Below are 57671 nucleotides of genomic sequence, written 5' to 3' on the forward strand. Positions count from 1 at the left end.
ACCACCAAAACGAGAAAGGCAAGCAAAGAGCACGGAGCGAGGGGGGGGGGGGGGGGGGGTGTGTTTCCTCCCCCCCCCCCCCCCCCCCCCCCCCCCCCCCCCCCCCCCCCCCCGCGGCCAGCAGGTCGAAGGCCCGCTGCGCCTGCCCGAGCCAGCGCAGGCTCCGCAGCGTACGGCCGAGCTGGAGCCGTTCGGCGGCGACGGCGAGGCCCGCGCCGCGCTCGCCGACGAGGTGGTCGCCGGGCACGCGGACGCCGTCGAGGGCGATCTCCCACTGGCCGCTCGCGCCGAGCACGGGCAGCTCGCGGACGACGCGGAAGCCGGGCGAGCGCGTCGGCACGACGAACAGGGACAGGCCCCGGCGATCCGCCGGCGCGCCGTCGGTGCGGGCGAGCACGGTCACCAGGTCGGCGTCCGCCGCGCCGGACGTGAACCACTTGCGGCCGGTCACCACCCAGTCCCCGTCGGCCCGCCGCACCGCCGAGGTCGCGGTCAGGAACGGGTCGGTGCCGGGGCTCTCCGGCTCGGTCATGGCGTAGCAGGCGCGCAGCTCGCCCGCGACGATCCGGGGGAGGTACGCGGCGCGGACGCGTGCGCTGCCGTGCCGCAGCAGCATCCGTACGTCCAGCAGCGGCGCGGACCCGAGCGCGGCGGGACCGTGGTCGCTTGCGCCCTCCGCCTCCGCGTACCTCGCGTACGCGCTCAGGCCGAGCCCCTGGCCGCCCAGTTCGGCGGGCAGGGGCAGCGCCCAGAGGCCCGCGTCCCGGGCGCGGCCGTGCAGCGCGTCCAGCGCCTCGCGGGCCTCTGGCCCGCCCGCGTCCAGGACGGCCTCGCGGGGCATGACGTGCTCCCCTACGAACGCCCCGACGCGCTCGCCGAGCCCCGCGTCCGTACCGTCCCGCTCCCGCAACTCCGTCACTGACGCCACCGCTTCCTTCCGTTCGCCGGGAACCCGCGGGCCCGGGCGCCCGACTGACTCTCCATGGAACTGGTCGGGCGCCGACGCCCCCGGGTTCCCGCCTTCGCGGCGGCCCCGGCGCGGCGGCCGGAAGAGGAGACACGACGGACATGACCCAGGCAGCGTCACTAGACCTCACCGCGGGGGCCGGGGCACGGCCCCTGGACGCGTTGCGCTGCGACGTGGCGGGGCCGCCCGAGCTGACCGGCGTCGTCGCGGCGCACCTGCGGCTGCTCGGCGCGCACACGACCCGGTCCGGCGAGGCGGCAGGCGGCGGCCGCGCGCTGCTTCGCGGCGGTGGCTTCGGGCCGCTGGAGGCCGAGGTCCTGTGGGACGACCCGATGGGCCCGGCGCGGGACGCCGTGGCCCCGCTCGCGGGCGCCGCTCCCGGCGGCCCCGGCCCCAGCCCCGGCCTCGTGCACGACGAGGCCACCGCCCAGGCCGTCACCGGCGTCATGGCCGTGCACGGCCGCCGCGACGGCGCCCCGCGCGGCCTCGGCGTCGACTACACCGCGACCGCCGCGGGCGTCCTCGCCGTCCAGGGCCTGCTCGCCGGACTCGTCGCACAGGCCCGCGGCGGGGCGGCGGGCCGGGTGACGACGAGCGCGGTGCGCGCGGGCCTGCTCGCCGTCTCGCAGTACGCCGCGGCGGCCGGGGCCGACGAGGGCGAGGCGGCGACGCTCGCGCCCGGCGGGCCGCCGTTCACCTCCGCCGACGGCGTCGTCTTCGAGCTGGAGACCCTCGACCCGGGCGCCTGGGCGGCGTTCTGGCGAGCCCTGGGCGCGCCCGCCGACGCGCTGCGCGCGGGCTGGCGCCCCTTCCAGTTCCGGTACGCCACCGCCTGCGCGCCCTTCCCCGAAGCCCTGCACACCACCGTGCGCGGCGCCGACTGGCCGCGGATCCAGTCGGCCGCCGCCGCGTCCGGCGCCGAGGTGTGCGCGCTGCGCACGCTCGCCGAGCGCGCCGCCGAGCACGACCACGCGCCGCCGTGGACGCTCACGCCGTACGGTCCCGGCGGGCTCATGACGTGTCGTCAGATCCCTGCTGCCGACCGTCCTCTGGCCGGGATCACCGTCCTGGAGGCCGGGCGCCGCATCCAGGCCCCGCTGGCCGCGCACCTGCTGCGCCTCCTCGGGGCCGACGTCGTGCGGATCGAGCCGCCGGGCGGCGACCCGCTGCGCGGCATGCCGCCCGCGTGCGGCGGCGTCTCCGCGCGCTGGCTCGCCCTCAACCGCGGCAAGGACGCCGTGGAGGCCGACATCAAGTCCCCCTCCGGGCGCCGCCGTCTGCGGGACCTCGTCGCCGACGCGGACGTGTTCCTGCACAACTGGGCGCCGGGCAAGGCGGCGCAGCTCGCCCTGGACGCGGAGGACCTGGCGCGCGTCAACCCCGGCCTCGTGTACGCGTACACGAGCGGCTGGGCGGGCCGGGTCGACGGCGCGCCCATGGGCACGGACTTCATGGTCCAGGCGCGTACCGCCGTCGGCGAGGCGGTGCGGCCCGCCGACGAACCGCCCGCGCCCTCCCTGATGACGCTCCTGGACGTCCTCGGCGGGCTGCTCGGCGCGGAGGCCGTGCTCGCGGGGCTGCTGCTGCGGGAGCGGGCCGGGGGACGGGGGGTGCGGGTCGACTCCTCGCTGCTCGGGGCGGCCGACCTGCTGGTCGGGCCCGCCCTCGCGCGGGGCACGCGCCGCCCCGCCGGGTTCCGGCGGCCCCTGCCCACGGCTGACGGGTGGGTGGCGCCCGCGGACGGGTGCGCCGCCGCCGTCCGCGCGTACGACGTCAGTGGTCTGGCCGCGGTTGACGCGGTGCGGCTGCTCTCCTCGCACGGGCTGCGGTCCGTCGTGGTCGCCTCCGAGCCGGGAGCGCTGCTGCCGGGGGCGCTCGGCCGGGACGCGCACGGGGCGCCCGTGGTGCCGGACCCGTGGGCCTTCGGCTGACAGCCCGTTCCCTCGCGGGGCGTCCCTGGCCCGCCCCTTCCCGAACAAGGGGGCTCCGCCCCCTTGGGCCCCCGTTTTCGGCGCTCCGCGCCTCGTCCTCGAACGCCGGACGGGCTGAATTCCTACGTCGGCCCACCCATACGCCGCCACCCCACTCCAAGGAGCCCCCGTGCCCCTCGCCCTCAAGGACCTCCTTCCCGCCGCCCTCCGCAGGAGCTGGGCGGTGGACGGGACCTGCCCGGACCTCGACCTGTACAGCCTGTTCCGGGCGCGGCAGGTCGGGGACCCGCATCGCGCGGCCGTCGTCGACGGCAAGGGCAAGCTCTGTTACACCGCCCTCGACCGCAAGGTCCGATGTCTGGCCGTCGGGCTCGGAGGGCTCGGCATAGGGCCGGGTGACGTCGTCGGCGTGCAGCTGCCCAACGGGCGCGACGCGGTCATGACGGACCTCGCCCTCGCCGCCCTCGGCGCGATCGCGCTGCCCTACCCCGTCGGCCGGGGCGCCGCGGAGGCCACGAGCCTGCTGCGCCGCGCCGAGGCCGTCGCGGTGGTCGCGGCGGCGGAGCACCGGGGCGCGCACCCGGCGCGGGCGCTCGCAGACGCGTGGGCCGCCCTGCCCGCGCTGCGCCACGTCGTCGCGGCGGGCCGGGGCCCCCAGGCCGAAGGGACGCTGCCCTTGCGGGAGTTGCTCCGCGCCGACCCGAAGGAGTTCGTGGCCGCGCGGCCCGACCCCGACGGCCCGGCCCGCATCCTGGTCTCCTCCGGCTCCGAGGCCGAGCCGAAGATGGTCGCGTACTCGCACAACGCCCTCGCGGGCGGCCGCGGCAACTTCTTCGCCTCGCTCATGCCCGACCCGGCGACCCCGCCGCGCTGCCTCTTCCTGGTACCGCTCGCCTCGGCCTTCGGCTCCAACGGCACGGCCGTCGCCCTCGCCCGGCACGGCGGAACCCTCGTCCTGCTCGACCACTTCACGCCCGAGGCCGCCATCGCCGCGATCCGGGAACACGAGCCCACGCACGTCCTCGGCGTACCGACGATGGCCCGGATGATCCTGGAACGCCTTGCCGCCGACGGCGGGAAGCTGCCGCCGCCCACCGCGCTCGTGCTCGGCGGCTCCCCGCTGGACACCACCACGGCGGCCGCGGCCCGCGAGGCCTTCGGCTGTCCCGTCGTGAACCTCTACGGCTCCGCCGACGGCGTCAACTGCCATACGGGGCTGGAGGGGTACGCGGACGCACCCGCCCCGGAGCACGGCGTCGTGGCGGGGCGGCCCGACCCGCGCGTCGCCGACATCCGCGTCGCCGACCCCGCCACCTGCGAGCCCGTACCGGACGGCACCGTCGGTGAGATCGTGGCGCGCGGCCCGATGACCCCGCTGTGCTACGTCGGCGCCCCCGACCTCGACGCCCGCTACCGCACCCCCGACGGCTGGGTCCGCACCGGCGACCTGGGCCTGATCGACGGCGCCGGGGTGCTGCACGTCGTCGGCCGCCTCAAGGACGTGGTGATCCGCGGCGGCGCCAACATCAGCCCGGCCGAGGTGGAGCGCGAGCTGAGCGCCCATCCGCTGATCCGGGACGTGGTGTGCGTCGGCGTCCCCGACCCGGTGATGGGGGAGCGGCTCGCGGCCTGCGTGGTGCCCGCCGCAGGGCCCGCCGCCGCAGTGCCCCTGACCCTCGACGCCCTCGGCGCGCACCTCACGGGGCGCGGCCTGGACCGGACCAAACACCCCGAACGGCTGCTGCTCGTACGGGAGATGCCGCTGACCCCCGCGGGCAAGCCGGACCGGGCGGCCCTGCGGGAGCGGGCGGTGGCGGCCGTCTGACGCGCGGGGTCCCTCACGGTCCGGCCCGGACCGTGAGGGACCCCACGCGTGGACTACTCCGCCCGCATGGCCTTCTTCAACTGCGCCGCCGCGTTCCGGTAGACCGGCAGCAGATCCAGATCGTCCCCGGGGTAGTTGACGATCTTCAGCTGCTCGGCGCCGGAGCCGGGCAGGACCGTGCCGGTCGACATGTGCGCGTTGTCGAGCACCAGCGCGGGCTTCTTCCCGGCAAGCTCGGCGACCTGCGAGGCCTTCACGGGCTCCGGGCCGTACGTGCCCACGGTCCGGGCGCCCGCCATCCGCGCGGACCAGGTGGTGAACACCTGGCTGACCGCGGTGGGTGCCTTGCCGCCCGGCCAGGCGGACTTGAGGTCGGCGGACAGCTTCGCGTACTGGCGCTCGAAGGAGGTCTTCCACTTCTTCGCGGACACCTCGGTGCCGAAGACGCCGCCGAGCCGGGTCACCTCGCGAGCGGCCTTGGCCGCGTCGTTGTCGAGGTTCACCTGGACCAGCTCGGCCTTCGAGCCCGCCGCTTCCTTGATCTTGTCGGCGTACGGCTCGAACGGCGCGTAGAGCACGAAATCGGCCTCGGCGACGGCCGCGAGGTCGGAGGGCTTGGGGTCGTAGTCCGGCGCGTGGTGCGTGGACGGCGGCACCAGGACGGTGACGTCCTTCGCGCCCGCCGCCTTGGCGAAGGCGCCCTCCCACGTGGTGGTGGCGACGACCACGGGCCCGTCGCCCTCGCCCGCGTCGGTCTTCTTCGGCTGGTTCTCGTCGGCGCAGGCGGTGGCCGTGAGGGCGAGCGCGGCGCTCAGTGCAACGGCCCCGGCGGCGCGGGCGAGGTGCTGGGGGACGCGGGGGATGCAGGGGACACGGACGCCGGTGCGCGCCATGAGGTGATGCTCCGTTCGGGGATGAGGTGGACGGCGAGGACGACGGCCCCCGCCAGCAGGACGAGGACGGGCCCGGGAGGCCAGTCCAGCCACAGGGCGAGCAGAAAGCCCGTGGTGTTCACGACGACGCCGATGGCCACGGCCCACAGCGCGATCGTGGTGAGCCGGTTGCCGAGGCGGCGCGCGGCGAGCGCGGGAAGCAGCGTCAGCGCGTCGACGAGCAGCGCGCCGGTCAGCTTGATCGCCCCGGCCACCGCGACGGCGACCAGGACGAGCAGCACCACGGTCAGCCCGCCCACGCGGACCCCGGAGCACTGCGCCAGCTCACGGTCGTACAGCAGCAGCGCGAGGTCGCGCCGCCGCCAGAAGAACAGCGCAGGTACGGCGACGGCGAGCACCGCGACCACGGTGATGTCGGCCGTGGTGACCGACAGGATCGACCCCCAGAGCAGCGCGAACGCCCCGGAGGCGTTGACCCCGGCCACCGACAGGACGAGGAGCGCGGCCGCGATGGCCATGCTCATCAGCAGCCCCATCGCGCCCGACAGGCCGTCCGGCGTGCGGGCCAGGGGCGCCACGCCCGCGCCCGCGAGCGCGCAGGCCACCAGCGCGCACAGCATCGGGTCGAGCCCCGTGAGCAGCCCCACGGCGATGCCGAGCAGCGCGACGTGCATCATCGCGAACCGCACCGGCATGATGTCGAGCCCGACGATCACGACGCCGACGACCGGAAGCCCCACGGCGGCCAGCAGCAGCGCGGACCCGGCGCGCTGCACGGGCACGAGCTGGAGCATGAGGCCGAGGTCGGCGGTGGCGAGGGTCATCCGGCCGGCCCCCTCACGGCGGCGGTCGGCGGGACTTCGCGTAGGCGGCCCGCCGCCATGTCCAGGACGCGGTCGCAGCGCGCCGCGAGCGTCCGGTCGTGCGTGACGACCAGGAGCGTCACGGGCAGCGAGGTGAGCAGTTCGGCCGCCTCCTCCTGGCCCGCGAAGTCCAGCGCCGCGGTGGGCTCGTCCGCGAGCAGCACCCCGGCTCCCGCGGCGACGCAGCCCACCGCGCGTGCCAGGTAGGTCCGCTGGAGCTGGCCGCCGGACAGGGTGTGCAGCGGCTTGCGCCGAAGGCCGCCGATACCGAGGCCGTCCGCGGCGGCGGCCGCCGGGCCCGGGGCGCCGCCGGAGTCCAGCAACTCGCCCGCGAGCAGCGGGAAGCGGCCCGTCGCGGGCTTCTGCGGCACCCACGCGCAGGCGCGCCGCCGCCAGGCCCGGTCGGCGGCCGAGCGGGTGTCGCGCCCGCCCACGAGGACCGTGCCGCGGGTCTGCCGGTGCAGCCCGAGCACGGCCCGCAGGAGCGTGGACTTGCCGGAGCCGTTCGTCCCGGTCAGGGCCACGCGCTCGCCCGCCGCGACCTCCAGGTCGACGCCGTCCACGGCGACGACGCGCCCGTGCCCGCAGGTCACGTCGCGCAGCTGTACCTCAAACCCGCCCATCGGCCCTCACGCGCCTTCCTTCCGCCGCATCGGCTCACACCGTGTGCGGCAGTAGTCGGACGCGCGGTTCGCGGAGTTCCCGTACGTCTGTGAGGAGTCGCCGCGTGGGGCGCGCTCAGCTGCCGGGCCGTACCACCACGGCCGTCACCCGCACCTCGCCGCTGTGCCGGAACCGCAGGACGAACGGCACCTCGGCGCCGAGCCGCAGGGCCCGCCGCGGACGCAGCATCACGTCGAGCCCGTCGGGCTCCATGGTGATCCGCCTGCCCGCGGGCACGGTCGCCGACCGGACCATCCGCATCGACTCGACGTTGCGGCCCGGCCGCTCCACGGTCCGGCTGAGCATCACGTCGACGGCGGCGGGCGAACGCACGGACTCCAGGACGTCGTCGGAGTCGCCGGAGTTGGTGACGCGGAAGAACGCGGCGGTCTCCGCGACGCTTCCGTAGGTCAAGAACACCCGCCCGTCCGTCACCGCGATCCGCGCGGGCCCGCCCGCGGCCCCCGCCGCGACCCAGGCCGTGAGTCCGCCCAGGGTCAGCGCGGCGGCGACGACCGGCGCGAGCGCGGCGAGCAGGCCACCGCGCAGGCGTGCGTACAGGGCGCTCATCGCGGGCTCCTCTCCCGTGCCGCACGCGGCACCGGCTCCCAGGTCCGCAGGCGCAGGCTGTTGGCGACCACGAGCAGGGAGCTGGCGGACATGGCGACGGCCGCCGTCATCGGGCCGAGGCGGCCCACCGCGGCCAGCGGCACGGCCAGCGCGTTGTAGCCGAACGCCCAGACGAGGTTGGCGCGGATCGTGGCCAGGGTGCGCCGGGCGAGGCGGACGGCCACGGCGGCCGCGCCCACGTCGCCGCCCGTGAGCGTCACGTCGGCGGCGCCGATCGCCGCGTCCGTGCCGCAGCCCATGGCGATGCCCAGGTCGGCGCGGGCGAGGGCGGCGGCGTCGTTCACGCCGTCGCCGAGCACCGCGACGCGGCGGCCCCGCGCGCGAAGGCGCGTGACGAGTTCGGCCTTCTCCTCGGGCGTGCAGCGCGCGTGCACCTCGGTGATGCCGAGTTCGGCGGCCACGGCGTACGCGGTCGCCGGCCGGTCCCCGGTGGCGAGCACCGGCTCCACGCCGAGGCGCCGCAGCCGGTCCACGGCGCGGTAGCTGCCGGGCCGCAGCACGTCGCCGACGGCGACGACGGCCTCGTCGACGCCGTCCACCCGGACGAGGACGGCGGTGCGGGCCGCCTCCTCCGCGTCGGCGAGCGCGGCGGCCAGCTCATCGGGCAGCCCGTCGCCGGGCACGCGCACCTCCACGCGGTGGCCCTCCACCACCCCGCGGACCCCCGTGCCGGGTGTCGCCAGGAAGCCGTCGACCGGCGGCAACGGGCCGCCCTCCACCTGCTGTTGGGCGTACGTCACCAGGGCGCGGCCCAGCGGATGCTCCGAGCCCTGCTCCACGGCCCCGGCGAGCCGCACCACGGCCCGCTCGCCGAGGCCGGCGGCCGTGGCGGTGACCCGCGCGACGGTCATGTGCCCGGTGGTGAGCGTGCCGGTCTTGTCCAGGACCACGGTGTCGACGTGCCGCAGCGTCTCCAGGGCCCGCGGACCGCTGACCAGGACACCGAGCTGCGCCCCGCGCCCGGTGGCGGCGAGCAGCGCGGTGGGCGTGGCGAGGCCGAGCGCGCAGGGACAGGCCACGACGAGCGCCGCCACGGCCGCGGTGACGGCGGCCTGCGGGTCCGCCCCGGCGCCCAGCCAGAAGCCGAGCACGGTGACCGCGACCGTCAGGACCACGGGCACGAACACGCCCGCCGCGGTGTCCGCGAGGCGCTGGGCGCGGGCCTTGCCGGTCTGAGCCTCCGTCACCATGCGTGTGATCCGCGCCAGTTGGGTGTCGGCACCGACCGCCGTGGCCCGTACGACGAGCAGCCCGCCCGCGTTGACCGAGCCGCCGACGACGGCCTGCCCGGCACCGGCCTCCACCGGCTCGCTCTCGCCGGTGACGAGCGACACGTCGAGCGCGGACGCGCCCGACACCACCACGCCGTCGGTGGCGACGCGCTCGCCGGGCCGCACGGTGAACTCCTGGCCGACCCGCAGCAGCGCGACCGGCACGCGCCGCTCGGTGCCGTCCGGGCCGCGTACCGCCACGTCCTTGGCGGCGAGTTCGGCGAGCGAGCGCACCGCCGCGCCCGTGCCGTGGCGGGCCCGCGCCTCCAGGAACCGCCCGGCGAGCACCGAGAGCGGCACCCCGACCGCGGCCTCCAGATACAGGTGCGCGGCCCCGCCCCCGGCGGACGGCAGGAACGCGAAGGGCATCCGCATGCCCGGCTCGCCCGCCCCGCCGAGGAACAGCGCGTACGCCGACCAGGAGAAGGACGCGGCGACGCCGAGGGACACCAGGGTGTCCATGGTGGCGGCCCCGTGCCGCAGGCCCCGCAGGGCCCGCCGGTGGAAGGGCCAGGCGCCCCACACCGCCACCGGCGCGGCGAGCACGAAGCACAGCCACTGCCAGTTGCGGAACTGCCAGGCGGGCACCATCGACAGGACGAGCACCGGCAGCGAGAGCAGCGCGGTGACCAGCAGCCTGTCACGCTCGCCCCGCGCACCCCCGTCCTCGGCGGCCCCGCCCCCCGCCCGCTCGGGCGCACGCGGCGCGGGCACCTCCGCCGTGTACCCCGCCCGTACGACGGCCGCGACCAGCTCGTCCGCGGTGGTGCCCACCGGGTGCGTCACATGGGCCCGCCCGGTGGCGAGGTTGACGCTCGCGCTGACCCCGTCGAGCCTGCCGAGCCGCTTCTCCACGCGGTTCACGCACGCGGCGCAGGTCATGCCGCCCACGACCAGGTCGGTGCTCGTCACATCGGGCGCCGGGGCCGTACCGGCGGCGCCCATCAGCCGTGCCCCCCGTGCCCGCCGCCGTGCCCGCCCCCGGAGCCGCCGTCCCCGTCGGACGTCGAGGACCGCATGCCCGGCGCCACCGGCCCCACGGAGTCCCCGGCTTGGTACGCGACGACGAAGACGACGGCGAGCAGCGCGAGGAACGCGAGCAGGGCGGGCGGCGGCCGCCAGGCGCGCGGTGAGGAGGACCCGGACGGTCCGGACTGACTGGGCATCGGCGCTCCCGTGGTGGCTGAGGCGGTGGCGCGGGCAGGGGACACCCGGCGCCGGGCAGGTGGTCGGGCACGGGCACGGAGAAGTTCCCGCGGCGCGGGCGTCCTCGTGTCGCAATTGGGCCAACCGGGTGAAGTGGCGTAAGAATTGCCTGGTACAGACGTTGAGGACGAGCCAGGACGGGGTTGCTCTGTGACCAGCAACGAAGCCACCGACGAACAGTGGGAGGGGCTCGCGCAGGTCGTGCCGCTGCGTGGCCGCAACGAGTGGCCGTCGTGGCCGGGGCACCGCTCGCTGCCCGACGCCGAGACCGAGACCCGGCGGCGCTTCGTCGTCACGCGCGTCAACGTCTTCTCCGACGCCCGCGAGGTCGCCGAGAACCTGATGGCGCAGATCCCCGTGCTCCTCGACCTCAGCGGCGCCGAGACCGAGACCGCCAAGCGGGTCCTCGACTTCAGCAGCGGCGTCGTCTTCGGCCTCGGCTGCGGCATGCACCGGGTGGAGAAGAACGTCTTCCTGCTCTCGCCGCCCGACACCGAGGTGCAGGGCCTGGTGGAGGCGGCCACCGTCTGACGGGGCTGCCGGGCAGGGTCCGCGCGGGCGCTCCGTAGCCCAACCGCCCAGCTCACACGGCACGTTGGGTGGTGATCGCCCGATCGGGCGAAGGTAGGCCGGGCAAAACGGTTCGCCTGATCCACTTCGGCCTAGCTTCCGGTGCATGACTGTGCACTCCCGCCGGACGTTCGCGCAGGATCCAGCGGCCCTGGCCCGGGACAAGCCGCGCGTCACCGAACTGCGGCTCTCCGCCTTCGCCGGGCACCGGGCCGCCGCGTTCCCGCTCGGCCCGCTCACGCTCTTCTCGGGGCCGAGCGGCAGCGGCAAGAGCAGTGCACTGCGCGCGTACGAGGCGCTCGCGCTGCTCGGCGCGGGCGCCGAACTCGTCGACGTCTTCCCGCAGCCCGCCCGCTGCGTGCCCGAGCGGGCCCGCGCCGACGGCCAGGCCCGGCGCGGCTTCCGCATCGGCTGCACCGTCGACGGGCCCGCGGGCCCCGTCCGCCTCGACGTCGCCGTGCAGGCCGAGCCGGAGCTGCGCATCGCGGGCGAGCGCCTGACCCGCGACGGGCTCACCCTCCTGGAGACCGCCCTGCGCGACCCCGGCCGCCGCGCCGTCCAGGCCTCCTGGCACACGGCCGGTGCCGCGCCGGTCACCCGCGCGCCGCTGCCCGACGACCGGCTCGGCACGGCCCTGCTTCCGCTGCGCGTCGCGGGCAAGACCGACGGGCAGCGGCTCGTGCTCGCCGCCGCCGAGCAGGTCGTCGTCGCGCTGCGGTCGGTGTTCGCCTGCGACCCGCGCCCCGCCCGGATGCGCGAGCCCGTGGCGGTGGGGGCACTGGGGGCAGTGGGCGCACCGGGGTCAGCGGGCGCGGGCCGCCTGCTCGGAAGCTGCGAGAACCTCGCCGAAGTCCTGTGGCGCACCCGCGCCGAGTGCGGCAACCGCCACGCCCAGCTCGTCGCCGCGCTGCGCGCCGGGTGCGCGGGCCCGGTCGCCGACGTCCTGTCCGAGCGGGCGGGGGACGGCGCGCTGCGGGCCGTGCTCGACCGGGGGGACGGGGTACGGACGTGCGTGGGCCGCCTCGGCGACGGCGAACTGCGCTATCTGGCGCTCGCCCTCGTGCTGCTCACCGGGCCCCGGGTCCTCGAGGTCGACCCGGTGGCGGAGGTCCCGGAGGCGTACCAGAGCCTGACCGTCCTCGCCGACGGCTTCGACCGCTGCCTGGACCAGCGGCAGAAGCGCGCCCTCGCGGACCTCGCGGCCCGTGCGTGCGGGCGCGGGCACATCCGCCTGATCGGCGCCGTCGCCGACGCCACCTGGGCCGCGGCGGCCGACGGCGTCACCGTGGTGAACCTGGGGCGGACGGGTTGTCAAGGGATGTAGTTGACTGGGGCCCGTGACCGATCAAGACATCGCGGGACTCCAGCGCAGACTGGCCGAGTTCGCCGCCGCGCGGCGCTGGGAGCCCTACCACACGCCCAAGAACCTGGCCGCGGCGCTCAGCGTGGAGGCCTCCGAACTGGTGGAGATCTTCCAGTGGCTGACGCCGGAGGAGTCGGCCCGCGTCATGGAGGACGCCACATCCGCCCACCGCGTCACCGACGAGGTCGCGGACGTGCTCGCCTACCTCCTCCAGTTCTGCGCGGTACTCGGCGTCGACCCGCTCAAGGCACTCGCGGCGAAGATCGAACGAAACGAGGAACGGTTCCCAGCACCGTGAGCCGGGGGCTCCGGTTGCGGCGCCGCTGGGCCTGACGTCGTGGGCCCGGCTCGGTGGGCCCGGCTCCGTGGCGCGGGGCCGTGGGCCCGGCGTGGTGAGTCTGGTGCCGTGGGCTCGGGTTGTGGATCCGGTGCGGTGCGCCCGGCGCGCCGTTGGGCCCGGTGCGGTGGCTCGATGCGGTAGGTCCGGTGTGGTGAGTTCGGTGCGGTGGGCTTGGTGTCGTGAGCCTGGCGCTGTGGACTCGGTGCGGTGAGCCCGGCGTGGTGAGCCTGGTGCCGTGGACCCGGCACCGTGGGCCCGGTGCTGGTGGTGAGCCTGGCGCTGTGGGCGCGGCGTCGTGGTCCGGGGTGGTGCGCCCGGTGCCGTGGGTGCGGTGCGGTGGGCTTGGTGTCGTGGACCCGGCGCCGTGGACTCGGTGCGGTGAGTTCGACGCGGTGGGCCCGGCCCGGCGAGCCCGGCCCCGTGGCGCGGGCGTGGGCCCGGCTGGTGAGCCTGGTGCCGTGGGCGCGGCGTTTGTGGACCCGGTGTGGTGCGCCCGGCGCCGTGGGCCCGCTGCCGTGAGCCCTGTGCGGTGAGCCTGGCGCTGTGGCGCGGGTGTGGGCCCGGCGTGGTGGCCCTGGTGCCGCGGGGCCGGTGTCGTGGACCCAGTGCGGTGAGCTTGGCGTCGTGAGCCGGGCGCTGTAGGCGCGGTGTCGTGGGTCCGGTGCGGTGCGCCCAGCGCCGTTGAGCCCGGTGCCGTTGGGCCCGGCGCCGCTGGGCTCGGCGCCGTGGGCCCGGTGCGGTAGGCCCGGTGCGGCAGGCCCGGCGCGGTGAGCCTGGCGCTGTGGCTGCGGCGCGGGGGCCCGGCACCGCGGGGCGGGGCCGTGTGGCCGGCGCCGTGAGCCCGGCACCGTGGGGCGGGGCCGTGTGGCCGGCGCCGTGAGCCCGGCACCGTGGCGCGGGGCGTGGGCCCGGCGCGGCGGGGCCGGTGGTGTGCGCCCGGCGCGTCTCCGCGCCGGTCCCTCGGTGCGCCCCTCCAGGGGCGCCCCGCGCACGCCCCGACGGGTGCGGGCCGGGGGCCGCAGGGCCCAGTAACCCCGTAAGTCAGCCGCTGTCACCACCTGTTGGACAGTCGGAAAGCGTGCCAAAGACACCTCTTCGTCACTCTCCGGAGTGGATGCATTGTCCACACTCAGATTTTTGTCCACAGATTTCAGGCTTCCTCTGGCTTTTCGAACCGAAGGCGCTCACTGTGGGTAGTGAACAAGGGAGTTCAGGTGGACGTGCCGCGAGTGGGCGCGGGATGAATGGGGACGGCGCATGGATGCGATGCGGCTCATCGAGGCGACGAGATGCGCCTTGGCGCGGAGTCAGGAGCCGGCGGCCATCGTGGCGGAGGTGTGGCAGTCCCAGGCCCTGGCCCAGGCGATAGGGCATCGCCTCGCGGTCGCCGGTCCGCCGGAGTTACGGGGCGAGGCGCTGGGTCTGAGCGAGCTGAGCGGCCGGGGCTGCGGCCTCCTGGACCCGCCCCGCTCGCAGGCGGAGGAGATACGGGCGGCGGGCCTGACCGGGATAGGCGACGCCCACGACACCCTGCTCGGCCTCGGCGCGCTGCTCGCCGAGGCCGGGATCGCGCTCGTCTCGGTGGCGATGGGCGCCGAGGACGAGGGCTTGTACTGGCAGTGCATGGAGTCGATCGACGCGGCCGACGAGTCCAGGGACCGCGTGGTGGAGATGCTCCGCAAGCTGGCGGCCCGCGCGCGGGCCCTGGCGGGCGAGAGCGACTGTGAGAAGTGCAGTGGCACGGTCCTGGAGGGCTGACGCCCTCCGGCCCGGCCGGACGGCCCGCACACAGAGCGCTGGAGGTGCGGACCGCCGGTCCTTGGGGGTGCCCCGCAGGGGGGCTGGGGCCGCGAGGTCAGGCGCGGTGCTGGTCACCCTCCGTCGTGGGCGGCCGGGTGGACTGCTGAAGGTCGGCGTCCAGTTGCGTCAGATCCGCGTTGAGCGCTGCCATCAACTCTTCCATCTGTTGCAGCAGGCCCTTGGGCGCGCCCTGCGGCCCGGCCGGGGGCAGGGCGCGTTGCTGCTCGGGCACGACGTGGTCGCGCGCCTGCTCGGGCACGGCTTCCTGGGACATCACGGCCTCCTCGGCCCGCGCCCCGCGCGGGGCGGGAGCGTCCCGGGCCCGACGAGGCAGTTCATGCGGCGGACGCGCCGACGGTGGCCGCCGGCGCGGGTGCCGGGCGGCCCGGCTCCGCCCGAGCCAACGATCTCCGGCTCGGCCCAGTCACTGGCACGGCCCCGCCCCGGCCGCGGGGTTGACGGATTTTCACCCGACCGGTGCCGGTGGAGGCCGACGGGACAGACGAGGTTGACGGGCGTTCGAGCGTGCAGGATGGGGGCATGGATCTGCGCATCTTCACGGAGCCCCAGCAAGGGGCCACCTATGACACCCTCCTCACCGTCGCCAAGGCCACCGAGGACCTGGGCTTCGACGCCTTCTTCCGCTCCGACCACTATCTGAGCATGGGCTCGGCCGACGGCCTGCCGGGGCCCACCGACGCCTGGATCACCCTCGCGGGACTCGCCCGTGAGACCCGGCGCATCCGGCTCGGCACGCTGATGACCGCGGGCACCTTCCGGCTGCCCGGCGTGCTCGCCGTGCAGGTCGCCCAGGTCGACCAGATGTCGGGGGGCCGGGTCGAACTGGGCCTGGGCGCGGGCTGGTTCGAGGAGGAGCACACGGCGTACGGCATCCCGTTCCCCAAGGAGAAGTTCGCCCGCCTGGAGGAGCAGCTGGCGATCGTGACGGGCCTGTGGGACACCCCCGTCGGCCAGAAGTTCTCGTACGACGGCACGTACTACCAGCTCAAGGACTCGCCCGCGCTGCCCAAGCCCGCGCAGGCCAAGGTGCCCGTCCTCGTCGGCGGCCACGGCGCCGTCCGCACCCCGCGCCTGGCCGCGCGCCACGCCGACGAGTTCAACATCCCCTTCGCCTCCGTGCAGGACAGCGAGCGCCAGTTCACGCGCGTGCGCGAGGCCGCCGAGCGGGCCGGGCGCAAGGGCGGCGACCTGGTGTACTCCAGCGCCCTGGTGGCCTGCGTCGGCAAGGACGACGCGGAGGTCGCGCGCCGCGCCGCCGCCATCGGCCGCGAGGTCGACGAGCTGAAGGCCAACGGCCTCGCGGGCTCCCCGGCCGAGGTCGTCGACAAGATCGGCCGGTACGCGGACATCGGCGCGAGCCGGATCTACCTCCAGTGCCTGGACCTGGCCGACCTCGACCACCTGGAGCTGATCTCCTCGCAGGTCCAGTCGCAGCTGTCGTAGCCGCGGCGCTCGGCGGCCGGGAGATCCAGGTCACATCCGTCCATGTCACAGGGGGTCGGGCCACCTCGTCTCAGGGGGTGTAGGCACGGACCACCACCAAGGAGCACACCATGGACGCGCGACTGAACTACTTCGCCAGCCCGACCGCCGGGAAGGCCCTCAAGTACGTGATGTCGGCGGGCAAGACGCTCAAGGAGTCGCCGCTGCCCGCCGTGACGCAGGAGCTGGTGGCGCTGCGCGTGAGCCAGATCAACGGCTGCGCCGCCTGCCTCGACATGCACACCAAGGAGGCCGCGGCGGCCGGCGAGACCGCGGTGCGCCTGCACCTGGTCGCGGCGTGGCGCGAGGCCACGGTCTTCACCGAGGCCGAGCGGGCCGCCCTGGAGTTCGCCGAGGAGGCCACCCGGGTCGCGGACGGCGGCGGCGGGGTCGGCGAGGCGGTGTGGGCGCGCGCCGCCGAGCACTACGACGAGGAGCAGCTCACCGTCCTCGCGCTGCACGTCTCTTTCATGAACATGGCCAACCGGCTGAATATCATCGCCCAGCAGCCCGCGGGTGACTACGAGCCCGGGCAGTTCCAGCACTGAGCACCACTGAGCACCATGCCCGGGGCCCGACGGCGGGCCCCGGGCCGGGGGAGGGAAGTCGGCGTGAGCAAGGTCGAGGAATTCGAGGAGTTGCGGTCGCTGCTGTTCTCGATCGCCTACCGGATCCTGGGCAGCGTGAGCGAGGCGGAGGACGCGGTGCAGGAGGCGTGGCTCCGCTTCGACGCCTCGCCGACTCAGCCCGTCTCGGCCAAGGCGTTCCTGTCCACCACGGTGACCCGGATCGCGATCGACGTGCTGCGCTCCGCGCGGGTGCGGCGCGAGGAGTACGTGGGCCCGTGGTTCCCCGAGCCGCTCCTGAACGACCCGTATCAGGACCCGGCGCGGGCGGTGGAGCTGGCCGACTCGGTGTCGATGGCGGCGCTGCTGCTCCTGGAGCGGCTCAGCCCGCTGGAGCGGGCGGTCTTCCTGCTGCGGGAGGTGTTCGGCTTCGGGTTCGACGAGGTCGCCTCGGCGGTGGGGCGCTCCGAGGCCGCGTGCCGGCAACTGCTCGTACGGGCCCGCAAGCACATGGAGGCCGGACGGCCGCGGTTCGAGGCGGACCGCGCGGAGCGGCAGGAGCTGGCGAATCGGTTCTTCGACGCGCTGAAGGACGGTGACGTGGGCGGTCTGCGGAACCTGCTCGCGGCCGACGTACAGCTCGTCGGGGACGGCGGCGGCAAGGCCCCGCAGCTCGCCCGGGCCGTCGTGGGCGCGGAGAACGTGGCCCGGCTGCTGGGCACGGTCTTCCCCTGGCTGATCAGGATCGACGTGACGTGCGAGCCGCACGAGATCAACGGCCAGCCCGGAGCCGTCGTCCGCGACCGGGACGGCAAGGTCCTGCACACCCTGGCGCTTGACGTGCTCGACGGGCGGATCCAGACCATCCGCTCGGTGGTCAACCCCGACAAGCTCGGTCACATCGGCCCGGTCGCCGACGCCTGGGCCGTCGACCGCGAGGTGAAGCGGGTCCGCAGGCAGCGGAGCTGACCCCGGCCAGGGGCGGGGTCCCGCCCCTCTTCCGGGTGATCAAGCCTTCCGGGCCGCGGCGACGATCTTGGCGGTGGTGTGGAGGAAGCGGGAGGTGGCCGAGCCCCGGTAGGACTTGCCGAAGAGGTTGCCGGTGGGCTTCCACTTGCCGTTCTGCAGGTGGATCACCACATAGGCGGTGCCGGGGTCGGCGCCGATCACCTCGTAGTCGCCCTTCGGTGAGGTGTAGGGGATCGGGAAGTCGGCAGGCAGCGGCTCGGAGAGGAAGTTGAGCGTCAGACGTATGTCCGGCGTGACCTCGACGTTCTTGAACGGCTCGGCGGCAAGGGTGGCCTCGACCTCCTCTAGGGTGCGCAGCATCACCGGCACCGGGTAGCCCAGCGACCGCTCCAGATGCTCCTCGATCCGGTGGGTGAGCGCGGCGCGACCCGGGCTGCCGAAGGGCTGCTCGTCGGCCGTGAAGAAGACGTTGCCGCTCTGGATGTAGGAGCGGACGTCGGCCAGACCCAGCTCGCCGAACAGACCGCGGAGCCGCTCCATGGTCACCGTCCGGCCGCCGACGTTGATGGACCGGAGCAGCGCGATGTAGGTCGTGATCATCGGGTCAGTGTCGCACCGGCGGCCGGAGCGGACAACGAACGGTGGTGTCCGGCCGGTGACTTGACGGTGGCACGGCAGCCCGCCGGGCGGACGCGCATTTTTGCGCAGACCTCCGGGCCGGCAGAGGAGAGAGTCCAACGGTCTCGTTTATGCGGCCGGTGTGTCATCGGCGCGGACCGAAGGGTTTCGACAACTATGACCGTCGTTGGCAAGGCGTACCGCGGCACGCCCCCCACCCGCGCGCTAGTCGCGATCGCCGCCGCCGTGGTCGGCCTCTCCGCCTGTTCCTCCACCGACCCGGCGTCGGACGCGGGCGACAAGGCGCCGGTGGACGTGCTGCGGATCGCGGCCGCCGACGCCACCAACACCACCGGGCTCGACCCGCGGTCGGTGAGCGCCGGCGCCAGCTCCATCGTCGCCCAGCACGTGTTCGACTCGCTGATGACGCTGGAGGGCAAGAAGTACCAGCTGAAGCTGGCCGAGTCGGTCGAGCCGAACGACGACGCGACGGTGTGGACCGTCAAGCTCCGCAAGGGTGTGCGGTTCCACGACGGCAAGCCGGTCCGGGCCGCCGACGTCGCCTACAGCGTGAAGACGCTGGCGGCGCCGCCGAGCAACCGTGCCTCGGTCTACGCGGACGTCGACACCTCGAAGCTCAAGGTCGTCGACGGCCGGACGCTGGAGATCCCGCTGAAGCGGGCCCGGGCGGACTTCAAGGAGTCGGTGCTCGCGGTGTTCTCCGTGGTCTTCCCGAAGGGGGCGACCGACTTCTCCAAGCCGGTCGGCTCGGGGCCGTACAAGTTCGAGAAGAGCGACAAGCGGATCGTCCGCCTGGTGGCCAACGACAAGTACTGGGGAGGCAAGCCCGCCATCCCGGCGCTGGAGATCGACCGCATCGCCAGCCCGGCCGCCCGCCTCGCCGCGCTCAAGGACGGTCAGGTGGACTACGCGGTCGGCATCAGCGCGGCCGGGGCGCAGACGGCCAAGGGCAACTCCGACATCAAGATCCAGCGTGGTGGCGTCGCCAACTCCAACGCGCTGTCCTTCGCGATGAACCAGAACCTCGCGCCGTTCGACAACCCGAAGGTGCGCAAGGCCGTGCGCCTGGCCGCCGACCGGCAGGCCCTGGTGAAGCAGGCGCTGATGGGCTACGGCGCCCCGGGCGAGGACGTCGTCGGCAAGGACCTGCCCGGTTACAACGCCGACCTGGGCGAGCGCGAGCGCGACCTCGCCCAGGCCCGCAAGCTGTTCCGCGAGGCCAAGGTCAGCAAGCTGACCCTGCGCGCCTCCGACGTGGTGCCCGGCATGCTGCCGGCCGCGAAGCTGTTCGCCCAGCAGCTTCAGGAGGCCGGCGTGAAGCTCACGGTCAAGGAAGTGCCGGCGGACAGCTACTACGCCGACCTCAAGGGCCTGTCCAAGCACCCCTTCCAGGTCTTCTACTACGTCAACCGCCCGGCGGCCCTGCACCTGGCGGCGGTCACCAACAAGATGGCCGTGTTCAACGTGACCGGCGCGGGCCCCAAGCACTGGGGCCGTCTCGCCGCCGCGCAGAAGATCGTGGGCAGCGACGCGCGGGCGAAGGCGTTCGACGCCATCGAGCAGGACTTCTACGACAACGGCGGCGACCTGATCTGGGGCTTCCAGGAGCAGCTCGACGCCACCCGGCCCGGAGTCGAGGGCGTCCGCCTCAGCCAGTCCATCCAGCTGTTCGACCAGGCGAAGGCGACCAAGCGCTGATGCCCGTGCCCCGGCTCCTCGCGGCGGTGGCGCGCAGGCTCGTGTCGACCGCGTTGACGCTGCTCGTCGTGTCACTGGCGCTTTTCGCCGGGGCCTCGGTCCTGCCCGGGGACGCCGCGAGCAGCTGGCTCGGCGGCAACGGCACCGAGCAGGACCTCGCGGCACTCCAGCACGAGTGGGGGCTGGACCGGCCCCTGCTCGTGCGGTACGCGGACTGGGCCACGGCGGCCCTGAGCGGTGACCTCGGGACCAGCCTGACCGCCCGGCGACCGGTGACCGAGATCATCGCCGAGCCGCTGTGGGCCACCACCCTGCTCGTGCTCATCGCCGGTACGGCCACCATGGCCCTCGCCCTCGCCATCGGTCTCGCCACCGGGCTGCGGCCCGGCACCCGCCTCGACCGGGTCCTCACGGGGGTGAGCCTGGCCGTCGTCGCGGTGCCCGGCTTCGTCCTCGCCAGCCTGCTGGTGCTGCTGTTCTCCAGCGCGACGGGTCTGCTGCCCGCGGTCTCGCATCCACCTCTCGGCGGCTCGCCGCTGGACCGGCCGGAGATCCTGGTGCTGCCCGTGACCACGATCGTGCTGTTCGGCGGCGCCTGGGCGGGACGGATCGTGCGGGCCACCGTCGTCGACGCCGACAACGCGCCGAACGCGCGAGCCGCCCGGATGGCGGGCCTGCCGGAGCATCAGGTGGTGTGGCGGCACGTGCTGCCGACGATCGTGCCGGCCAACGCCCAGGTCTTCGGCTGGCTGATCAGCAGCCTGTTCGGCGGCACCACCGTGATCGAGGTGGTCTTCGACTACCCCGGGCTCTCCCAGATCCTGCTCTCCGCGGTGAAGAACCACGACCTCGCCGTCCTGGAGGGCGTCGGGCTGCTGCTCGCACTGATCATCCTGATCTCCTTCGTCGTGGCCGACCTGATCGGTCTGCTGGCCGACCCGAAAGCGAGGACGAGGCTCGCATGAGCGCAGAACTGCGGCAGTGGGCGGGCCGGTCGGCCCGCCGGCTCGCCCGCCTCGTGCTGGTGCTGCCGGCGGTCACCGTCCTGGTCCTCGCGGTGGCCGGGCCCTGGTTCGTGGACACCGACCCGGGCCACATCGTCGACGCGCCGTATCACCCGCGCGGCGACGGCCTCACCTTCGGCACCGACTACGCCGGCCGTGACGTCTGGGTCAGGCTGCTCTCCGGCGGCCGCTCGCTGGTGGTGGTGCCGGTGCTCGCGGTCCTGCTCACCACCGTGCTCGGCACCGCCATCGGCATGCTGGCGGGCTACCGCGGCGGCTTCGTCGACGCGGTGGTCTCGCGCTTCGACGGAGCCATGCTCGCCCTGCCGCCCACCCTGGCCATGCTGGTGCTCCTGCACGGCTGGGGCTACTCCCCGCTCGTCCTGATCATGATCATTCTGGTGACCGGGGTCTCCTTCGTCTCGCGGATCGCCCGCTCCGCCACCCTCCAGGTGATGGGCCAGGGCTACGTCGAACAGGCGGTCTGCCTGGGCGAGTCGGTGCCCGCCGTGCTCTTCCGCGAGATCCTGCCCAACATCGTGCGGCCCATCCTGGCGGATGCCGGTACCCGCCTCGCCGTCGCGGTCTCCCTCACCTCCGCCGCGGGCTTCCTCGGCTTCGGCGCGGACGAACCCAACTGGGGTGCCATGGTCAGCGAGAACATCGAGGGCATCACCCTCACCCCGTGGGCCGTGGTGGCCCCCGCGGTCTGCCTCGGCGTCCTCGCCGTGGCGGCCAACCTCGGCATGGACCGGCTCGCGGCGAGGCTCGACCGATGATCATCCGAGTGGAGGACCTCCAGATCACGGACGGCGCGGACCGTCCGGTGCTCGACCGCCTCTGCCTGGAGATCGGCCCCGGCGAACGGGTGGCCGTGGTGGGCGAGTCCGGCTCCGGCAAGACCACCCTCGCGATGGCCCTGCTGGGCGAGGTGCGGCCCGGCCTCGCCGTGGCCGGCGGCCGCGTCCTGGTCGACGGCACCGACGTCCTCGGCCTCACCGCCGGGCCGCTGCGGGCCTACCGCCGCCGGTCCGTGGCCTATCTGCCGCAGGACCCGGCCTCCGCGCTGACCCCGACCCTGCGCGTGCGCGGCCAGCTCGCCGAACTCGCGGCCGAACGGTCCGACCAGGCCCTGCTGCGGCGGCTCACCGACGTGGGCCTGCCCGACGACCCGGCGCTGCTGCGGCGCTACCCGCACCAGCTCTCCGGCGGCCAGCAGCAACGCCTCGCCCTGGCGCGGATCTCCGCGGGGGACCCGGCGCTGCTCGTCGTCGACGAGCCGACCACCGGCCTGGACGCCCTCGCGCGCAACCTCGTCCTCGCGCAGCTCGACCACCTCGTGGCCCGGCGCGGTTCGGCCCTGCTGATGGTGACGCACGACCTGCCGAGCGCGGCCCTGGTCGCGGACCGCCTCGTGGTGGTGCGCGACGGGCGGGTCGTCGAGGACGGGCCGCTCGCCGAGGTGATGGAGCGCCCGTCGGCCCCCTACACAAGGGAGTTGATCCGGGCCGTACCCACCCTCGCCGACATCGGCCGCCTCCGGACGTCCGCGCCCGGCGGCTCCGGCGGGCCGAAGCCGCCCCCGCCGGCCCGCCGGGCCGTCCCGGCCCCACGTACGCCCGCCGACGCCACCGTGCCGGCCGGACCGCTGCTGCGGGTCGAGGACCTGCGGGCCGGCCACCGCCAGGGCCGCAAGAGCCGCACGGTGGTCGACGGCGTCTCGTTCACCGTCGAACGCGGTGAGTGTCTGGCCCTGCTCGGGGTGTCGGGCAGCGGGAAGACCACGCTCGCACGCTGTGTCAGCGGCACCCATCGCCCCGACGCGGGCACGGTCGCCCTCGACGGACAGCCGCTGGCGGCACGCGTCCAGGACCGCACCGTCGAGCAGCGCCGCCGGATCCAGGTGATCCCGCAGCACTCGGTGGGCTCGCTCAACCCGCGCCGCACGGTCGGCGCCGCCGTCGTCCGGCCGCTGCAACGGCTGCGCGGCCTGGACCGCCCGGCGGCCGAGGCAGAGGCCGAGCGCCTGCTGGCGCTGGTCGGACTCCCGCCCGGGACGGCGGGCCGCCGCCCCTCGCAGCTCTCCGGCGGCCAGTGCCAGCGCGTCACCATCGCCCGCGCGCTCGCGGCCGAGCCCGACATGCTGATCTGCGACGAGATGACGTCCAGCCTCGACCCGCGGGTGCAGGCGACCGTCCTGGAACTGATCACCCGGCTGCGCCGGGAGCTGGGCCTCGCGGTGATCGTGATCACCCACGACCTGGGCGTCCTGGCCAGGACCGCCGACCGGGTGCTGGCCCTGCACGAGGGCGTGGTCTGCGAGCAGGGCCCGACCGAGCGCGTGCTCACGGCCCCCGAGCACGCGTGGACCCGCTCGCTGATCGCCGCCACGGCCGCCACCGGCCGTACCGCACTCAGCAACTCCCGCTGAACCGGGCCGGGCCGGCCGCCACCGAGGCACGGCCCGCCCGAGCCTCCCGCGCCCCCGCCCCGGCCGCCTCACGTCGCGGCGGTGCTCAATCCTCGCCAGACCGGCCCGGGAGCCGCCGGGACGATGAAACAGCCAGTCAGAGACCCTAGGAGTGCTCCATGGATGAGCAGCGCCCGGACGTCGGACCGGACGGCCGACCCGTCCGGATCCTGTCCACCGGGACCGAGCCCGACCCCTACGCCCTGTACCGGACGATGCGCCAGGAAGGCGGCGTCGTCCAGCTCGTGCGCGAGCCCAACGGCCTGTACCGCTGGCTCGTCCTCAGCTACCCGGACGGTCGCGACGTCCTCGCCGACCCGCGCTTCTCCAAGGACCCCGCCCGGGCCTGGGAGCAGCTGCGCGACGCCGGCTACGTGTCGGGCGAGCCCGGCGAGCGCGCCGACTACCTCTACCACGTGGCGAACACCGACCCGCCGGACCACACCCGGCTGCGGCGCCTCATCGGCAAGGCGTTCACCATGCGGCGGGTGGAGACGATGCGCCCGCGCGTCCACGAGGTGGCCGCCGAACTGCTCGACCGCATGGAGCCGTACGACACCGTCGACCTGATCGAGGCGTACTCCCACCCGCTGGCCACCACGGTGATGTGCGAGATCCTCGGCATCCCCGACCTCGACCGGGAGAGCTTCCGCACCTGGGCCACCGCGATCCTGACCGCCCCGGGAGGGGCCGCGCCGGGCGCGATGACCAAGGCCGAGGGCTACGCCGCGATGAAGGCGTTCTTCACCGACCTGATCGCGGCCAAGCGCGCCGGGGCCCGGGACGGCGCCGGGCAGCCGGACGTCCTCAGCGGCCTGATCAGCGCCACCGACGACGGCGACCAGCTCAGCGAGACCGAACTCGTCTCGACCGTGATGCTGCTGATGAGCGCCGGCCAGGAACCCACGGTCAACCTGATCAACAACGCCGCGCTCGCCCTGATGGACCGCCCGGACCAACTGGCCCTGCTCGCCGGCAAGCCGGAGCTGCTCCCGAACGCCGTCGACGAGTTCCTCCGCTTCGACCCGCCGGTGCAGCTCTCCACCACACGCGTCGCGCTGGAGGACGTCGAGATCGCCGGCACGGTCGTCCCCGAGGGGAGCATCGTCACGGTCTCCCTCGCCGCCGCGGCCCGCGACGAGGACAAGTACCCCGGCGCCGACCGTCTCGACGTCACCCGCGCCGACACCTCGCACCACCTCGGCTTCGGGCACGGCATCCACCACTGCGTGGGCGCCCCGCTCGCCCGGCTGGAGGGGGAGGTGGCGATCGGGGCGCTGATCGAGCGCTTCCCCGGCCTGTCCCTCGACTGCCGCCCCGACGAGCTGCGCTGGCGGCCGACCCGGATCATGCGCGGCCTTGAGCGCCTCCCGGTCCGCCTGCGCGCGCGATCCGCAAAATCCTAGGAGGAGCGCCATGTCCATCGCCCACAAGCCCGTCGCGGCCGGTGCCGCCGACGAGGCGCGGATCGTCGGCCAGTGGACCGAGATCTACGACGCCGTCTACGAAAGCGCCGCGGGCAGCAGCGGCGCCGACTTCTCCGGCTGGCGCTCCAGCGTCACCGGTGAGAACTACACCGAGGCCGAGACCGCCGAGTGGCTGGCCGGCACCGTCGACGCGATCCTCGACCTGCGGCCCGACAGCGTCCTGGAGCTGGGCGCCGGTACCGGCCTGGTGGCCCAGGGCCTGCTCCCGCACGTCGGCCGCTACCTGGGCACCGACATCTCCGGCACCGCCGTGGACCGGATGGCCAGGGACTACGGACACCACCCGGGAGCCGGGTTCAGGGTCGCCCAGGCCGACGATCCGGAACTGCCCGCCGGCTTCGACGCCGTGGTCCTCAACTCGGTGATCCACCACTTCCCGACCGAGGCCTATCTGCGCCGCGCGCTGGCCAACGCGGTGCGGTGCCGCGCCCCCGGCGGCACGGTGTTCCTCGGCGACGTGCACAGCCTGCCGCTGCGCGACGCCCTGCGCCTTTCGATCCTGGCCGTCCGGTCGCCTGGCGAGCAGCGCGCCGGCGAACTGCGGGGACAGCTGGCGGCGATGGCCGACCGCGAGCGGGAACTGGTCATCGACCCGGCGCTGTTCCCCGCGCTCGCCGCCGAGTACGGCCTGGTCGCCGACCTGCGGCTCAAGCCCGGCCGCCACGACACCGAGATGAACCTGTTCCGCTACGACGTCCGGCTGCGCCCGGCGGACCCCTCGCTGGTCCCCGTGCGGGACATGCCCCAGATCCCCTGGGATTCCCGGGACACCGACCGGCTCCTCGACGAGGCCGTGGACGGCGGGCTTCCGGTGCGGATCACCGGCATCCGCCACCCCGGCCTCGCGGCGCCCGTCGCCGCGCTCGCCGAGCTGCGGGCGGCCGACCCGGAGCAGCCGCTCGACCTGACCGCCCTGCTGGCGGGCGCGCGGGAGGCGGGCCGGCCCGGCCTCGCCCCCGCCGACCTGGCCGCGGCCGCCGCGGCCCGCGGTCTGTCCTGCTACGGCGTCCCGGCCACGGCGGAGTCGGCCGCGTACGACGCCGTGCTCGCCCCCGGGACGGCGACCGGCCCGGCGTTCGCCCCCACCGCGGTCGCGGGCCGTCCGCTCGTCAACGTCCCCACCCTGTAGCCCGTCCCCACGCCCCACCAAGGAGCAGACAGTTGAAGACACCTGTCGCGCACAGCGTGCTGCGGGAGGCCGACGGCGGCGGACTCGTGGTCCTCGCCGACTTCGGCACCGCCGGACGCCCGTCGGCGACCTTCACCGAACTGGTCGAAGGACTCCGGACCCCCGCCACGTTCTGGGAGACCATGCCCCCGCCGTACGGCGAGGAGGACGGCCTGGACGCGTCCGGCCACGTGGACCGCTGGGTGGCGGACATCCGCGACAGCGGCCTGCCGGTGCGCGCCGTCGTCGGGTTCTGCAGCGGCAGCGTGTTCGCCGCCGCCCTCGTGGCGGAGATCTCCCGCCTCCAGGACCGGCCCCGGCTCGTCCTGATAGATCCCGACCTGGCCGAACGCCACATGGTGATCGAGCACTTCGAGCGGTTCATGACCGCCCGGCTGAGCCCGGTGCTCGGCGCGGAGGAGGTGGCGGAGGTGATCCGCGAGGGCCGCGAGGCCGACGCCGCGGCCGCGACCCCGCTGGAGCTGGCGGCGGGCCTCGGCGTCCTCTGCCGCCGCGTCCTGCCCCCGGCCTGCGAGCGGGCCGGCATGCCGGGCGAGCGCAGCACCGAACTCGCCCTGATCTTCACCAGCTATCTGCACTGGCTGGCGGCCGGCGCCGACATCGACCCGCGGCCGGTCTGGAAGGAGGCGACGGCACTGAACTCCGCGACCGACGGGTTCGGGCTCGACGCCTTCCCGGAAAAGGACCGCCCAGGCCTCGTCCGCCGCGTCGTCGATTTCGACCTGCCCCACCTGGAACTCATGCGCGATCCCTCGGTCGCCGAACTCGTGGACGAGTTGCTCCGAACTGAGCAGCAGCATTTCGCCACTCCCGCCTAGAGTCGCCACGGACCGGCGGGGAACCGGTGGGCACATCGGCCGCAGGAAACCATCAGAAGGAGAACGACCTTCCATGACCCAACCCTTCACGGAGCCGATGACCGGGACGGCAAACCGGCGCTCCCAGATCGTCCCTCCGGCCTCCCACCAGGTCGAAACCGCCGCGCCCGAGTCCCTGTTGCACTCCGGGAACTCCGGCGTGCTTGTCCGCAAGAGCGGCCAGCTCCGCTCCGAATTCCGCAACGAGGGCCGGATGTTCGCCCGCGAGGTGGCGAAGCACGTCAATTCCCAGCAGGCCGGGAAGGCCAGCGCCTTCGTCTATGAGGAAAGTTTCGGGTACGAGGACAAAATCCACTTCCTCATTCACCTCGACGCGCTCGACGTCTATTACGACCTGGTCGAAATGGGCGACCGGGACCGGGCGTTCCGCGAGTCGATAGCCAAGGACCGGGTCGAGCAGGAAAGCGGCGGCGCCTGGGACCGGCTCTTCGTCGACGGGAGCGTGCACTCGACGGTGATGCTGCCGTGGACCGGGCAGGCAGGTCCTGAGCTGAACTCCGCGTCCGCCGGGATCGTGCTGCTCCGCTCCGCGCGCATCGGCCACGGCTTCGCCCCCGAGGGCCGCGAGCTGGCCCGCGAGCTGGCCGACACGGTGAACAAGCGGTTCGCGGGCGAGGCCGCCGTGACCCTCTTCGACGAGGCCTTCGGCGACGCCGAGCGGGTGCACTGGGTGATCGGTCTGAAGGACCTCACGGTGTACGGGCGGCTGCGCGAGGAACTGGCGGCGCAGGGCAGGCCGGGCACCTTCGTGGACGGCAGCGTGCGCGAGACCGCGCTCACCCCGCACCACTGGGGGCTCTACGCGACGCGTCAGCAGAACCCGTAATCACCTGTACCCGTAACCACCCTTACCCGTAGCGGAGTTGAGACGGATGACCGAGGTTTGGGCGTTCCCGGGGCAGGGTGCGCAGCGGGTCGGCATGGGGGCCGAGGTGTTCGACCGGTTCCCGGACCTCGTCCGGCAGGCCGACGAGATCCTCGGCTATCCGATCCGTGAGGTGTGCCTGCGGGGCGCCGAACCCGGACTGACGGACACCCGCTCGGTGCAGCCCGCGCTGTTCGTGGTCAACGCACTCGGCGGGCTCGCCCGGCTGGAGCACGCCCCGGCCCCCGCCCACCTCGTGGGGCACAGCCTGGGGGAGTACAACGCGCTGTTCGCCGCGGGCTGCTTCGACTTCGCCACCGGCGTCCGGCTGGTGCGGCGGCGCGGCGAGCTGATGGGGGGCGCGGCCGGGGGCGGCATGACGGCCGTGCTCGGCGCCGACCCCGACCGTGTCGCCGGGCTGCTCGCCGAGGCCGGCCTGGACGACATCGACCTGGCCAACCGGAACTCGGCGGCCCAGGTGGTGCTCGCAGGACCCCAGGAGTCGCTGCGCGCGGCCGCGCGGGCGGTGGCCGGAGCGGGCCTCGGGCGCAGCGTGCCGCTGAAGGTCAGCGCGCCCTTCCACTCGCGCTACATGGCCGGTGCCGCCGCCGAGTTCGAGCGGTTCCTGGCGACGGTGGAACTCCGCGACCCCCGCATCCCGGTCATCGCCAACGCCACGGCCCGTCCCTACCCGGCAGGCGGTGTCCGGGAGCTGCTCGCCCGTCAGATCACGGCACCCGTGCGCTGGTGGGAGAGCATGAGCCTGCTGCTCGACCAGGGGGTCACCGACCTCGTCGAGATCGGGCCGGGGCGGGTGCTCACGGATCTGTGGAAGGCCACCAAGGAGCGTCCCGCTCCGGTGCCCTTGCCTACGGGGCGCCCCGCACCGGTGCCGGCCCGTGTCTCCGCGCCGGTGGGCTCGCCTGCGGGTGCCCCGGCTTCGGGGTCGGTGTCGGCTGGTGATTCCGTGCCGGTGGGTTTGCCTGTGGGTGTTGCGGAGTCGGTGCCGGTGTCGGCGGGTGATTCCGGGCCGGTGGGTGTGGCCGTGGGGGCTGCGGGCCCCGGGTCGGTGTCGGCTGGTGTCTCTGTGCCGGTGGGCTCGCCCGCAGGCGCTGCGGTGCCGGTGTCGGCTGGTGTTTCTGCGTCGGTGGGTGGGCCCGCGGGCGCTGCGGTGCCGGTGTCGGCCCGTGTCTCCGCGCCGGTGGGTGTGGCCGCGGGTGTTCAGGGCCCGGCGCCGGTGTCCGCTCGTGTCCCGGTCCCGGCCCGGCTGTCCGCGGTTCTTCAGTCTCCGGCCCCGACCCGCTCGCCCGGCGGTCGGCAGGTGTGGCCCGGGTGCCTCGGCTCGGCCGAGTTCCGGGCCGACTACGGGCTGCGCTACGCCTATCTCGCGGGGGCCATGTACCGGGGCATCGCCTCCGTCGACCTGGTGGTCCGCATGGCGCGGGCCGGTCTCATGGGCTTCCTCGGCACCGGCGGTCTGACCCCGGCCGAGACCGACGCCGCCCTCGGCGCGATCCGCGAGCGCCTGGGCCCGGGTGCCCGGTTCGGCGTCAATCTGCTCGCCACCCCCGACGACCCGGCCGCCGAGCGCGATCTCGTGGACCTGCTCATCGGACACGACGTCAGGTACGTCGAGGCCGCGGCCTTCACCGCGGTGACGCCCGCCGTCGTCCGCTTCCGCTACGCCGGCGCGCACCGCGCGGCCGACGGCACCCCGACCGCCGTCCGGCACGTGCTGGCCAAGGTCTCCCGGCCCGAGGTCGCCACCTCCTTCCTCAGCCCGCCGCCGGCGCCGATGCTCGAACGGCTGGTCGCGGAGGGGGCCCTCAGCGCCGCCGAGGCCGAGGCCGCCGCCCTGCTGCCGGTGGCCGGTGACCTCTGCGTCGAGGCCGACTCGGGCGGCCACACCGACGCCGGCAGCCCCTACGCGCTGATGCCGGCCATGATCCGGCTGCGCGACGACGCCATGGCCCGGCACCGCTACCCCCGGCGGATCCGGGTGGGCTCGGCCGGAGGCATGGGCGCCCCCGAATCCGTCGCCGCCGCCTTCGTCCTGGGCGCGGACTTCGTCCTGACCGGTTCGGTCAACCAGTGCTCGGTCGAGGCCGGCACCTCGGACGCGGTCAAGGACCTGCTCGCCACGGTCGACGTACAGGACACCGCCTACGCGCCGGCCGGCGACCTGTTCGAACTCGGCGCCCGGGTCCAGGTGGTCCGCAAGGGCACCCTCTTCCCCGCCCGGGCCAACAAGCTCTTCCAGGTCTACCGCCAGTACGACGGACTCGACGACATCGACGAGGCGACCCGTCGCACCCTTGAGGAACGCTACTTCCGGCGCACCTTCGACGACATCTGGGCCGAGGCCCGCGCCCATCTGCGCGACCGCCGTCCCGCCGAGCTGGCCCGGGCCGAACAACACCCCAAGACCCGGATGGCCCGGGTCTTCCGCTGGTACTTCGCCCATTCCACCCGGATCGCCCTGGAGGGCACCCCCGGCGAACAGGTCAACTACCAGATCCACTGCGGACCGGCCCTGGGCGCGTTCAACCGCCTGGTGTCCGGCACCCCGCTGGAACCGTGGCGCGCCCGGCACGTGGACGCCATCGCCGAGCTACTGATGACCGGTGCCGCCGAACTGCTGGACGGCTCGCTGCGCACCTGGACCGCCGCCACCGCAGGAGACTTGACGTGAGGCAAGACGAACGGACCCGTACGCTGCTGCGCATCCTCGAAGAGGTGCTGCCCGGGCAGGAGGTCACCCTCGACCTCGGGCTGCGCGAACTGGGGTTGGAGTCGCTGGCCCTGACCCGGGTCTGGTTCCGGATCCGGCGCGAGTTCGGAGTGGACGTACCGGTGTCGTGGCTGCGTCAGTGCGCCACTCCCGCAGACCTGCTGGCCCGGGTCGAGGACACGGACGCCGAAGCAGGCCCAGCCGCGCCCGCCCCGGCCCCCGGCACGGAAACCCCGGACGGCGACGCCGTGGGCCCCGCCGACCGGTACGAGCCGTTCCCGCTCACCGAACTCCAGCAGGCCTACCTGGTCGCCAAGGACCCACAGCTCGGCGACGACCCCATCGGCTGCCACGTCTACCGCGAGTTCGACGTGGCCGACCTGGACCCCCAGGCCCTGGAGGACGCCTGGAACAAGGTCGTCCGCCACCACGACATGCTGCGCGCGGTGGTCACCCCGGACGGCAGGCAGCGGGTCCAGGAGGAGGTGGACCCGATCCGGCTGCCCGTCGGCGGGCTCGACGGGGCCCCGGACGTGCGCGAGCGGCTGTCCCACCGGCACTACCGCCCGGGCGAGTGGCCGATGCACACCGTGGAGGTCTCCCGGGGCGACGACGGGCAGGCGGTCGTCCACCTGAGCATCGACGTCCTGTTCATCGACGGGCACGGGCTCGGTGTGATCCTCGACGACTGGTGGCGCTGCTACCAGGACCCGCGACACGAGCTGCCCGCGCCCCGCCTCACCGTGCGCGACTGCCTCGCCGACCTCGCCGCCCAGCGGCGCACCCCCCGGTACCAGGCCGACCTCGACCACTGGGCCGAGCGCCTCGCCGACCTTCCGCAAGGCCCCGAACTCGGCGGCCCTGCCACCGGCGGCCCCGTCGCCCGCACCGCGCTCACCGGCCGGATCGGCGCCGAGCAGTGGCAGGCCCTGCGCCGCCTCGCCGCCCGGTGGGAGGTGTCGCCCACCGCCCTGGTGCTGACCGTCTTCGCCGAGGTGTTCGGCCGCCAGCGCGATGCCCGCCCGCGCTCCCTGATCCTCACCACCAACCACCGCTCCCGGCTGCCCGCCGAGGCCGACGACCTGGTCGGCCCGTTCACCTCCAGCCTCGTCCTGCCGCTGCCCCACACCCTCGACCGACCGCTTCCCGACGCCGTCCAGGAAGTCCACCAGCGGCTCTGGGAGGGGCTCGACCACGCCGCCGTGTCCGGCGTCTCCGCGCTGCGCGCGCTGCGTGCCAAGGACCGTTCGGCCCCGGCCCCCAGCCTGCCGGTCGTGTTCACCAGCCTGCTCGACACCGGCCGGGCGGGCGCCGACGGATTCGCCGGCGCCGTCCGGTACGCCCTCAGCCAGACCACGGGCGTCGCCCTCGACCACCAGATGTGGGAGCGGGACGGCGAGTTGCGGCTGCGCTGGGACGTGCTGTCCGGGCGCTTCGCGACCGGAGAGGCCGAGGTGCTGTTCGCCGCGTTCGTCAACGCCCTTGAGGGTCTCGGCGACCGCCCGGCCACCCGGCGCCCGTTGAACGAACTCCAGCAGGCGTACTTCGTGCCCCGGGCCGTCGCCGCGGCCGGTGAGTGGGACGGCTGCCAGGTCCACCACACCTTCGAGGTCGACGACCTGGACCTCGGGCGGCTCGAGGCGGCCTGGCTGAAGCTGGTCCGCACGTACGACGTGCTGCGCACCGTGGTCACCCGCGAGGGGCAGCTGGAGATCGCCTCGCACGTGCCCGAGCAGTGGGTGATCCCCGTGGTCGACCTGGCGGGTGTCGAACGGCCCGCGGACTTCCTGACCGGCCTGAGCCACAGGATGGCCGGCCGGGCCCTGCCTCTCAGCCGCGGCCCGCAGTCGGAGCTGTGCGTCACCCTGGCCGCCGACGGCGCCGCCACCGTCCACCTCACCACCGACCTCACCGTCCTGGACGGCCGCAGCATCCACTTCCTGGTGCGCGAGCTGTTCCGCCACTACACCGACCCCGGCGCCGCCCCGGTGCCCACCGACGGCTACGACGCGTACGCCGCCGAGCGCGCCGCGCTGCGCGGCACCCCGCGGTGGACGGCCCGGACCGAGCACTGGCGAGCCCGGGTGGCCGCCCTGCACGCCGGGCCGGCCGTCGACCCGGCGCACGGCCCGCGCGAGCGGCGGCGCCTGGCGGGCGTCCTCACCGGCTGGCGGGAGATCAGGGCCCGGGCCGAGGCGGCCGGGGTCGACCCGGACGACCTGCTGGCCGCCGCCTACACCGAGGCCCTGGCGCGGCACTACCCCGTGCCGTTCAGCCTCCCCGTGGTCCGCTGGACCGAGGGATCGAGCCGCTTCCGGCCCGGCGAGTACACGGCACTCAGCTGGGTCACCCGCGAGGACGCCGGACTCGGCGTGTGGGAGCAGGCCGCCGCGTTCCACCGGGTGGTGACGGAGGACCGGGCCGCCGACGGCGTCAGCGGTCTCGGCGAGCTGCGCCGCCGGGTGATGCGGGAGCGGCGCACCGGCGCCTTCGACCTGCCGGTCGTCTACACCGGGCTGCTCGACCTCTCCGAGCAGCAGCTGCCCGAGGGCGTCCGGCTCGGCCCCTGGCTGACCTGTACACCCGACGTCGCGCTGGACTGCATCGCCATCGACGAGGGGGACGAGCTGCGCTTCTACTGGGACGCGAACGCCGAACAATTCCCGGCGGGCCGCCTCGGCGAGATGTTCGCCCACTACCGCGAGCTGCTGACGGGCCTCGCCGCCGACGGCGCCGGGCCGGCGACGGCCGACCGACAGGACCCCCGTGCCGAGCGGCCGTCCCCCGACGCCGACCGGAAGGTCCAGCTCCTGTTCCAGGAGCAGGCCGCGACCCGCCCCGACGCCGTCGCCGTCCGCTGGGCCGACGGCTCGCTGACCTTCGACGAGGTCAACCGCTGGGCCAACCGGATCGCGCACGCCCTGCGCGCCGAGGGCGTCGGCCCGGGAACGCCGGTCGGTATCAGCGTCCGCCGGGGCCCGGCGATGGTCGCCGCCGTCCACGGCGTGCTCAAGGCCGGCGGCTTCTACGTCCCGTTGGAGCCCTCCCTGCCCGAGGCCAGGGCCGCCGCGATCCTGCGGGACGCCCGGGTCGGGCTGCTGCTCACCGACGAGGAGCGGACCGGCTGGCAGGTGCCCGCACACGTCCGCACGCTGGCCGTCACCGCCGAGGGCCGGCCGGAGCACGACCCGGAGCAGGACGGCTCGGTCGACGACCTCGCGTACGTGATCTTCACCTCCGGCAGCACCGGCGCCCCCAAGGGCGTCGAGGTCAGCCACCGTCCGCTGCTCAACCTGCTGCGGTGGTGCCAGCGGACCCACGGCTTCGGCCCGCGGGACGTCGGACTCTGCGTCACCTCGCTGGGCTTCGACCTCTCGGTCTTCGACATCCTCGGCCTGCTCGGGTACGGCGCCTCGCTGTACGTCGCCGACGAGGCCGAGCAGCGCGATCCGCACCTGCTCCTCGACGTACTGCTCCGCGAGCCCGTCACCTTCTGGAACTCCGCCCCCACCACCCTGAACCAGCTGGCCCCGCTGTTCCCGACCCGGGCCGGCCGGCCCGGCACCGACACCCTGCGCCTCGTCTACCTCAGCGGCGACTTCACGCCCCTGCCCCTGCCCGACCAGGTCCGCGGCCTGTTCCCGCGGGCCAGGATCGTCAGCCTGGGCGGCGCGACCGAGGCGACCGTCTGGTCGAACTGGTTCGAGGTCGGCACCGTCGACCCGTCCTGGCGGAGCATCCCGTACGGGCGGCCCATCGACAACGCCTCGTACTACATCCTCGACGAGCGACTGCGCCCCTGCCCGCCCGGTGTCGAGGGGGACCTCTACATCGGCGGCGACTGTCTGAGCCTCGGCTACCACCGGCAGCCGGAACTGACCGCCGAGCGCTTCGTCCACGACCCGTTCGCGGGCCGGGACGGCGCCCTGATGTACCGGACCGGGGACCGGGCGAGCTTCTTCGACGACGGCGTGATCTCCTTCCACGGACGCGCCGACGGCCAGGTCAAGGTCCGCGGGTTCCGGGTCGAACTCCCCGAGATCGAGCACCGGCTGCGCAGCCACCCGGACGTGCGTGACGTCGTGGTGCTCGCCCGCCCGGACCGCACCGCGGACCGCAAGCTGGTCGCCTACGTCGTACCGGCCGACGGCACGGAGCCCGCCGTGTCCGAGCTGCGCCGGTACGCCGCGCGGACGCTGCCGGACTACATGGTCCCCAACGTGGTCGCCTTCGTGGACACCTTCCCCGCCACCTCGAACGGCAAGCTCGACCGCGAGGCCCTGCCCTGGCCCGTCGAGCCGGGCAGCCGGCACGCACTGACGGCGGGCCGGCTGAGCCCGGCCGGCGCCGCGCCCGGGCCCGCCCCGGCGGCCGGGGCGCCCGCCGGGACGCCGTCGGCCGAGGCGCTCGCGGAGGAGATCGCCGCGGTCTTCGCCGAACTCCTCGACCTCTCGGCGATCGACACCGCGGCCGACATCTGGGACCAGGGCGCCACGTCCTTCACCATGGTCCAGGTCTCCGGCGCGCTCCAGCAGCGGTACGGCTGGCAGGTGCCGGTGTCGGCGCTGCTGCTCGACCCGACCGTGGCCGGCATCGCCCGGGCCGTCCTCGACCAGACGGGAGCGGACACCTCCCGGGAGGACGCCGCCGCCCTGCCGACCGCGCCCGCCGCCGTCCCGCAGGCCCCGCCCGCCGTGCCGTCCGCGCCCGCCGAGGTGGACTTCTTCGACGCCGGGCAGCGGGACGCCTTCAAGCGCGCCCGCTGGGACCTGCGGCGCCCCGCCGACGGGGACCGGGTGCTGGCGCTCGACGGCGAGCCGGTGGCCGACGAGCACCTCGTCTGGCGGGAGAGCCGACGCGAGTTCGGCCCCGGCCCGGTCTCCCGGCAGGCGTTCGGACGGCTGCTCGGGCTGCTCCGCGAGACCGAGAAGGAGGGCCGCCGCCGACGGCTCTACCCCTCGGCCGGCGACACCTATTCCGTCCAGGTCTACGTGTACGTCAGGCCGGACGGCGTCGAGGGCGTGCCCGAGGGCCTCTACTACCACCACCCGGTGGACCACGCCCTCCACCTGCTCGACCCGGCTCCGGAACTCGACCGGTCCCGGCACTTCGTCTACAACCGGCCGGTGCACGACCGCGCCGCGTTCGAGATCCACCTGTTCGGGGCGGACGACGCGATCGCGCCCCTGTACGGGGACGACAGCGAGCGCTTCCAGCTCCTCGAGGCCGGATACCTCGGCCAACTCCTGCTGCTGGCCCAGCCGTTCACCGGCGTCGGGCTCTGCCCCGTCGGCACCCAGACCCTCGACGAGCTGCGGGACCGGCTCGGCCTCGGCCCGCGCCACCGCTACCTGCACGCCTTCTTCGGCGGTCCGCTCGCCGAACCGCTGCCGTCGGCGACCGCCCTCGGCGCGCGTCCGCTGTTCGTCCCCGGCGCCCCGGCCACGCCCGCGGCCGGCCGCGCCGTGGCCGACGCGGCGGCGGCCGGCGGGCCCGGTGCGGCCGACCCGGAGGTCGTGGTCGTCGGTGCGGCGGGCCGGTTCCCCGGCGCCGAGGACCTGGACACCTACTGGCGCAACCTGAGCGAGGGCCGCAGATCGCTGACCGAGGTGCCGGCCGGGCGCGCCGCGCAGTTCCCCGAGTCCGCGCCGCCCGGCGGCTACCTCACCGATGTCGACGGCTTCGACAGCCTGCTGTTCCGGGTGGCCCCGGTCGAGGCCGCCGCCCTCGACCCGCAGCTGCGGCTGCTGCTGCACACGGTCCGGGAGTGCCTGGACGACGCCGGTCACACGGCCCGCTCGCTGAACGAGGCCGGCCGGGTCGGGGTCTTCCTCGGCGCGATGTGGCAGGACTACCAGCACGTCGGGGCCGACCGGGCCCGCTCGGGCGGGTCGGCGGAGATATCCGCCACCGCGTCCGACGCGGCCAACCGGATCTCGCACTGCTTCGGCTTCGACGGCCCCAGCCTGGCCGTGGACACCTCCTGCTCGTCCTCGCTCTCCGCGCTGCACCTCGCGGCTGAGAGCCTGCGCCGGGGCGAGTGCGACACCGCCGTGGTGGCCGCAGTCAACCTGGTCACCCACCCGTACCACCTGCGGCTCCTCGCCGACCTCGGCCTGCTGGCCGAACGGCTCCCCGCGGGCGCCTTCGACACCGCGGCGGCCGGCTGGTCGCCCGGTGAGGGCGTCGGCGCGGTGCTGCTGCGCACGGCCGCGGCGGCCGAGCGTGACGGCGACACCGCCATGGCGGTGGTCGAGGCCACCCGGGTCGCGCACAACGCCGGTGACGGCCGCTTCGGCAGCCCGCAGGCGGGCCGGCTCGCCCGGTCCCTCACCGAGACGCTGGCCCGGGCCGGGGTGACACCCGCCGACGTGGACTACGTCGAGTGCGCGGCCGCCGGCGCCCTGCTGGCCGACGCGGCCGAGATCGAGGCGCTGGGCACGGTGTTCACCGACGGCCCGGTCAGGGTGGGCACGGTCAAGCCGAACGTCGGCCACCTGGAGGCGGCGGCCGGGATGTCCCAACTGATCAAGGTCCTGTTGCAGTTCCGCCACGGCCGCACCGCCCCGACCGTCTTCGGCGACGGAGCCGGGCGGACCTGGCCGGCCGCCCTCCGCCCTGCGGACCGGCCCGGCCACGCCCCGGCCCGGGCCCTGGTCAACTCCGTGGGCGCGACCGGCTCGCTGGCCCACGCCGTGCTGCGGGCCGCGCCCGCCGCAGACCCCGCAGGCCCGGACGAGGCCGCCGTACGTCTGGCGTTCCCCCTCTCGGCACAGACCGGGGAGCAGCTCGCCGGACTCGCCGGCCGGCTGAACCGGCACCTGGCCCCCGGCCGGGCACCCGCGCTCGCGGACATCGCGCTCACCCTCCAGTCCGGCCGCGACCCCCTCGCGTGCCGGACGGTGATCGAGGCCGCGACCCTGCCGGAGCTGCGGGCCGCCCTCGACGCGGTCGAACGCGGTGCCGCGCCGCCCGTTCCGGCGGACGCGGCGCTGGCGGCCTGGACGTCCGGCGGGGACCTCGACTGGGCGCCCTACCGGCCGGCCGGGGCCCGCCGGGTGCCGCTGCCGAACGGCACGTTCCTGCCGGTCCGGCACGCGCTGGAACCCGTACCGCAGGAACGCGTCGACGCCGAAGGGGCCGACGAAGCCGCCCGGCGGGAGCTGGCGGAGTACCTCACGACGGTCTACGCGGAGATCTCCGGCGTCCCCCGGCAGCGGCTCGACGCGCACACGCCGATGGACCACTACGGCCTCTCCTCGGCCCAAGCCGTGCGGCTGACCGCGCGGTTGAGCGCCGACCTGGGCGAGGACGTCCCCAGCACCTTGTTCTTCGCGCACCGGGACCTCGCCGGCGTGACCGAGGCCCTCGCCGAACTCCGGCGGACGCCCGCCGACGGCGCGACGGCCGGACGTACGACGCAGCCCGCGCGGCCCGGTCCGGCCGGGGAGGACGCCGCCGACGACGGCCGGATCGCCGTGGTCGGCATCGCGGGCCGCTACCCGCGGGCCCAGGACCTGGACGAGTTCTGGACGCACCTGCTGTCCGGGCGGGACCTCGTGACGGACCTGCCCAAGGACCGCCGGGCCCTCCAGGGCCCGGAGCGGGTGACCGGCGGCTTCCTCGACGATGTCGCAGGCTTCGACCCGCTCTTCTTCGGCATCACGCCGCGCGACGCCGCCGCGATGGACCCGCAGGAACGGCTGTTCCTCCAGACCGCCTGGCACACCCTGGAGGACGCCGGGTACACCAGGGCCCGGCTGCGCGAGCGGCACGAGGGCCGGGTCGGGGTGTTCGTCGGCTCGATGTACAACGAGTACCCGTTCTTCGGCCTGGACGGGCCGCGCCCGGTCGGCTCGGCCGTCGCGGGCATCGCCAACCGGGTCTCCTACTTCCTTGACCTCAACGGACCCAGCCTGACCGTGGACACCATGTGCTCCGCCTCGCTGAGCGCGCTCCACCTCGCGGTCGGCGCGCTGCGGCGCGGGGAGTGCGAGGCGGCCCTGGTCGGCGGCGTCAACCTCTCGCTCCACCCCAACAAGTTCGCGACCCTGCGCACGCTCGGCATGGCGTCGTCCGACCACCGCTGCCGCAGCTTCGGCGCGGGCGGGGACGGCTTCGTCCCCGGTGAGGGCGTCGGCGCCGTCCTGCTCAAGCCGCTGGCCCGGGCGCTCGCCGACGGGGACCGCGTGCACGCCGTGGTGCTCGGCACCGCCGTCAACCACGACGGCCGGACCAACGGCTACACCGTGCCCAACCCGGTCGCCCAGGGCGAGCTGATCGGCAGCGCCCTCCGGGACGCCGGGGTCGGCCCTGCGGACATCGGCTACCTGGAGACGCACGGCACCGGCACCCCGCTCGGCGACCCGATCGAACTCGACGGTCTCGGACGGGTGTTCACCACCACCGCCGCGCAGCCGCCCGGCCACTGGCCGATCGGCTCGCTCAAGTCCAACCTCGGGCACCTGGAGGCGGCCGCCGGCATCGCGGGACTGACCAAGGCGGTGCTCCAGTTCCGCCACGACACCCTGGTGCCGTCCCTGCACGCGGAGCGGCTCAACCCCCACATCGACTGGCAGCGCAGCCCGTTCCGGGTCCAGCGCGCCGCCGAACCGTGGCCGGCCGGTCTGCCGCGCAGGGCCGGGGTCAGCGCGTTCGGCGCCGGTGGCAGCAACGCACACGTCGTACTGGAGGCCCCGCCGCGGGACACGGACGGCACGCCGGACGGAGGGCCGCAGCTGATCGTGCTCTCCGCCCGGACGGAGGAACGGCTCCGGCTGCTCGCCGAGCGCTGGCGGCGGATGCTGACCGGCCGGCCGGCGCCCCTTGGCGACCTCGCCTACACCGCCCAACTCGGCCGTGAGGCGCTGCGCGAACGGCTGGCGGTCGTGGCGGAGAGCCCGGCCCACCTCGCGGAGCTGCTCGGCCGTTACCTGGCCGGGGACACCGGCGCGGTGGTCCGCGGCAGGGCGGGCGCGACCCCCGGGCCGCTCGCGGCGCCCGGCACGCCGCAGGACGCCCTCGCCAAGCACTGGGCGGACGGCGGCACGGTGGACTGGGCGGAGCTGCACCCCGGCCCGCGCCGGATCGCCGACCTGCCCGGCTACCCGTTCGAGGCGATGCCCTGCTGGGCCGACGCCCCCGCCACCGGGAGCCGGACGAACCCGCCCGCCCCGGTCCCGGACCCGGCCCCGGTCCCGTCCCCGACGCCGCAGCCGGTGCCTCACCCGGTGCCTGACCGGGTGCCTCACCAGGAGCCGACGGATCACGGCACGGACGTACCGCTGCTCGCCCGCGCCTGGCAGGAGGAGGCGCCCCCCGCGCCCGGACCCGCGCCCGCGGGCACCGTGCTCTGCCTGCTCGCGGACGAACGGCCGGGCCTGGCCGTGGCGTTCGCGCCCGCCAGGCTCGTGACGCTCCGCCAGGGCGTCGACTTCACGGACGCCCCCGGCGCGGTCGCGGCCGTCCGCGAACTGCTCGCCCGCGGGCCGGTCCACGGCCTCCTGGACCTGTGCGCGCTCGCCGAAGGCCCGGCGCAGGAACACGACGCCGGGCCCTGGACGGCCCGCCTCGCCGTCCTCCAGGAGGTGCTCGCCGCCCGTCCCGCCGGCGGCGTCCGCGTCGTCCAGGTCACCAGCGGCCTGACCGCCGTGCCCGGAGTCCGGCCGAACCCGGCAGGATCCCGCCTGGCCGGCTTCGTCCGTCCGCTCGGGGCCGAGTACCCCTCGGCCCGGGCCACCGTCCTGGACACCGACCGCCCCGACGACCTGGCCGAAATCCTCACCGCCTGGCGGGACTCAGGACCGTACGGCGAACTCTGTCTGCGGGCCGGGCGACGCCACCGCCCTGCCCTGGTCCCCGTCGACGCAGAGCCGGCGCCGTGGCGACCGGACCCGGACCGGGTGTACCTGATCACCGGCGGCACCCGGGGCCTCGGCGCGCTCACCGCGCGGCACCTGGTCGGGCGCGGCGCCCGCAGGCTGGCCGTGCTCGGCGCGCGACCCCTGCCGGCCCGGCACTCCTGGGGCGGCGAGCTGTCCGCCGCGGACGCCGAGGCGGTCGCCCACATCCGTGAACTGGAGCGCCTCGGCGCCCGGGTGATGACCCACACCGGCCCGCTCACCCGGCGTGCCGAACTGTCGGAGTTCCTGGACTCGGTCCGCACCGCCCTCGGCCCGGTCGGCGGCGTCGTGCACTGCGCGGGCCGCTCGTCCGCGGGGCCCGCGCCGCTCGTCCGCAAGGACCTCGCGGACATCCGGGCCGTCCTGGAGCCCAAGGGCGACGGCCTGGACACCCTGCTGGAGCTGACCGGGGCGGACCCGCTGGAGTTCGTCCTGCTCTTCTCCTCCGTCAGCTCCGCCGTTCCCGCCCTCGCGACCGGGGTGGCGGACTACGCGGCCGCCAACGCCCACCTGGACCAAGTCGCCCGGCACCGCCCCGGCGTGCGGGCCGTGAACTGGCCCGTCTGGCGGGAGACCGGCGGCGGCACGGACCACCCCGAGGCCGGAGCACGGGCCGGGCTCGCGGCGCTCTCGGACGCCGCGGGACTGGCTGTCCTCGACCGGGTGCTCGACCTGCCGGCCGGGGTCTACCTGCCCGTCCCGCCCGTCGCGCCCCACGACGGCGGTTTCGACCCCGGGACCGCGCTGCACGCGAACCGGCCGCAGCCGGCCGCCGGGACGGCCGACGAACCCGCCGTCGAACCCGCCGCGGAGCCCGCAGCCACGGAGCCCGCAGTGGTCATGGAGTCCGGCTCCGCCGCGTCCGGCGCGGCGCCCTGGCTGGCCGCCCTGTTCGCCGCCACGCTGCGCATCCCCGAGGCGGACCTCGACCACGACACCACCTTCACCGACCTCGGCGTGGAGTCGGTGCTGCTCGGCGAGCTGGTCACCGCGATCGAGGACGCGACCGGGAGCCCGCTCTCCCCGACCGCCCTGTTCGACCACCCGACCGTCGGCCGCCTTGGCGCCCACCTCGCGGCCTCGGGCGTCGCGGCCCGGCCGGCGCCGTCCCCGGAGAGCGAGCCGCAGCCGTCGCCGTCACCGTCGCCAAGGCCCGGGCACAATGACGCCACGGACAGCCGGATCGCCGTGATCGGGCTGGCCTGCCGCTTCCCCGGGGCGCCGGACCAGGACGCCTTCCTGCGCCTGCTGCGCGCCGGCGACTGCGCCGTCACCGAGGTCCCGGCCGGCCGCTGGGACACCGACCGGCTCTACCGGCCGGAGCGCTCGGCCGGGCACAGCGTCAGCAAGTGGGGCGGCTTCCTCGACGGTCTGGAGGACTTCGACCCGGAGTTCTTCGGCCTCACCGACGAGGAGGCCCGCGACCTCGACCCGGCGATCCGGCTCGCCCTGGAGACGGCCGCCGCCTGCCTGCGGGAAGCCGGCTACCGCGAGGAGGAGCTGCGCGGCACCGACACCGGCGTCTTCATGGGCGCCCGGATGTCGGGCTACCGGCACCGCATCGGCCTCGACGGCGCGGCCACCGGCCTCGGCGGCGACCAGAACTTCATCGCTGCCCGGCTGAGCCACCAGTACGACCTGCGCGGCCCGGCCCTGGTCGTCGACAGCGCCTGCTCGTCGGCCCTGGTCGGTGTGCAGACCGCGATGCGCAGCCTGCTGGCGGGGGAGTCGGAGCTGGCCCTCGCCGGCGGCGTCGAGGTGCTGCTCGACGAGGAGCCGTACCTCGAATTCAGCCATGCGCGGGCCCTGTCCCCGCGCGGCCGCTGCGCCGTCTTCGACCGGGACGCCGACGGGTTCGTGCCCGGCGAGGGCTGCGGGATGCTGCTGCTCAAGCGCCTGGACGCGGCCCTGCGCGACGGGGACCGGATCCACGCCGTGATCGACGCGGTCGCGGTCGGGAACGACGGGCACACCATGGGCCTGACCACGCCGAACCCGGCGGCCCAGGCACAGGTCGTACGCCGGGCCCTGGCCACGGCCGGGGTCCGGGCCGACCAGATCGGACTGGTGGAGGCCCATGGCACCGGCACGCTGATCGGCGACCCGATCGAACTGCGCGCCCTGACGGACGTGTTCCGCGAGCAGACCGACCGCACCGGCTACTGCGCGATCGGCAGCGTGAAGTCCAACCTCGGCCATCTGCTCAGCGCCGCCGGCATCGCGGGCCTGATCAAGGCGCTGCTCGCGGTCGAGCACGGGGAGATACCGCCGACCCTGTTCTGCGAGACGCCCAACCCCCGGTTCGACTTCGCCTCCTCCCCGTTCACCCCGGCCACCGGGCCGCGGGAGTGGGCCGGGCCGCGGATCGCCGGAGTCAGCGCCTTCGGGCTCGGCGGCACCAACGCGCACGCCGTGGTCTCCGAGGCACCGGCCTGCCACCCGCGGCGCGCCCCGCTGCCGGCGCCGGTGTTCCGCCGCCGCCGGCTGTGGCGGGAGCGCGCGGGCGCGACGACGCCCCCGGCCGCACCGGCGCCCTCGGCCGCACCGGCGCCCCCGCCCGCACCGGAGCCGGTTGCCGCGCCGCGCGTCTCCTCCCTGCTCGACCTGACCTTCCGCTCCCGATGAAAGGCCCGCGCGTGACCTCCCTGGAACTCTCCACGGCCCCCGGCCGCCCACCGGTCGCCCACCTCACCGGCACCGCCGGGGAGTTGGCGGACCACCGGCAGGCGATCGACCGTGCGGTGGCCGAGCACGGCGCGGTCCTGCTGCGCGGGCTCGCCCTGCCGGACGCGGCGGCGGCCGCGGCCGCCGCCTCGGCGGTCACCACCCGGCTCATGGCGGAGTACGAGCCCTTCGCCCCCAGGTCGGAACTCCGGCCGGGCCTCTACTCGTCCACCGAGTGGCCCCCGGACCAGCCGATGTGCATGCACCACGAACTCAGCTACGCCCGCACGGTGCCGTCCCGGATGGTCTTCGCCTGCCTGACCGCCCCGGCCCGGGGCGGCGCCGTCGCGCTCGCCGACGGCGCGGCGGTCCTCCGCGACCTGCCGGCCGGCCTGGTGGCGCGCTTCGAGGAACACGGATGGGAGCTGAGGCGCAGCCACAACGGCCCGGTCGGCGTGGACTGGCAGACGGCCTTCGGCACCACGTCGCGAGCCGAGGTGGAGCGCTACTGCCAGGAGAACGGCATCGGCCTCGCCTGGGAGGAGAGCGGCATGGTGCGCACCCGCAGGGTCCTGCCCGCGGTGCTCCGCCACCCGGGCACGGGGGAACGCGTCTGGTTCAACCAGATCGCCTTCCTCAACGAGTGGACCATGGACCCGGCCGTCCGCGAGTACCTGGAGTTCGAGTTCGGACCGGGCGGCCTTCCGTTCAACACCCGCTGCGGCGACGGCAGTCCGCTGGACCGCGCCGAGGTCGACCTGATCAACGAGGTGTACGAGGCCCACACGGTCCGCGAGGCCTGGCAGGCCGGGGACGTCCTGGTGGTGGACAACCTGCGCATGGCGCACAGCAGGGACCCGTACCAGGGCGAGCGGCGGATCGCCGTCGCCCTGGCGGATCCCTGGACGGTCAGTCGAAGCTGAGGGAACGGAGCAGCGACACCCGCGGGGTGATCAGGGAGCAGGCCCGTACGGTGGCCGCGACCCGCTCGACGTAGTCCGGCTCCGACGTGTCGAGCAGGACCCCCAGCATGGTGCCGCTGTGCGCCGCCACCACACCGAGCGCCCCGACGTCCGCGCACACCCGCAGGACGTCCGGCAGCGTGCGCTTGGGCCACAGCGCCTGGTTCATCTCGGCGCTGCGGGTGGCGACCGCGCCCACCTCGGCCAGGTCGCGCCGGCCCACGGCGGCGGACAACCGCACAAGGAGCCGGGCGTACTCGCGCCGGTCGGCGGCCGTGAAGGGCTTGTCGAGCCGGTTGAAGGCCACGGTGTCGACCGTGCCGCCCTCGTCCAGGCCGACGATCGTCATGGTGGGCAGCGGGCCGAGGAACGAACGCAGCCGGACCCGGCGGTGGTCGAAGGCGACCACCCCCGGGTACAGCACGCCGTCGGTCGGCTCGATCCGGCGCAGCAGCTCCTCAAGCCGCGCCGGGGGCAGCTCCAGGCCGACGGCGTTGGCCACGGCGCGCGCGGTGGCCACCAGGTCCGCGGAGGAACTCGCCATCCCCTTGCCCTCGGGCAGGTTGCTCTCGACGGTGAGGACGCCGCCGGCCGGAGCCCCGGCGGCGGCGAGGACCATCTCCGCCATCCGCCGGGCCTTGCCCTTGTGGGCGGGCCGGACCTCCAGGCCGGGCAGCGTGCCGTCGACCTGGTAGCAGGCCATCGTCCAGCGGGCCACGGGCAGGGTGACCAGGAAGTCCCCGTCCGGCCCGGGGAGTCGGCCCTGGAGGAGTTCGCCGAAGGTACCGAAACAGGTGCTGACGCCGGTGGCGCCCCGGGACAGGACCGGGGCGCCACCGGGGGCGGGGTACGTGCTCACCGCTGCCGGGCCTCCGGGAGGCGGCCGGCCACCAGGGCCGCCACGTCGGCCGGGAGGGTGCGGGTGAAGTAGTGGCCGCCGTCGGCGAAGGCGTGCAGGTCCACCGAGTCGAAGGCCCGCTCCCAGAGCTTGTAGCGCTCCCGGGGCTCCCGGGTCGTCGGGTCGTCGTCCGTCAGGACCACGTCGAGGGGGGTGGTGAGCCCCTGGCCGACCGGACCCTCCTGCAAGGACAGCAGGTAGTCGTTGGTGGAGCGGACGTCGTGCCGGTAGGCGCGGGCGACCAGGTTGGCCCGTTCCGTCTTGAGCAGGTCCAGCTCGACGTACGCGGCGTCGCCCTGCATCCGGGCGGTGATCTCCCGGTCGGACAGCGCGGTCACCTCGGCCGTCTCACGGCGCAGTTCGGCCGGGTCCTCCAGCAGCAGCGCGCCGATGAACACCCGCTCGGCGGGGCGCTGTTCGGCCTCCAGGAGCCGGGCCAGCTCCACCGCGTAGGCACCGCCGGCGCAGTGGCCCCACAGCAGCAGCGGGCCTTCGGGCAGTTCGGCGAGCACCCGGCGGGCCAGCTCGGGGACGTCGGCGAGCGGTTCGTCGGGGTTGCTGATGTCGTGGCCGGGCAGTTCGACCGCGGACACGCCGATCCCGGCCGGGGCCAGCGCGCGGGCGAGCAGCTGGAAGTTGACGGCGTTGCCGCCCGCGTACGGGAAGCACACCAGGGTCGCCCTGGGCCCGGCGCCATCGGTGCCGACGGTGTTGAGCCGTTGCAGCAGGCGGTGGTCGCCGGCCGGCGCGGTGGCTCCGGCGGAACCGTCGAGCACCGCCGCGAGGTCGCGCAGCACCGGATGGGCGACGAGGTCCCGCAGCGCGACCCGCCGTTCGAGCTTGACCATGAGCCGGACAGCGGCCAGCGAGGTGCCGCCGAGCTTGAAGAAGTCGTCGTCGCGGCCGATCCGGCCGACCAGGACGCCCAGGACCTCGGCCCAGGCGGTGGCGAGGCGGCGCTCGGTGTCCGTGGCCGGCGGGAGATAGGCGGCGATCTCCTGCCCCAACTCCTCGGCCATCGACGTCAGGCGCTTCTTGTCGGTCTTGCCGTTCTCCGTGAGCGGGAGGGCGTCGAGCCGGTGGAAGTACGACGGGACCATGTACGACGGCAGGGCCGCCGCCAGGAAGTCACGCAGGTCGGCGGACTGGACGTCGGCGGGCCCCGTGTGGAAGGCGACCAGGTTCTTCGTCGCGTCCTGGCTGCCGGTGATGACCACCGCGGCCTCGGCGACCCCCGGCATCTGGAGCAGCCGGTTCTCGATCTCGCCGATCTCGATCCGGAAGCCGCGCACCTTGACCTGCTCGTCACGGCGCCCGAGGAACTCGATGGTGCCCTCGGGCAGCCAGCGGCCGTAGTCGCCGGTGCGGTAGAGGCGGGTGTCCGCCAGATAAGGGTCGGTGGTGAACGCCTGCGCCGTGCGCTCCGGGTCGTTGATGTAGCCGCGGCCGACGCACACGCCGGAGAAGGCGATCTCGCCGGGGGCTCCGAGCGGGACCACCCGCTGCCGCTCGTCGAGGATGTAGGTGTTGACGTTGCGCAGCGAGCGGCCCACGTTGACCACGGCCAGGTCGCGCTCGGGCACCCGGTCGAGCACCGCGTGCATGGTGTCGTCCGAGACCTCGGTCGCACCGTACGCGTTGACCAGGCGGATGTCCGGCTGTACCGCGAACCACCGCTTGACCAGGCTGACCTTCAACGCCTCACCGGTCACCGAGACCGACCGCAGGTCGCCGAGCGCGCGGGGGTGCTGCTCCAGGTGGGCGAGCATGACGTCGAGGTAGGCCGGCACGATCTGGATCACCTGCACCCCGCCGCCGGAAAGCAGCGCGATGAAGCGGTCGACGTCGAGCTGGTCCGCGGTGTCGACGATCAGAGTGGAACCGCCGACCAGCAGCGGGGCGAGCACCTGCCACAGCGAGATGTCGAAGCACTGCGAGGCGGTCTGGGTGACCACGTCACCGGCCACCAGGTCCATGTCGTCGATCTTCGCGTACAGGTGGTTCAGCATGCCCTCGTGCTCGCACATGGCGCCCTTGGGGGCGCCGGTCGAGCCGGAGGTGAAGTAGATGTACGCGAGTTGGCCGAGGCCGATCGGCCGGCCGGGGGCGTCGGTGCGCGGGGTGCGGTAGGCGTCGGCGGCCAGCAGCGTGCGGCACGCGCGCCCGGCCGTGGCCAGCGCGGCGTGCAGGACGGCCTCGCTCCCCGGCTCGGTGACGGCGTAGCGGCAGTCGCTGCGCGTCAGCTGGTCGGCCACCCGGCCGGCCGGGAAGTCCGGGCGGACCGGCAGGTAGACGCCGCCCGCCTTGAGCACGCCCAGGGTGGCGGCGATCCAGTCGAGGTTGCGGTCGGTCACCACCGCCACCACGTCCTCGTCCTGGAGGCCCTGGTCGAGCAGGGCGTGGGCGATCCGGTTGGCGCGCTCGTCCAGTTCGCGGTACGTCCAGACCTGCCGGCCGTGGGTCGCAGCGGTGGCGTCGGGGTGCTCGCGGACCCGCTTCTCGAAGAGGTCGACGAAGGTGCCGGCGGGCAAGGGGCGGAGCGGGCCGCACAGTTCGCGGCGCTGGTGGTCCAGCTCCGCATCGGACAGCAGGGTCTGCTCGTGGTGGGCGGCGTCGGGGTCGGCGGCCAGCAGGGCGAGCGCGGTCGCGTGGTAGCCGGCAAGGCGCTCGGCGTGGTCGGCGTCCATGACGTCAGGGCGGTAGGTGAGGGTGGCGGTGAGGTCCGCGTCGTAGTGGACCGCGAGGGCCGCCGCCGGGTCGGGCGTGGCGTGGGTCCGCAGGTCGAGCAGGGTCTCCGGCGTGGCGTCCACGGGGGCGGCCAGTGCCCGGGCGGCCTCGGCGACCAGCTCGCGCCAGGTGCCGTCGGCGACGGTCGCGGCGTACGCGCCGGGCCCGTCGTTGGTGAGCCGGCCGGCGACGAGGCCGCGTTCGCCGGTGAGGGCCGCGAGCACCTTGAGGTGAGCGGCGAACAGCACCGCCTCGAGCGTGACGCCCAGTTCGTCGGCTCGGCGGCCCAGGGCGGTGGTGAGCTGAGGGGTGGTGTCGGTGCGGATCCGGCCCGGGCCGGTCCCGGGGCTCGCCCCGGCCGGCGTCCATCGGGGGAGCGGGATCGGGGCGGGCGACTGCGTGTCGGTCATCTGGTCTCCTGGAAGGTCAGCCGGTGGCCAGCCGCAGGTGGGCGGTGGCCCGCGCGGCGCGGTCGGCGGCGGTGGCGCTGTCGGGACCGGTCGCGACGGCGTAGCCGTACCGGTCCCGGAACGAGTGGGTGAGCCGTAGCTCCGTCCCCGGTGCCACGGTGAGTTCGGCGAGTTCGACCCCGGGCAGGGCCAGCGCCGCCGACCGTCCCCCGGTCGCCGTGACGGTGCCGGAGCGGTCGGCGAGCGCGAAGCGGATCGAGGCGTGCGCCCGCTGCCGCGGCTCCACCGCGGTGGGGCGGCCGACGGCCCGGGCGACGGTGGCGGCCACGAGGTCCACCGCGGCGGCGTGCCGTACCAGGGTGGGGATCATGCCGCCGGCGAGGCGGGGGTTCACCTCGATGACGACCGGGCCGTGCGGCCCGTACCGCAGCTCGGTGTGGGCCGGGCCCCAGCCGAGGCCCAGCGCCGTGAGCGCGGCCGACGCGACCGCGCCGAGCCCGGCGGGCGGGGCCGCCGCCGGGAAGTCGTGCCCGGTCTCCACGAAGTACGGAGCCGGTCCCAGATGCTTGGCGACGATCCCGATCACCGCGCCGTCGAAGGTCTCGACCGAGAACTCCGGTCCGTCGACGTACTGTTCGACGAGCACCGTGCCGGGCATCGCCGCGCCGCGTTCGTCGACCGGGGTGCCGAGCAGGTCCGCCGCGGCCGCGCGGACCTCGTCCGGTCCGGCGCACAGCCGTACTCCCACCGAACCCGAGCCGGTGGTCGGCTTGACCACCACGGGGTACCCGGTCCGGCCGGCCGCCGCGAGCGCGGCGTCGACGTCGGTGACGGCGGTGTACGCGGGTACGGGCACGCCGGCCGCGGCCAGCGCGGCACGCTGGTGGTCCTTGTGCCGGCAGGCGGCCAGCGCCTCCGGGTCCGGCGCGGGCAGGCCGAGCCGCCGGGCGGCCCCGGCCGCGGTGGCGATGAAGTACTCGGAGCTGGAGGTGACTCCGGCGAGACCGTCCCCCTCGGCCAGGCGACGGCACGCCGCGAACACGGCCTCCGGGTCCGCCGTGTCCAGCACCAGGTGGTCCACGGCGTCCGCGGCCACGTACGGATAGCGCTCGGGCCGCGCGGTCAGGACGACCGGCCGCAGCCCGAGGTCGCGGGCGGCGGAGCAGAACTGCCGCCCCGACCCGGTGGTGTTGCTCTCGATCAGCGCAAGCCAGGTCAACTCCCTGCTCCTTCCGTGATGTTCCGGCCGTCCGCGATGATCCTGGCGGTGGCGTCCGCCAGCTCCCGGGCCGCGCCGTCCCACCGCTCGCGGACGGCCGCCAGCCAGTCGGCGTGCTCGGTGAGCGCGGCGTACCCGTCCGCGAAGACCGCGTCGAAGTCGCCGGGGCCGCCGCCGTGGCGCTGCTCGGCGACGAGCGTGGGCAGCGAGATCTCCGCCTCCCGCACACCGGCGGGCAGGTCCTCGGCGGCAAGCCGGGAGGCGCCGCGTTCGACGGCGTGCCGGACGGCGCCGCCGACGAGACCGTGCGCCGCGCGGAACGGCACGCCCTGCCGGACCAGCCGGTTGGCCAGCGCGGTGGCGCCGACGAAGCCGTCCTCTGCGCGGGCGAGCATCCGCTCCGGTACGGGCCGGGCGCCGCCCACCAGAGCCCGGGCGAGCACGGTGCCGTCCTGGACGGCACGCAGACCGGGCCAGACCGCGGCCACCGCCTCGGTGCCGACCTCGATCGCGTTGGTGAACGGGGTCGAGCGCGTGGTGGCCGCCGCCGCCGTCCACGCGCCGATCGCCGCGCCGGCCTTGGCCTTGACGTACTCCAGCAGGAAGGCGTTGCGCTTCTGCGGCATCGCGGAGCTGCCCCCGACCAGCCGGTCGGGAAAGGCGACGAAGCCGAACTCGACGCTGCTCCACAGCTGGAGGTCGGTGCCGAGCCGGCTGATCGTCAGGGCCGCGCCCGCGGCCGCGGCGAGCGCGCGCAGGGCGTCGTCCCGGCTGGCGACCGCGTCCAGCGCGTGCCGGGCGGGGCCGGTGAAGCCGAGCAGCCGGGCGGTGTGCGCCGGGTCGATCGGCAGGTCCGTGCCGGCCACCGCGCTCGCGCCCAGCGGGCAGCGGTCGAGGTCGTCCACGCAGCGGCGCAGGGCCGTGATGTCGCGGGCGAGCGCGATCGCGACCCCCACCAGGTAGTAGCCGTAGGTCACCGGCATGGCCGCCTGGTAGTGCGTGTGCACCGGCATGACGGTGTCGCGGTGGGCCCGGGCGCGGCTCAGCAGCACGGCCTGGAGCCGGGCCAGCTCCGAGACCAGGGCGTGGAGTTCGCCGCGGAGCCTAAGCGCGGTGGCGGTCGCCTTGAGGTCGTTGCGGGAGCGGCCGGTGTGCAGCCGGCCGCCCGTGTCGGCGCCCAGCTCGTCGCCGAGCAGCTGCTCGTACGCCAGATAGAGGCCGCGCGGGGTCGGCGCGCCGTGCAGCGGGCGGAAGTCGTCGGCGCGCAGCCGCTCGATCGCCCCGGCCAGGGCCGCGGCGTCGGCCGGGCCGATCAGACCGCGGTCGGCGAGCATCACCAGGTGCGCCAGATCGATCCGGGTGGTCAGCGTCAGTTCGGCGCTGAGTTCGGCCGGGGTGGGGGAGCCGTAGATGATGGACTGGACGCGCGCGCCCACGGTGGAGGTGAGGCGGCTCATCGGGTGGCCTCCCCGGTCCGGGCCGCCAGGACATCGGCGAGAGTGCGGCGGCCCCACTGGTGGTGGCTCCACCGGTCGGTGGGCCTGGTGGGGTCGCTGACGGCGAGCGGCTCGGCCGGCGGCGGCGCGGTGTGGCCGCCGGCCGTGAGCCACTCGTCGTGGTAGACGGTGTCCTGGTAGCGGTAGCCCTCGTCGGGCAGCATCACGACGACGCGGGCGTCGGGGTTCCGGTCGGCCCACCACCGGGCCACCTGGTAGGCGGCGCCGCTGGTCGGCCCCTGGAACAGCGCGTGTTCGCGGTGGAGGCTGCGGGTGGCGGCGTACGCCTCGGGGGCGGTGCACCAGTGCACCTCGTCGATCTGCCGGTGGTCGAGGTTGCCGGGGAGCAGGCTGTTGCCGAGCCCGCGCAGCTCCCTGTTTCCGTCCGGGTGTCCGAACAGCACGCTCTGCGGGGTGTCCACGCCCACGGCCCGCACCTCGGGGCGGCCGGCGCGCAGCGCGCGGACCGTCCCGCACAGCGAGCCGCCCGAGCCGACCGGTCCGACCAGGCAGTCGACGGCGCCGAGGGTGCGTTCGATGTGCTCGGCCACGACGGCATAGGAGGCCGGGTTGTCGGGGTTCTCGTACTGCTCGGGGCAGAAGGTGTCCGGGAGTTCGGCCCGGATCTCGGCGAGCCGCTTGAGCCGGGCCTCCTGGTAGCCGCCGACCTCCGCCGGGTCGGCGCAGATCTCCACGTGGGCCCCGAGGTCGGTCAGCCGGCGCCGCAGGGCCGCGTCGATCACCGGGTCGCTGACCAGGACGAGGCGGCGCCGCATCAGGGCGGTCTGCATGGCAAGGGCCAGGCCGAACGTGCCCGATGTGGTCTCCACGACGACCGTGTCAGGCCCGAGCCTCCCGGACTGCTCCGCTTTGAGCAGAATATGCCGGGCCGGCACCAGTTTCATCAGCGTGAAGGCCGCCCCGTAGAGGTTGCCGCCGAGCTTGATGAGCCGTGGCAGCAGGACCGCCTCGGTCGATTCCAGATACGCGTTCTCCACCATCGTGCTCCCCGAGGCAGTCCTCTATACGGTTCGCCAACGTGGTCCACCGTCACCGAAAGCCGGGGGCCGGGTCTGCTCAACAGTGAACAGACGCCGTTTCGGCGGCTATCTACGTTGGCGGCATGGAAGCCACGATCGATCAGGGGATTCTGGCCATCGTCCGGGACGTGCTCGGAAACCCGGAACTGGGTCTCGACGACGACATCTTCGATCACGGAGGAACGTCACTCGCCTTTGTGCGGGTGCTCGCCCGGATCAGTCAGGAACTGCACGTCAAGGTGCGCGTCGGCGACCTGGGTGGAGTCGCGACGGCGCGCAGTATCGCGTCGCGCGCGGCTGTGGAGAAGGCCGCTCTCGCGGCCGAGAGATAAGGAGTCCGTGATGACGCAGAATGCTGGTGCGAGGGAGTTCTCGCTCACGCCCGAGGAACTTGAGCAGTTCCGTCGGAACGGCTTCTTCGGTCCGTTCAAGGTCTATGAAATCGAGGAAATGCGCCGTATCTGGCGCACCGAGCGGCTGGCCCTGATGGATCGTGCGAACGCGATCTATCAGGAGGACGCCGCGCAGTCCGGAAACACCAACATCTCCAACTACGACCGGCACCTGGACAACGACTTCCTGGCCGATCACATCACCCACCCCAGGATCGTCGACAAGGTGGCCAGCGCCCTGGGCCCGGACGTCCTGTGCTGGCGTACGGAGTTCTTCCCGAAGTACCCGGGTGACGAGGGGACCGACTGGCACCAGGCCGACACCTTCGCCAACGCCTCGGGCAGCCCGCAGATCGTCTGGGACGGCGACGAGCACGTGCACTTCGGCGGCACGCTGACGGTGTGGACGGCCTTCACCGAGGCCAACGAGGACACCGGCTGTCTCCAGTTCATGCCGGGCACCCACCAGCAGATGATGTACGACGAGACCAAGAAGATGCACTACAACCCGCAGCGCATCAACTCCGAGGTCAAGGAGGGCGTCCGGCGCGGGTTCTTCGGCTACGACTATCGCGAGCTGCAGATCGACGACGACTTCGTCCCCGACGAGTCCCAGGCCGTGCCGATGGTCATGCGCCCCGGTGAGGCGATCATGTTCTGGTCGACCCTCATGCACGCCTCGCTGCCGCACAACGGCAAGACCGACGAGATGCGGCTCGGCTTCGCCAACCGCTATGTGCCGACCTCGGTCCGCGTGTACCCGGACACCACCGACATCGTCGAGTACGGCGGCAAGGTCAGCCTGGAGCGCTTCGGCTCGGTGCTCGTCTCCGGCCACAACGAGTACGACCACAACGTGATGGCCACCGAGACCGTGACCGGTCACCCCTTCACCACCCGCTGATCCGCCCGCCGCACCGAGGGTGCCGCGCGGGACCCCCGTCCGCGCGGCACCCCCGACTCCCTAGGACAGGAACATGCTCGCCTCCATGGAGACCATCGCCGGCGCCGGCGCCACGCTGCGCGGTTACAGTGCCGGTACGCCGGGCGCCCCGGCCGTGGTCATCGCCTCCGCCTGCGGGATGCCGGCCACGCTCTGCGAACCGTGGATGCGGCACCTGGCCGGCACCGGCCACCGGGTCGTCACCTGGGAGACCCGGGGCCTGTTCGGCGACCTCGCCGACGACACAGGCGCCTTCGACGCGCTCGGGCACGACGTCGACGCCCAGGCCGCCGACCTGCTCGCGGTGATGGACCACTACGGACTCGGCACCGCCCATGTGATGGGCCTGTGCGGCGGCGCCGTGATCGCCCTGGGTGCGGCGCGGCAACAGCCCGGACGGGTCGGCTCGCTGAGCCTGTGGCACGGTGACTTCTCCGGCACTCCCGGCCCCATGACGGGCCATCAGGAGAACCTGAAGGCCCTCCTCGCGATGGCCGCCCAGGGCCGCCCCGACGCCGCCATGATCAACGGGGCGCTCGCCGAGAGCGCCCGCGCCGCCGTCCCCGCGGAACTCGCCGAACTCGTGATGTACCCGTATACGACCGACGAGTTGTTCTACCGCTACAGCGCGCTGACGCTCGCGACCATGACCGAGGACGTCACGCCGTCGCTCGCCGCTCTGCGGATGCCGGCCCTCGTCGTCACCAGCGAGGACGACCACACCGCCCACCCCGACGGCTCCCACCGGGTGGCCGCCGCGCTGCCGGACGCGGTGCTGCGGGTCGAGCCGCACGGGGACCACATCTCGGTGTTCGGCGCCGGCGACCGGCTCCGGGACATCCTGGCCGACTTCCTCGGCGGGGTCGCCGCACCCACGCCGACGGCCTGAGCAGACCACAGCAGCATCCGCAGGAGGGGGAGGGGCGTCATGGCCGCGCAGGACCAAGAGATCGACTGTCGTATCCGGTTGACCCACACCGATTTCGTCATGGCCAACCATCTGGTCCACGGCGTCTCGGTGATGCCGGGGGTGACGTTCCTCGACCTGGTGTACCGGGTCCTGATCGCCCAGGGCCTCGACCACCGCAGGGTCGCGCTGCGCGACGTGCTGTTCGCGGAGCCGGTGGTCACCGGCGAGGGCAGGGAGCGCGAGCTGCGGGTCACCGTGGCCGCCGCGCCCGCCGGGCAGGCCCGCCAGGTGCGGGTGGAGAGCCGGTGGCTGCGGGAGGCCGGGCCGGACGCCCCCTGGCGCGAGAACGCCCGCGCCGAACTGGTCGAGACCGACGAGCCCTTGGCCCCACCGCTCGACGTGCCGGCCCTGGGCGCGGCGGCCCGGGGCGAGACGGACATGGACACCCTGTACGCCCGCACCCGGCGCGAGGGCATCCACCACGGCGGCCCGATGACCTGCCTGGGGCGGCTGGTCCGCCTCGACGGTTCCGGCCTGCTCGCCGAGCTGCGCCTCGACCCCTCCGGGGCCGGGCACGAGGCCGGCTTCCACTTCCACCCCGGCAAGGCGGACGCCTCCACGCTGGTGGCGTTCGGCCAGAACGAGGAAGTGGGGGCGGAGCCCTTCATCCCCTTCCACATCGGCTGGTTCCGCGCGCCGGAAGCCGTCGGCGAGCGCTTCCTCGTCCACGTGGCGCGGCCGGAACAGGCCTCGCCCTCCGGGGACCTGGTCCGCAACGACTACACCCTGCGCGATCCCGAGGGCCGGCTCCTCGCCGAGTTCCGGGACATGTCGTGCAAGCGCATCCGGCATCCCGAACTCATCACCCGGCTGCTCGACGACGGACCGGATCCGGCCGCCGCCCCGGCCGCCGCGCCTGCCCCGGCCGCCGCCCCGGCCGAGGAGGAGCCCGGGCACACCCCGCTGGCCACGGCCACGGCCCGCCTGACGGAGCTGGTCGCACGGGAACTCGACCGCCGGCCGGCCGACGTCCCCGCCGACGCGGGCTTCTACGACCTCGGCCTGGACTCCCTGGCCCTGCTGCGGATGGGGGAGCGGCTCGAAGCCGTGGTCGGGGCCACGCTCTACCCGACGCTGCTGTTCGAGTACGGCTCGATCGCCACGCTGGCCCGCCACTTGGCCGACACCTACCCCGAGGCGCTGGCGGCCGGTGCCCGTGCCGAGGTTCCGACGGGTGACGGTGCCCCGCCGGGCGACACGCCGCCCGACGTGGCCGAAGTATCCGATGCGGCTGATGTATCCGGCGTATCCGGCGTATCCGGTGTATCCGACGTATTCGACGCGGCCGACGCGGTCACCGTCTGCCGGGCCGAGCGCTGGGTGGCAGCGCCGCTGCCGCGGGCCGGCGAGATCGGCGCGCTGGTCGTGCTCGGGGCCCCTCCGGGCCTGCTGGAGGGCCTGCGCAGCGGCGCCCGACGAGTCGTGGGCGTCGAGCGCGCCGAGGGCTTCGGCCGGACCGGCCCCGACGCGTACCGGCTCGACCTCACCGACCGCGCGCAGGTCGACCGGCTGCTCACCGCGCTCGACGGCGACGGCGTCGATCCCGCCGGTTACGTCCTGCACGCCCAGGCCGGCCCGGCCCCCGAACTCTGGGCCGTCGCCGGGGCCCTGGCACAGCGCCGGAAGGCCGGTGCCGTCCCGCTGCTGATCACCACCGACGCCCCCGGTACGCCCGAGCACGCCGCGCTGGCGGCGCTCGCCGGCACCATCGGCTCCGAGGCGTCCTGGCTGCGCTGCCGACTCCTTGAGACCGAAGGCCCGGTGGCCGAAGCCCTGCTCACCGAGGTGGCGGACCTCTCGGCCGACCCGACGCCTCCGGTCGCGGCGGCCGCCCCCGAGTCCTGGGTGCGGTACCGCTCAGGCCGTCGCGAGGTGCGCCGCTGGACCGAGGCGGGCCCGCTCCCGGCCGGCAGCGGCTTCACCGACGGCGGCGTCTACCTGGTCACCGGCGGCGCGGGCGGCCTGGCCACGCTGGTCGCCGACCACCTGGTGACCCGTCACCGGGCACGCCTCGTCCTGGTGGGCCGCCGGCCGGCCGGCACGGATCTCGAGGAACGGATGTCCGCCTGGCGGAGCCTGGGCGGCGAGGTCCGCTACGTACGCGCCGACGTCTCGACCCGCGCGGGCGCACAGGCCGCCGCGGCCGCCGCGAGGGAGGCCCACGGCCGGATCGACGGAGTCCTGCACTGCGCGGGAACCGTCCGCGACGGTCTCTTCTTCCGCAAGGACGCCGCCGACCTCGCGCACGTGTGCGCCGCCAAGGTCGACGGCACCGTGCACCTCGACGAGGCCACGGCCGAGGACGGCCCGGCTCTCTTCGTGCTGTTCTCCTCGCTGTCCGCCGTCCTGGCCAACCGGGGCCAGGCGGACTACGCGTACGCCAACGCCTTCCAGCTGGAGTTCGCCCGCCGACGCGCCGCGCAGCGCCCCGGCCGCAGCCTCGCGGTGGCCTGGCCGCTGTGGGCGGAAGGCGGCATGAGGCCACCGGCGGCCGCCGTACGGGAGTCCGCCGAGCGGACCGGGATGCTGCCGCTGCCCACCGCCGACGGCCTGGACGTCCTGGCCGCGGCGACGGCCGCAGGACCGGCCTGCCTGGCGGTCCTGCACGGCGCCGCCGACCGTGTCCCGCGGCTGCTGCCCGCCGCCGGACCGGACCTCGCCCCGGCGGCCGTGGCCCCGGGGACGGCACGCACGACGGCTGCCGCTGCCGACGCCGCGCCGGACGCCGACGCCGGAGCTGTCGCGATCATCGGTCTCGCCGGGCGCTACCCCGGCGCGCCCGACCTGGACACCTTCTGGCGCCACCTGGCCTCCGGGATCGACAGCGTCGTGGAGGTCCCGGCCGACCGCTGGGACCACGAGCGGTACTTCTCGGCGGACAAGGGCGCCGAGGGCCGCACCTACAGCCGCTGGGGCGGCTTCCTCGACGGCGTCGACGGCTTTCACCCGGCCTTCTTCGGGATCTCCCGCAAGGACGCCGAGCGGATGGACCCGCAGGAGCGGCTGTTCCTGACCGCGAGCTGGCACGCGCTGGAGGACGCCGGCTACCCCGCCCGGCACCCGGACACCCGGGGCACCGGCGTGTTCGTCGGCGTGATGTGGAACCACTACCAGCTGTTCGCCGAGCAGGCCGGCGGCGTCGCGCCGACCGCCATGCACGCCTCCGTGGCGAACCGCGTCTCCTACACGCTCGATCTGCACGGCCCCAGCCTGGCCGTGGACACGGCCTGCTCCTCCTCGCTGACCGCCCTGCACCTCGCCTGCGAGAGCGTGCGGCGCGGCGAGTGCGCACTCGCCCTGGCGGGCGGGGTCAACGTCTCGATCCACCCGCAGAAGTACCTCCAGCTGGCCCAGGGGCAGTTCCTCTCCGCCGACGGCCGGTGCCGCAGCTTCGGGGAGGACGGCAGTGGCTATGTGCCGGGCGAGGGCGTCGGCCTGGTGGTGCTCAAGCGGCTCGACCGGGCGCGCGCCGACGGCGACCACATCCACGGTGTCATCCGTGCCACGGTCCTCAACCACACCGGCCAGACCAGCGGCTTCACCGTGCCGAGCCCGGCAGCCCAGGCCGAGGTCGTCGGCGCGGCCCTGGACCTGGCGGGCTGGGACCCGGCCACGGTCGGCTACGTCGAGGCACACGGCACCGGAACCTCGCTCGGCGACCCGATCGAGATCGAGGGGCTGCGCCGGGCCTTCGCCCGGTCGGGGGCGGCCGAGGGCTCGGTGGCGA

General features: G+C 74.7%; 38 protein-coding genes (1 of these 38 running past the window's edge). 24 read left to right on the forward strand and 14 right to left on the reverse strand.

Translation table 11 applies throughout. The annotated features are described in order from the left end of the window. On the reverse strand, nt 1-841 hold an 841-nt coding region (locus tag AC07GB_RS34000; protein ID WP_478852426.1), incomplete at its 3' end, for an acyl-CoA dehydrogenase family protein. 227 nt (nt 842-1068) lie between these two features. Here AC07GB_RS34000 and AC07GB_RS34005 point away from each other — a divergent pair. After that, on the forward strand, nt 1069-2898 hold the full coding sequence (locus tag AC07GB_RS34005) for a CoA transferase (RefSeq protein WP_478852340.1): 1830 nt from the start codon (nt 1069-1071) through the stop codon (nt 2896-2898). Between the two features lie 169 nt (nt 2899-3067). Then, nucleotides 3068-4723: a class I adenylate-forming enzyme family protein gene (locus AC07GB_RS34010; RefSeq protein WP_478852342.1), complete on the forward strand. Its 1656-nt coding sequence runs from the start codon at nt 3068-3070 to the stop codon at nt 4721-4723. Between the two features lie 53 nt (nt 4724-4776). Here the strand turns inward: AC07GB_RS34010 and AC07GB_RS34015 are convergent, their stop codons facing one another. From AC07GB_RS34015 to AC07GB_RS34040, 6 genes are all read right to left on the reverse strand, one after another. Then, nucleotides 4777-5616 carry a metal ABC transporter solute-binding protein, Zn/Mn family gene (locus tag AC07GB_RS34015; protein ID WP_478852344.1) on the reverse strand — a complete coding sequence of 280 codons (840 nt, stop codon included), beginning with the start codon at nt 5614-5616 and terminating at the stop codon, nt 4777-4779. Continuing rightward, entirely contained in the window at nt 5535-6440 is a 906-nt protein-coding gene (locus AC07GB_RS34020; protein WP_478852346.1) for a metal ABC transporter permease, read from the reverse strand. Before AC07GB_RS34020 ends, AC07GB_RS34015 begins: the two co-directional genes overlap by 82 nt. Then, nucleotides 6437-7102 (reverse strand): ATP-binding cassette domain-containing protein, encoded by a 666-nt coding sequence (locus AC07GB_RS34025; RefSeq protein WP_478852348.1) that lies wholly within the window; start codon nt 7100-7102, stop codon nt 6437-6439. The genes AC07GB_RS34020 and AC07GB_RS34025 overlap by 4 nt, the downstream gene beginning before the upstream one ends. A 115-nt stretch (nt 7103-7217) precedes the next feature. Then, nucleotides 7218-7712, reverse strand: a complete 495-nt coding sequence (locus AC07GB_RS34030; protein WP_478852350.1) for a copper chaperone PCu(A)C — start codon at nt 7710-7712, stop codon at nt 7218-7220. After that, complete coding sequence (locus AC07GB_RS34035) at nt 7709-9988, reverse strand: heavy metal translocating P-type ATPase (protein ID WP_478852352.1); 2280 nt, start codon at nt 9986-9988, stop codon at nt 7709-7711. Before AC07GB_RS34035 ends, AC07GB_RS34030 begins: the two co-directional genes overlap by 4 nt. After that, nucleotides 9988-10209, reverse strand: a complete 222-nt coding sequence (locus AC07GB_RS34040; RefSeq protein ID WP_478852354.1) for a hypothetical protein — start codon at nt 10207-10209, stop codon at nt 9988-9990. The genes AC07GB_RS34035 and AC07GB_RS34040 overlap by 1 nt, the downstream gene beginning before the upstream one ends. A gap of 190 nt (nt 10210-10399) precedes the next feature. Here AC07GB_RS34040 and AC07GB_RS34045 point away from each other — a divergent pair, with 190 nt between their 5' ends. The 4 genes from AC07GB_RS34045 to AC07GB_RS34060 all read left to right on the forward strand — a co-directional run bounded on the left by AC07GB_RS34045 (nt 10400) and on the right by AC07GB_RS34060 (nt 14280). After that, on the forward strand, nt 10400-10780 hold the full coding sequence (locus tag AC07GB_RS34045; protein ID WP_030682464.1) for a cell division protein SepF: 381 nt from the start codon (nt 10400-10402) through the stop codon (nt 10778-10780). A 145-nt stretch (nt 10781-10925) separates the two neighbouring features. Continuing rightward, entirely contained in the window at nt 10926-12143 is a 1218-nt protein-coding gene (locus tag AC07GB_RS34050) for an AAA family ATPase (RefSeq protein WP_478852356.1), read from the forward strand. A gap of 13 nt (nt 12144-12156) precedes the next feature. Further along, the gene (locus tag AC07GB_RS34055; protein ID WP_478852358.1) at nt 12157-12480 is read left to right on the forward strand and encodes a nucleotide pyrophosphohydrolase; all 324 of its coding nucleotides are present in this window, start codon (nt 12157-12159) and stop codon (nt 12478-12480) included. Between the two features lie 1299 nt (nt 12481-13779). Then, nucleotides 13780-14280 carry a DUF6099 family protein gene (locus tag AC07GB_RS34060; protein WP_478852360.1) on the forward strand — a complete coding sequence of 167 codons (501 nt, stop codon included), beginning with the start codon at nt 13780-13782 and terminating at the stop codon, nt 14278-14280. 97 nt (nt 14281-14377) lie between these two features. On the opposite strand, the gene AC07GB_RS34065 is transcribed toward AC07GB_RS34060, so the two are convergent. After that, complete coding sequence (locus AC07GB_RS34065) at nt 14378-14596, reverse strand: hypothetical protein (RefSeq protein ID WP_478852362.1); 219 nt, start codon at nt 14594-14596, stop codon at nt 14378-14380. 266 nt (nt 14597-14862) lie between these two features. Between AC07GB_RS34065 and AC07GB_RS34070 the strand changes: the two genes are divergently transcribed. The 3 genes from AC07GB_RS34070 to AC07GB_RS34080 all read left to right on the forward strand — a co-directional run bounded on the left by AC07GB_RS34070 (nt 14863) and on the right by AC07GB_RS34080 (nt 17360). Next, entirely contained in the window at nt 14863-15786 is a 924-nt protein-coding gene (locus tag AC07GB_RS34070; protein WP_478852364.1) for an LLM class F420-dependent oxidoreductase, read from the forward strand. A gap of 110 nt (nt 15787-15896) precedes the next feature. After that, a complete protein-coding gene (locus AC07GB_RS34075; protein ID WP_478852366.1) occupies nt 15897-16373 on the forward strand; it encodes a carboxymuconolactone decarboxylase family protein in 477 nt (158 codons plus the stop codon). Nucleotides 16374-16436: 63 nt separating this feature from the next. Beyond that, entirely contained in the window at nt 16437-17360 is a 924-nt protein-coding gene (locus AC07GB_RS34080) for an RNA polymerase sigma-70 factor (RefSeq protein WP_478852368.1), read from the forward strand. Nucleotides 17361-17399: 39 nt separating this feature from the next. Here AC07GB_RS34080 and AC07GB_RS34085 read toward each other — a convergent pair whose 3' ends face one another. Then, complete coding sequence (locus tag AC07GB_RS34085) at nt 17400-17960, reverse strand: DUF1697 domain-containing protein (protein WP_478852370.1); 561 nt, start codon at nt 17958-17960, stop codon at nt 17400-17402. Between the two features lie 195 nt (nt 17961-18155). Between AC07GB_RS34085 and AC07GB_RS34090 the strand changes: the two genes are divergently transcribed. The 11 genes from AC07GB_RS34090 (at nt 18156) to AC07GB_RS34140 (ending at nt 43810) form a co-directional block, all read left to right on the forward strand. Continuing rightward, complete coding sequence (locus AC07GB_RS34090) at nt 18156-19697, forward strand: ABC transporter substrate-binding protein (RefSeq protein WP_478852372.1); 1542 nt, start codon at nt 18156-18158, stop codon at nt 19695-19697. Further along, nucleotides 19697-20662: an ABC transporter permease gene (locus tag AC07GB_RS34095; protein ID WP_478852374.1), complete on the forward strand. Its 966-nt coding sequence runs from the start codon at nt 19697-19699 to the stop codon at nt 20660-20662. Before AC07GB_RS34090 ends, AC07GB_RS34095 begins: the two co-directional genes overlap by 1 nt. Next, nucleotides 20659-21480 (forward strand): ABC transporter permease, encoded by an 822-nt coding sequence (locus tag AC07GB_RS34100; RefSeq protein ID WP_478852376.1) that lies wholly within the window; start codon nt 20659-20661, stop codon nt 21478-21480. The genes AC07GB_RS34095 and AC07GB_RS34100 overlap by 4 nt, the downstream gene beginning before the upstream one ends. Next, the gene (locus AC07GB_RS34105; protein ID WP_478852378.1) at nt 21477-23132 is read left to right on the forward strand and encodes an ABC transporter ATP-binding protein; all 1656 of its coding nucleotides are present in this window, start codon (nt 21477-21479) and stop codon (nt 23130-23132) included. The genes AC07GB_RS34100 and AC07GB_RS34105 overlap by 4 nt, the downstream gene beginning before the upstream one ends. Before the next feature lie 158 nt (nt 23133-23290). Then, the gene (locus AC07GB_RS34110; RefSeq protein ID WP_478852380.1) at nt 23291-24577 is read left to right on the forward strand and encodes a cytochrome P450 family protein; all 1287 of its coding nucleotides are present in this window, start codon (nt 23291-23293) and stop codon (nt 24575-24577) included. Nucleotides 24578-24587: 10 nt separating this feature from the next. Next, nucleotides 24588-25787, forward strand: coding sequence for a class I SAM-dependent methyltransferase (locus AC07GB_RS34115; RefSeq protein WP_478852382.1), 1200 nt, complete (start codon nt 24588-24590; stop codon nt 25785-25787). Nucleotides 25788-25819: 32 nt separating this feature from the next. Next, nucleotides 25820-26665 carry a hypothetical protein gene (locus AC07GB_RS34120; protein WP_478852384.1) on the forward strand — a complete coding sequence of 282 codons (846 nt, stop codon included), beginning with the start codon at nt 25820-25822 and terminating at the stop codon, nt 26663-26665. A 73-nt stretch (nt 26666-26738) separates the two neighbouring features. Beyond that, complete coding sequence (locus AC07GB_RS34125) at nt 26739-27551, forward strand: DUF6039 family protein (protein ID WP_478852386.1); 813 nt, start codon at nt 26739-26741, stop codon at nt 27549-27551. Between the two features lie 46 nt (nt 27552-27597). Beyond that, nucleotides 27598-30282 carry an ACP S-malonyltransferase gene (fabD, locus tag AC07GB_RS34130; RefSeq protein WP_478852388.1) on the forward strand — a complete coding sequence of 895 codons (2685 nt, stop codon included), beginning with the start codon at nt 27598-27600 and terminating at the stop codon, nt 30280-30282. Continuing rightward, on the forward strand, nt 30279-42848 hold the full coding sequence (locus tag AC07GB_RS34135) for an amino acid adenylation domain-containing protein (protein WP_478852390.1): 12570 nt from the start codon (nt 30279-30281) through the stop codon (nt 42846-42848). Before fabD ends, AC07GB_RS34135 begins: the two co-directional genes overlap by 4 nt. A gap of 11 nt (nt 42849-42859) precedes the next feature. Then, nucleotides 42860-43810 carry a TauD/TfdA family dioxygenase gene (locus tag AC07GB_RS34140; RefSeq protein WP_478852392.1) on the forward strand — a complete coding sequence of 317 codons (951 nt, stop codon included), beginning with the start codon at nt 42860-42862 and terminating at the stop codon, nt 43808-43810. On the opposite strand, the gene AC07GB_RS34145 is transcribed toward AC07GB_RS34140, so the two are convergent. From AC07GB_RS34145 to AC07GB_RS34165, 5 genes are read right to left on the reverse strand one after another with little or no spacing between them, the layout of a single operon-like run. After that, nucleotides 43797-44708 (reverse strand): GHMP family kinase ATP-binding protein, encoded by a 912-nt coding sequence (locus tag AC07GB_RS34145; RefSeq protein ID WP_478852394.1) that lies wholly within the window; start codon nt 44706-44708, stop codon nt 43797-43799. The two genes, AC07GB_RS34140 and AC07GB_RS34145, sit on opposite strands and share 14 nt — an antisense overlap. After that, nucleotides 44705-47884 (reverse strand): non-ribosomal peptide synthetase, encoded by a 3180-nt coding sequence (locus AC07GB_RS34150; RefSeq protein ID WP_478852396.1) that lies wholly within the window; start codon nt 47882-47884, stop codon nt 44705-44707. The genes AC07GB_RS34145 and AC07GB_RS34150 overlap by 4 nt, the downstream gene beginning before the upstream one ends. Before the next feature lie 16 nt (nt 47885-47900). Continuing rightward, the gene (locus tag AC07GB_RS34155) at nt 47901-49103 is read right to left on the reverse strand and encodes an ATP-grasp domain-containing protein (RefSeq protein WP_478852398.1); all 1203 of its coding nucleotides are present in this window, start codon (nt 49101-49103) and stop codon (nt 47901-47903) included. Next, on the reverse strand, nt 49100-50560 hold the full coding sequence (gene argH, locus AC07GB_RS34160; RefSeq protein WP_478852400.1) for an argininosuccinate lyase: 1461 nt from the start codon (nt 50558-50560) through the stop codon (nt 49100-49102). Before argH ends, AC07GB_RS34155 begins: the two co-directional genes overlap by 4 nt. After that, nucleotides 50557-51600, reverse strand: coding sequence for a cysteine synthase family protein (locus AC07GB_RS34165; RefSeq protein WP_478852402.1), 1044 nt, complete (start codon nt 51598-51600; stop codon nt 50557-50559). The genes argH and AC07GB_RS34165 overlap by 4 nt, the downstream gene beginning before the upstream one ends. A 122-nt stretch (nt 51601-51722) precedes the next feature. On the opposite strand from AC07GB_RS34165, the gene AC07GB_RS34170 reads away from it, so the two are divergent. From AC07GB_RS34170 to AC07GB_RS34185, 4 genes are all read left to right on the forward strand, one after another. Continuing rightward, nucleotides 51723-51971 (forward strand): acyl carrier protein, encoded by a 249-nt coding sequence (locus AC07GB_RS34170; RefSeq protein WP_478852404.1) that lies wholly within the window; start codon nt 51723-51725, stop codon nt 51969-51971. A 10-nt stretch (nt 51972-51981) separates the two neighbouring features. Next, on the forward strand, nt 51982-52935 hold the full coding sequence (locus AC07GB_RS34175; protein ID WP_478852406.1) for a chlorinating enzyme: 954 nt from the start codon (nt 51982-51984) through the stop codon (nt 52933-52935). An 85-nt stretch (nt 52936-53020) separates the two neighbouring features. After that, nucleotides 53021-53863 carry an alpha/beta fold hydrolase gene (locus AC07GB_RS34180; protein WP_478852408.1) on the forward strand — a complete coding sequence of 281 codons (843 nt, stop codon included), beginning with the start codon at nt 53021-53023 and terminating at the stop codon, nt 53861-53863. Between the two features lie 39 nt (nt 53864-53902). Further along, nucleotides 53903-57671, forward strand: partial view of an SDR family NAD(P)-dependent oxidoreductase gene (locus AC07GB_RS34185; protein ID WP_478852410.1) — the start only. The gene runs 17375 nt beyond the window's last position; 3769 of the gene's 21144 nt are visible here — the first part of the coding sequence; the start codon lies at nt 53903-53905; its stop codon lies beyond the right edge, outside the window.

Source organism: Streptomyces sp. NPDC045778 (genome assembly GCF_056431945.1).

What these genes read in the sequence shown, in the direction of transcription:
- AC07GB_RS34005 (WP_478852340.1), top strand. Translation starts at nt 1,069, where the DNA reads ATGACCCAGGCAGCGTCACTAGACCTCACCGCGGGGGCCGGGGCACGG.
- AC07GB_RS34015 (WP_478852344.1), bottom strand. Translation starts at nt 5,616, where the DNA reads ATGGCGCGCACCGGCGTCCGTGTCCCCTGCATCCCCCGCGTCCCCCAG.
- AC07GB_RS34020 (WP_478852346.1), bottom strand. Translation starts at nt 6,440, where the DNA reads ATGACCCTCGCCACCGCCGACCTCGGCCTCATGCTCCAGCTCGTGCCC.
- AC07GB_RS34025 (WP_478852348.1), bottom strand. Translation starts at nt 7,102, where the DNA reads ATGGGCGGGTTTGAGGTACAGCTGCGCGACGTGACCTGCGGGCACGGG.
- AC07GB_RS34030 (WP_478852350.1), bottom strand. Translation starts at nt 7,712, where the DNA reads ATGAGCGCCCTGTACGCACGCCTGCGCGGTGGCCTGCTCGCCGCGCTC.
- AC07GB_RS34035 (WP_478852352.1), bottom strand. Translation starts at nt 9,988, where the DNA reads ATGGGCGCCGCCGGTACGGCCCCGGCGCCCGATGTGACGAGCACCGAC.
- AC07GB_RS34040 (WP_478852354.1), bottom strand. Translation starts at nt 10,209, where the DNA reads ATGCCCAGTCAGTCCGGACCGTCCGGGTCCTCCTCACCGCGCGCCTGG.
- AC07GB_RS34050 (WP_478852356.1), top strand. Translation starts at nt 10,926, where the DNA reads ATGACTGTGCACTCCCGCCGGACGTTCGCGCAGGATCCAGCGGCCCTG.
- AC07GB_RS34060 (WP_478852360.1), top strand. Translation starts at nt 13,780, where the DNA reads ATGGATGCGATGCGGCTCATCGAGGCGACGAGATGCGCCTTGGCGCGG.
- AC07GB_RS34065 (WP_478852362.1), bottom strand. Translation starts at nt 14,596, where the DNA reads ATGTCCCAGGAAGCCGTGCCCGAGCAGGCGCGCGACCACGTCGTGCCC.
- AC07GB_RS34070 (WP_478852364.1), top strand. Translation starts at nt 14,863, where the DNA reads ATGGATCTGCGCATCTTCACGGAGCCCCAGCAAGGGGCCACCTATGAC.
- AC07GB_RS34075 (WP_478852366.1), top strand. Translation starts at nt 15,897, where the DNA reads ATGGACGCGCGACTGAACTACTTCGCCAGCCCGACCGCCGGGAAGGCC.
- AC07GB_RS34085 (WP_478852370.1), bottom strand. Translation starts at nt 17,960, where the DNA reads ATGATCACGACCTACATCGCGCTGCTCCGGTCCATCAACGTCGGCGGC.
- AC07GB_RS34090 (WP_478852372.1), top strand. Translation starts at nt 18,156, where the DNA reads ATGACCGTCGTTGGCAAGGCGTACCGCGGCACGCCCCCCACCCGCGCG.
- AC07GB_RS34095 (WP_478852374.1), top strand. Translation starts at nt 19,697, where the DNA reads ATGCCCGTGCCCCGGCTCCTCGCGGCGGTGGCGCGCAGGCTCGTGTCG.
- AC07GB_RS34100 (WP_478852376.1), top strand. Translation starts at nt 20,659, where the DNA reads ATGAGCGCAGAACTGCGGCAGTGGGCGGGCCGGTCGGCCCGCCGGCTC.
- AC07GB_RS34105 (WP_478852378.1), top strand. Translation starts at nt 21,477, where the DNA reads ATGATCATCCGAGTGGAGGACCTCCAGATCACGGACGGCGCGGACCGT.
- AC07GB_RS34110 (WP_478852380.1), top strand. Translation starts at nt 23,291, where the DNA reads ATGGATGAGCAGCGCCCGGACGTCGGACCGGACGGCCGACCCGTCCGG.
- AC07GB_RS34115 (WP_478852382.1), top strand. Translation starts at nt 24,588, where the DNA reads ATGTCCATCGCCCACAAGCCCGTCGCGGCCGGTGCCGCCGACGAGGCG.
- AC07GB_RS34125 (WP_478852386.1), top strand. Translation starts at nt 26,739, where the DNA reads ATGACCCAACCCTTCACGGAGCCGATGACCGGGACGGCAAACCGGCGC.
- fabD (WP_478852388.1), top strand. Translation starts at nt 27,598, where the DNA reads ATGACCGAGGTTTGGGCGTTCCCGGGGCAGGGTGCGCAGCGGGTCGGC.
- AC07GB_RS34150 (WP_478852396.1), bottom strand. Translation starts at nt 47,884, where the DNA reads ATGACCGACACGCAGTCGCCCGCCCCGATCCCGCTCCCCCGATGGACG.
- argH (WP_478852400.1), bottom strand. Translation starts at nt 50,560, where the DNA reads ATGAGCCGCCTCACCTCCACCGTGGGCGCGCGCGTCCAGTCCATCATC.
- AC07GB_RS34165 (WP_478852402.1), bottom strand. Translation starts at nt 51,600, where the DNA reads ATGGTGGAGAACGCGTATCTGGAATCGACCGAGGCGGTCCTGCTGCCA.
- AC07GB_RS34170 (WP_478852404.1), top strand. Translation starts at nt 51,723, where the DNA reads ATGGAAGCCACGATCGATCAGGGGATTCTGGCCATCGTCCGGGACGTG.
- AC07GB_RS34175 (WP_478852406.1), top strand. Translation starts at nt 51,982, where the DNA reads ATGACGCAGAATGCTGGTGCGAGGGAGTTCTCGCTCACGCCCGAGGAA.
- AC07GB_RS34180 (WP_478852408.1), top strand. Translation starts at nt 53,021, where the DNA reads ATGGAGACCATCGCCGGCGCCGGCGCCACGCTGCGCGGTTACAGTGCC.